Source organism: Cerasibacillus sp., from assembly GCF_036516575.1.
Taxonomy (GTDB): domain Bacteria; phylum Bacillota; class Bacilli; order Bacillales; family Amphibacillaceae; genus Cerasibacillus.
On the sequence record NZ_DATBTY010000031.1, the window covers coordinates 1 to 57671 of the forward strand.

The following is a 57671-nucleotide window of genomic DNA, read 5'->3' on the forward strand; positions in this document are numbered from 1 at the left end:
AAAAATAAAAGTATAACAACATTATATGAAATAAACTATAATCTGTGTCGTTATAAAATATATAACCTATAAATAATTATAAATACTTCATTATTAATGGTCGTTTAATCCCTCGTAATTGCCTGTTTTAGCTCATCAAGAGTTGCTATTTTTGTATTTTGATTTTTACTAGATTTTCCATTTCCTTCTATTATAACATAATTCGGGAAATTCAAACCGGTAATATTCCCTTGCCACCGCGTTACTCCGTGATGAAAGAGTCGTTAATGAACCAATATAAACATCATAATCGCAACATGAAAGAAGTCATTTATATCATTGTTCAGCGACAATGGTATAAATGACTTTATTTTACAATTCAACTCATTAATAATTGATACTTTTTTACATAGGCAATGACTACAGTTTAAAATAATGCATAATCTTCAATGTTTTATTACGAATAATTCCTTTATAATCGTAATCTGCCGGGAATCGACTTAATGTATGTAACAGCTCGATGGCAGTCGGATAATCACGTAAATTGATATTTCTTTTACGAATCGCTGCGATAATCATATCAAGAAATTCAATTAGCATATATTCTGTACGTTCATGTTTGTTATAATAATCATAGCCTTCTTCAATCCAATCATGAACGTATTTGGCTAGCTGTGTAAATGTCCAATTTAAATCATCGTCCGTAAATAAATAATATTCAATACCAGATGACATGATACCAGCATATCGGCATTTTTCCATCTCTTGCTCGACTTCTTTACGTGGATATTGTTCTAGTTCCGATCCGTAATCATATGAGCTATAAGCTAAGTCCTCATCATATTGTAATGAATCGATGAACTCCCGGAAACTGTTTGCGATAAGGATTTGTTTTTCTGTTTCTAAATCTACATATACAACAGGCGGTTCATTGCCTTTATATCGGCGATAATCAAGAGCAACCCATGTATGTCCATCTCCAAATAAATAGACAAGTCGATTGGATAATCCCCATTCCTTTTTTAAGCTACTCGATAATAAAATACCTTCACCAGATATATGACCAATCCCTTTAATATAATCAACGGAAATGATTTCATCCTCAACGACTAGTTTTCTATTAATTAATTCTTCACCATTTTGTGTTTTCATTAATTCAATATAGTCAATCGGCAATTTTTACCTTAAATTTCTTTTCTGCCTGTTCAATTAATTCATCGGTTACGTCTAATAAGCGATAGTCATCGAAATAATCATTCGTAAATATCATTTTTACAACTCCTTTGAATATCAATTAAATACAAGAAAACATTAATAAATAATGAGCAGGAACTTATTTGAGTGATATTTTCAAATAAATCATAAAATAGCATTAATCGTACTAAAAATTTCTGGGTAAGGAACAGGATAAAGGAAGAGCAATAATTCCCACTGTAAGCATGGTACTTACAATATCACTCACAGTTTTTTTACTTATTATATATACTTACATTTGTTATACAGCAATTTCACGATTGATTTTGAATATCTGTCCAGAAAAAAATGAATTTATTTTATCTTTACTAAAGTAATATATTTACTACTTCAATTTTTTAACAAAAGAAGTTGAACATAATTTCATTCTAACCATGGAATACTAGGAGTAAAATTAAATGAATAAGGTGAAATAATGGATTTAGAACAAAACTTTAGACCAGGTGAAGTTGTTTATATTATCATACGTAATCCGCATGCACAAGACGTTGCACATGTTCAGCAGGCTGCCATTGTACAACATCCAGAACAACCAAATAAATTAGCTCTCTTTTCACATGACAATTACTATCCTCTTACGCATGAATTTGCCATCTTTTCAACAGAAGAAGAAGCAGAAATGGCTTATCAGGAAGCATTCGGTCGTGTTGACGGTGAATACCATGGTTAAACCGTTTGTCCCACAACTTGTTTATGTAGAACCACGAGCATTGGAATACCCCAATGGGAAGAGGCTAATTGCAAAATTTGAAGACATGGGAATAGAAATACGTCAGACGACTTCACATAATCAAATTCGTAATTTGCCAGGAGAAAATCATTTCCAAAAATATCGTATTGCCAAATCTACGCTAGTTATTGGCGTTCGAAAAACACTTAAATTCGATACGTCCAAGCCTTCCGCTGAGTATGCGATTCCGCTGGCTACTGGTTGCATGGGGCATTGCCATTACTGCTATTTACAAACAACAATGGGTAGCAAACCTTATATTCGAACGTATGTAAATATCGATGAAATCTTTGATGCAGCACAAAACTATATGGAAGAACGGGCACCTGATATAACGAGGTTCGAAGCATCTTGTACATCTGATATTGTAGGTGTCGATCATTTAACACATCATTTAAAGCAGGCAATTGAATTTTTTGGTCAATCCAAATATGGTAAACTTCGTTTTGTTACGAAGTTCTCACATGTCGATCATTTGTTAGATGCAGACCATCAAGGTAAAACACGTTTCCGCTTTAGTATAAATGATGAATATATTATCAAGTACTTTGAACCAGGTACCTCTAGATTACATGAACGTATTGAAGCAGCTACTAAAGTGGCGGAAGCCGGTTATCCATTGGGATTTATCATTGCTCCGATATATCTTCATGACGGCTGGGAAGAAGGATATTTGGAAATGTTCGAAAGGCTTGAAGCGTCGTTGCCAGCATTTGCTAGGAGTGATTTAACGTTTGAAATGATACAGCACCGTTTTACGAAACCTGCTAAACGAGTCATTCAGGAAAATTATCCAATGACCAAGCTAGAATTAAATGAGTCTAAACGGAAAATGAAATGGGGGCGATATGGCATATACAAATATGTTTATCAGGATGATGAGCAGGAGGCAATTAAAGATACGATAGGGGGCTATGTAAACCGTTTTTTTCCTGATGCTAAAATTGAATACTTTACATAAATAAAAATGTAGTACCTTCTCTTCTCGGAATTCATACACTAAAACAATGGAAAAGGAGAGAAGGTAAATGCTATCCACAGGTGCATTTTTACAAGCAATGTTCCCCCTCTACCTCATGGCTTTGATTGGTTTTGCAAGCCAAAAAGTGGGCATACTTAATTCGCAAGCCAATCAAGTTATCACACAACTAATGCTCTACATTACTTTACCTGCATTGATTGTATACTCACTTAATACAACGATTTCCAAAGAATTTTTAATAGATTTCGCATGGTTAATCACGATGTCCATCTTCATACTGAGTATATCTGTTTTATTGGCTGCTTGGCTTAGAAAAAAAGCCACACTACCAATAAAACAAAAAAGTGTCTATGAAAGTTTAATTATTTTCGGAAATCAAGGCTTTATTGGATTTGCGATTAGTTATATAGTAATGGGTCAACAGGGAATTATTTACCTAACGCTTTTTAACATTTTTTACTTGCTTTTAATTTGGACATACGGCATCTATCTGTTTACGAAAAGTCAACAAAGCGTAGACTGGAAAGTATTGATTTTCAATCCTGGCATTTTATCCACATTGCTTGGATTGGTCATACTCATTCTTCCATTTAAGTGGCCTAGTCCATTTTTAGATACATTTGAAAGTGTTGGAAAAATGACGATCCCATTATCTATGATATTAATAGGAAGTTTGTTAGCAGACATAAAATGGTATGAATTACGTCAATACAGTAAAAACATGTATTTATGGATTGCAGCTTGCTGTAAATTACTTGTCCTCCCAATGTTTTTGTTTATATTTCTCTTTCTCAAAGTGCCATACCCATTATTCATTATAGCTACGTTGGCTTCAGCCATGCCGAGTGCTTCTACTATCTCTGTCTATGCTCAAAAGTTTGGCGGAGATGCCAACTTTGCATCATTTGGAGTATTACTCTCAATCCTACTTTGTATGCTTACAATTCCACTACTCTACAGCTTTCTCCGGTGGTTGTATCCCTTTTTCTATTTATAAAATGTATTGAATATATAGGAGGGTCATATTTGAGTAATATTAAGAAAGTAAATTCAGTTAAAGTAGTGACGGAACTTGGTCATGAAAAGAGTGAAACACCGAAGATTTATGCCGATCTTAGAGGGAAACTAAGATATGATTTTTACAGTAAATATTTTTAATTTGAATCATTTTTTATTTGAACATTTATGTCGATGCGGTTATAAGTTATAATAATAGTATATCTAATGGAGGTGTATGGTATGTCTCTTCCAGATAAAATCATTAAAGAAATTGACATGTTGAATGAGAAAGATAGACAAAAGGTTCTTGATAAAATCAAAGAAAAATATATAGCTAGTGATGTTATTTTATTAAACGAAAATTATTCCTGGTGGGATAATGAAGAGGATGACATTTACAATGAGCAATAAGATGAAACAGGATTATTGAAGCCTTCTGTTGCACGTACTTCAAAAATTATTTCTGTGCATGGTTCAGAATTGAAACGACATCTAGGCGTATTACATAAACATGATCTCGAACGAGTCCTTCATATGCGCAGGAATTTATTTTAGGATAAAACAGTCAGAATCCTTTGCATTTCAATGTACAACAGCTCGTAGCCTGGAACTAATTTCCTTGCTTGGAAGTATTGGTAAATTGAAAAAAGAAAAGGACTTAAACACAGTTTGTAAGCTAACGAGTGTGTATTCCGTGTTGTTGGGAGCAAGTATTATTACAATACCTATCGTAAATTTAGTTTTTAATTTATATGGTGTCATGGTGTTGGTTGGAGTAGCTATTGTAGGAACAATGATTTTTTGGCTCACTTTATCAAAAGTGTATTTTATACCTTCAGCCAAACAATTGTAATATTGATTTTTCCGCAAACGTGCGCTGCAATGGAATAAATTAAACTTTATTATTCCAATTGTATTTGAATTATAGTGCTAAGCTAGAAGTGAATTTCATACCATTAATTTTTACTACTGCTATGTTGCTTTTGTGGTTTTATTTATCGAAAGAGGAGAAATTTGATAAAGATAAAAGAGCTATTATTCTTAATAAGTGGCTGCGATTGTTGAAAATTAAAGGCCTAGTTACTCGCAAAATAAAGAGGAATTAGGATTTTATATCCTGAGATATTTTACAACACTTACGTTTATCCCCTAAATTCTCAACTATTAACCCACTCAGAACACCCATCGTCAGCACTCCATTTGTCAATGTCATATTAAAGTTATGATGAACTACAGCAAATTCCATTGTGACGATGTCATAGATTTTGAAGTAATGAAACGGATTATAGGGAGCTAAATTTGTATCTGCCGTGCCGTTGAATAGTATCCCTAATAATATGGCACCAAACGTAACACCAATCGCTGTAACAGTTCTCTTTGTTATCATTGAAAAGAAAAACAATAAAGAATAACAGAATAAAAGCACCATAAAAAAAGTGAGGCAGATAAAGCGATAAATAAAAGCATTGGCATAAAATTGAAAGATTCGTTAGCTTCATAGATTAACACAGGATAATTCCAAGCACCTAATCGATCAAACATGACACCTAACAATATGGAAAATAGTGCAGACCCGATAATGATTAGTACTGTGCTCATTAATATGGCTATAAATTTACTCATAATGACTTTACCCCCTGATATGGGTTGTGTATAAAGGAAATGAATGGACCCACTCCGATAAAGCCCTTCTTTTGTCAGAATATCTCCGAATAAAAATAGAAAAAAACCTATTCCAATCATTCCAAAGAGTATTCCAAAAAGGCTGTATAAAAAATAACTGGAAAGAAGATGAGTACTTATTATGATTTTTTGTAACACTATCCTCAATATCGAATACTTGATCATAAACCGTCAATACTGAGAAGAAGTGAAAGGGGAGTTCTGGTCGAATATTGTTCTCCCGTAACCAAACCAAACGTTCATAATATACATTTTCTGTAAAACTAGTCATCCAAGTAATCATATTCTTAGAAAATTGACTTCTATCTATCTGTTCCTTAATACTAGAAATCTCCCGGTCTAATAAGAAATCCCAGTCATAATTAATGAGTGCATTCTTTTCTTGTTCAAGCTCTTTAATATTATTTGAATAAACTTCCATATCACTTTGAACAGTAGGATCGTCTGCAAGGGAGGGGTCTGATTAAATTTTTTCCTCCAACTTCTTCAAAGAAAGTTGTGCATTAAACTGTAGTCTTTCTACATTTTCGACAGCATCATCAACCCGTTCAGTATGAATATAGTTAAATACAAAATAACTACTAATAGATAAGGCGAATAAAATAATCATAGCGTTACTTCTTTAGAATATGTGGACTGTTGATCATCATCTGGTGTTGAAGCAAATAATGACATGGGAGCACCAAAACAAAGCATCCCAATTAAAGTAAGCGTTCCTAATAAACCAACAACTTTTCTATACATGATGATTTCACGTCCTTAGCTTTTGATTTGTGTCATCAGGCTATGGTGTCTATTTAACTCTCTTCTACATGAGTTGAAAGAAACCCCGCTTATTTAATTAGAAAACATTGAATATTATATTGTATATAGAAAATTCAATAATATAATTGTTTCGCAAACGATTGAATGGTAAAATATATATCAAAACAGCTGTGTTATCTGTTTTCAATATTTCATAAAGTAATAGCAAGACAAAATGGTTTTATATACGGATTTTATTGAATTGGAGGGCTTATCTTGAAAAGAATTGTTTGGATTTTGTTCATAGTTATTTTGTTCGTTTCAGGATGTTCGTCAGTCAAGGAGCAGGAGGGAGGAATAGAAGTCCCTTCAGAATCGGCATGGGCTGACTCAAAATCACCATCTGATCTACATATAGAACGGAGAAATGAAAATATAGGAAGAGGGTTTCATGCTGTATTAGAAACGTATTGTTGGGAAAATAAAGAAGAACATTGTAGTCTAACTCCAGACCATCCGAAAGAAACATTAGAAGGTTGGGAACCTTTAATCGTTACACCAGGAGAACACCTTACATTTTTTCTGAACAATAGAAGGGATAAACTCCCTTATCCAGATGAAATTACCTTTACTCAATTTCGAGTAACTGAGGAGGAAGGTGAAGAAGTAGATGTTTTCGTAACAGAGTATGACCACGAAACACAAGCGAGACAGATTCTAGAAGCACCCGATGAACCTGGAAAGTTTTATTATCTCGTTCATCTTCAGTGGAATGAAGAACTAAATGGTGAAGCTTATTATGCATATACCATATATGTAAGGGAAGAGTCCTAGATATTTCCAGCCCTTTACGTTTGTGAAGGTGAAAAAGGGAGTCAGAAATTGGAAAGGCAGATATTGTTCAAGATGATAAATTGTTACTACTAAGAAGCAAGGTGAAGAAGGCTATTACTTTCATTACCTGGTGGCGGTCAGGAACGTGAAAGAATTTGGAGGGCTTATCTTGAAAAGAATTGTTTGGATTTTATTCATAGTTACTTTGTTCGTTTTAGGATGTTCGTCAGTCAAGGATCAGGAAGGAGGAATAAAAGTTCCTTCAGAATCGGCATGGGCCAACTCAAAATCACCATCTGATCTATTTATAGGCCAGAGAGATGACGAAATGGAATTGATTCAAGCACCATTAGAAACGTATTGTTGGAAAAAAACCAAAGAAGATCATTGTAGTCTAACTCCAGACCATCCAAAAGAAACATTGGAAGGATGGAAACCTTTATTAGTTACACCAGGGGAACACCTTACCTTTTTTTATGACAATATAACGGATAACCTTCCTTACCCAGACGAAATTACCTTTACTCAATTTCGAGTAACTGAGGAGGAAGGTGAAGAAGTAGATATTTTCGTAACAGATTATGACCATGAAACACAAGAAAGACAGATTATTGAAGCACCAGCTGAACCTGGAAAGTTTTATTATCTCGTTCATCTTCAATGGAATGAAGAACTAAATGGTGAAGCTTACTATGCATATACCATATATGTAAGGGAAGAGACCTAGATTTTTCTAACTCTATTAGTAGAAGAATATGACGCTTTTATTATGGCACACCCACTCTTATATACTGATTACATCAGCCTTATCCTGGATTAAAAGTCGTCATCCATATTATTAATGATTTATTTTCACATTTGTATCGTGATGAAAAGTTACTTCATCTCCGATTATTTCAATTATATATCCAGGTTCGATAGGAAACCTAGAAAAGTTTGTAGAGGGTAGATGGGAAAAAGCACCTGATTTTTTAACAAAATTATAAGTACAGTAACGATAGAAGGTGTGAATATACCCGTTTTGTCATTGCATTATGAGGCTGAAGCTTATATGAAACTTGGTCGAAAAAACAAGGTGGATATGATCTATAAATACATAAAGAATGTTCATTAAATCATTTGCCACTTTTACTGCTGTAAGATCCTTAAAGCTAGAGAACGATTAGGAAATCTTTTGTTTTATTAACAGGTATGGGAGCACGCAACCAAAGGGAAGGTCAGTAAAATAATTGATAAAACAATCGAGACGATAACGAATTAGGGATACTGCTTCTTATCCCATAATGTGATGATGCAATGATTTCCAATCAAAATGTCATTTCTTTAGTTGAAGTCGTTCTCAAAGTCAAAACAATACTCGCTAAACTAACTAAAGTTCCTAACACTGCAATAACGCTTACCCAAACATGAACAGGAAAAAGAAACCCGATAGGTATAACTCCTAAAAATGCCATTACGATAAATGCTTGATACACTGCAGAAATAATTCTCACTGTACGATTACTAAATAACGATAAAATCAAAGGCGGTAAAAAGAGTACGATAATCATTCCAAGGGATATCCATAGACCAAGTGGTTCATCATATGAAACAGTGTTAGGTCCTGTAGGATGTCTGGCAACGAGTAAAATCCCAGCAACGGCTAATATTAACATTGAAAATACCATAAGAAACCGTTTAAACATGATAAAGAACTCCCTCCCTCTGTATTAATACTTTAGACTTAAAAATAAAAAACCTATAACCATTATAATATTATCAATCCGACACTGTAAATAGTATCAGACTGATTTGGCGTTTTTTGTATAAATAGTATAATATTTATTATAAGGATGGAAAACTTATATGTACAATCGGTCGACAATTAAATATTAATGATTATTTCGGTTGTGCAAGATTTGAGGATAAATTTAATATAAATCCAACCATTATGAGTTAAAACGTTAAGGAGAAATTATATATGACAAAGAGCAATAAAAGGGAATTATCACCCGAGCAACGAGAAGAATTACTTAAAGCATTGAAAAGCCGCTTTGATGAAAACATGCATCGCCATGAGGATTTTGAGTGGGATCATATTCAGGAAAAACTTGAAGCGAATACAGAAAAGTTGTGGTCGCTACATGAGATGGAAGAAACTGGTGGAGAACCAGATGTTGTTGCATATGATGAAGTGAACGATGAATACATTTTTTATGATTGTTCAGCGGAAAGTCCAAAAGGTCGTAGAAGTGTTTGTTACGATCGTGAGGCCCTAGAGTCAAGGAAAAAACATAAACCAGAAAATAGCGCTATTGATATGGCAACTGCTATGGGCATTGAACTATTAACAGAAGAACAATACCGTCAATTGCAGGAGCTTGAAGAGTTCGATTTAAAAACATCAAGCTGGGTACAAACACCTGCTCATATAAGAAAACTTGGCGGGGCCATCTTTTGTGACCGTCGCTATGATACTGTTTTTATGTATCATAATGGAGCCGAATCATACTATGCTGCAAGAGGCTTTCGTGGATCGTTAAGGGTCTAAATATTGAATAGCATACATATTATTTAAATATGGGAACGGATTTAGAAAGAGAGCATTCGAATCCATTAATCACTTTTCCGGATTTAACAAGTGAAAATATCTTTTGTGGTAGTTGATGTCTAATATACGAGGGAGATATAATGAGAAACTTTATAATCGTCATTATTTCATTAGCTGCCTTAGTTTTATACGGTTGTAGCAATACAGGAAAAGAAAGCTTATCAGGATACAGCCCGCCAGATGTCTATATTGATGTTGATAACCAAAAGTATAAAACGAAACTCGGTACTTATTGCTGGAAAGGGGATTGTGTTGATACGTTTGGTCCAGCTGAACTATTAAAAGATAAAGAACCAATACAAGTTGAAGCAGGAGCTACAGTAACGTTAGAAATGAATTATAATCCGAGGCCAAATGAAGTTCATCTTACACGGATAGTTGATAATAAAGAATCTACCGTACCAATCAAAGATCATCAATTTAAGGCGCCGACTGAAAAAGGAATATATTATTATTCTTATGGGGTATGGTGGTTGGATGAAAAAGATAAAAGTATGTCTCACGGTGATGCTTTTTACGCTTTTGTTTTAGGAGTGAAATAGTAAGCTATCTTCAATAATATTTCGACTCTCTCATTCCCTGTTATTAAATGTGGTCTCGTTCACATATCCCGTCATAAGAAAAGCACCTCAAATGTTAGCATACGTGTTTGAGGTGCTATTTATATTTTATACTGGGCGCACAGTTATCTCGTTCACATTGACATAATCAGGCTGTGTTAGAGCATAAACGACAGCTTTTGCTATGTCTTTTGGCTCTAATTTTTTACGTTCGTTATTCCAAGAACTTTCATTAGTTAAGCTCGTGTCCACCATACCGGGTGAAATATTTGTGACACGGACCCCCGTTTTGGCCAATTCCTTTTCTAGACCAGTTGAAATCGCACGGACAGCAAATTTTGTGGCACTATAGACGGTACTTACCTTTGTTACTTCAAAACCTGAAACTGACGCGATATTAATAATATGACCGGTTGAGCGTTCTAACATAGAAGGTAATACACTATGGATATTATATAGCACGCCTTTTATATTTACGTCAATCATTTCTTCCCATTCTTCTATTTTTCCAGAGCGAATCTTTGATGAAAGCATTTGACCGGCATTATTTACTAAAATATCAACATGATTAAATGCTTCTTCAGCTTTCTTTACCAAGCTGTCAACATGTTGCTTATTTGTTACATCTGTCTGGACTACCAATACTTTACCATTATCTAGTTCCTTAATTTCCTTCTCTATTTCTGATAGTTTATCTAAATTACGGGCAGCTAGCACAAGATTTGCGCCTTCTTTAGCCAATTCTTTTGCAATACAAGCACCAATGCCACTACTTGCCCCTGTAACAATAGCCGTTTTTCCATGTAATTGTCTCATCCTCATAACCTCCTAATTTATAATAACGTCCTTTATTGGATTGTAACATAGGAATTGAATGTAGCTCTTTCCTTTTAGTTGTTTTTATGTCCTTTTCTATTAATAGACTACCTTCGCAAAACAAATATGATGACGATAAGATGGATATGAGTGAGTGGACTCAAGAAGCATTTAATGATGTCGTAAAAAAGCATCAAGAACTAGCGATTAAAGATGAAAAATACGTATTTAGTATCTTTCGCAAAATAGATAATAAAAATATTGGCTATGTAGATTTTTCAACAATTATGAGAAACAAATTTCAATGGGGATTAATAAGCTACAGACTTCATAACCAATTTTGGAGAAAGGGTTATGGCAAAGAAGCAGTAAAAGAAGCACTTCATATCGCCTTTAAAAATCTTCATTTTCATCGCATTGAGGCTCATATAAACTTAGATAATACCGCATCCATTCATTTAGCCGAAAGTGTCGGTATGAAATTTGAATGCATAAGAGAAAAATTTATATATGAATTTGGTGGATGGACCGATAATCTAATCTATTATATGAACGCAAAGTCATTTTTGAATGTGTTTGATTTAAAAAGTAAATTTAAATGGCTTGGATTTAGTCTAAGTAAGCATATTTTAATTAAAACCGTTCCATGCTGTCACATGGAACGGTTACAATAGACCAACCCCATCAAGAGGAGAAGGCATTTAAAGAGTAATAATCACTCAATACGCTTTACGTGCATATGAGGGATTTTTTATTTTTGTCTGGTATAGAGAAACGCTACTAACATACTAAAAGCAATCATTAAGGTCAAAACGTTTTCATATTCATTTTATTAATAAAAACATGACTCCCTGATATTGTAAGAATATGTCTCGATTGTGCTCCTATCCTCATTTCACTTATAATTATTTTATTAAGAAACAATCATACATAGTTAACAGTAATTGGTTTCATTATATTAGTAAGGAATTTCTAATGCAAAGTAACTATCCAATGGCAAGTTATTTACACGATGGCTCCTAATAACAATTATGATGTATCCATGCTGAAAGAGAATTAATGGTTGATTTCCTAATGGAATAAAATTTGGAAAGAGGACAAGGTATGAGTTTAACGAAACAAAATATCATGATTATGCTGAAGAAGATTTTGCGGGCAATACTAATTATGATTGGAGCATTTATTACAGCATACGGATTAGAAGCGATACTCATTCCGAACAATGTATCGGACGGTGGTGTGACAGGTTTAAGTATCGTTGAATCACAATTAACGGGACTGCCTTTAGGAATTTTAATTGCGTTATTAAATATTCCATTCATTTTTTTAGGATATAAACAAATTGGCAAAAGCTTTGCGATTTATTCCATTATAGGTATTGCTTCACTGGCGTTCGGGACAATCATTATGCGCCATATCCCAACCATTATTGAAGGAGATACGTTGTTAGTTACTGTGATCGGCGGTATTGTTATTGGATTTGGGATGGGATTAGCATTACGTAATGGTGGTGCATTAGATGGGATTGATATGTTAGCGGTACTCCTTTCACGAAAATTACCTTTTGGGACAAGTGACCTTATTTTATTTCTAAATTTATTTGTCTTCATTGTTGTCTCCACTGTATTTGGTCTTCGTGGAGCTTTCTTATCAGGAATTGCCTATTTCATTGCTTCTAAGGTCATCCACATGGTAGAAGAAGGTTTAAGTGGTTCCAAGACCTTTAAAATTATTACGAATAAACCTGAATTAATGGTTGAAACGATACGTGATCGCCTTGGAAGAAGCGCAACGTATAACTTAGTTGAAGGCGGTTATTCAAATGAACAATTTAAAGAAATTACATGTGTCATAAACCGTTTAGAAGATAGTAAAATGAAAGAGATTATTTATGAAATTGATCATCAAGCCTTTGTAGCAGTATATGATGTGGCAGAAGTGAGAGGTGGAAACTTTAAAAAACGTAATATTCATTAGTATGATTGGCTTCAGGAGTCAGTTTAAATTGATCTTGGATTCTTATCAATAGGAATCCAAGATTTTTTCATGCTCAGATTAATCCGTTCAATTTGTGTAAAATTAGCTGAGTGGCCTTGGTAACTCCGCAGTGCCCTATGTAAATCGAGAAAATTATGCTAATATATAGATATATAATCAATCTATTAAATGTTTTCAAATAAATTAAAGGAAGTGATTTAAATGCCTACTTGTCATAACTGTAAGACTGAATGGACATGGAAGCAAACCGTTAAATCATTGTTTAGATTAAAATGTCCATATTGTGGAAAAAAACAATATGAATCAGCAGCATCTAGAAAAAGAACCTCCATGATAAGTATCATCCCATTAATCGCTGTACCTATTAATTTATTGTTAAACCTTCCTTGGTGGAATGTTATTGTTCTTATGATCCCTTTGATTGTTATTATATTGGGTATTTATCCATATTTGATTAAACTGTCTAATGAAGAAGAGCTGCTTTGGTAATTTTTTCCACGCCTAATAAGTATAAGAAAAATGCAGAGTATAATACAGGGGTAAAGCGTATTCCGAGTTATAAACGTTCTGTAAGTTTCTAACAAAATGTTTTGGATAACTAGTGTATTAATTTGCTTTAATCTTATATTAATACACTAGTTTTATTATAGTAAGATATTTTGTGTTTTACTTTCATATATTTTAAGGCGTTGAAATAATAACATATATTATTAAATTAAAATCGATTTCTCTATCTTAAGTTCATTCAATGGGATATTAAACTTTTTCTACTTCTTTTATACCAGTTTGTTTCTTAAATAGTTCGTAGTAGTATCCTTTCATATTAATTAACTTTTCATGGTTACCTGACTCGATTACTTTTCCGTTGTTAATGACTAATATTTTATTAGCATATTTAATGTTTGAATATCTATGTGTAATAAATATACCTATCTTCATTGCGTTATTTTTTGCAAAGTTTGATAAGATATCTTCCTCTGAAAAAGGATCTAATGCCGAAGTAGGTTCATCTAAAATATTTATATCAGCATTTTTAAACATTGTTCTTGCATATGTAACTCTTTGCCATTCACCGCCTGATAGTTGTACTCCATTATTAAACCATTTTCCTAGTTGAGTATCTAAGCCTTTATTATTATGGAAAAAGATGTTATCTAATCCAGCATGATTGATACACCTCATGAGAGCAGCATCGTTATTTATATGTTCAAGATTTGTAATAGCTATATTCTTTCTCAATGTTAGTTCGAAGGTTTCGAAATCTTGATGCATGATAGAAATTTTCTTTCGTAAATCATCTTTAGAAAGATTTTTGATGTTTATGTTATTAATTAATATTTCTCCTCTGTCTATTTCATACAACCCAGCTATTAATTTGATAATTGTCGATTTACCGCTTCCATTTTGTCCGACTATAGCTAGAATATCTCCGGACTGTATTTGAAAGTTTACTCCTTTTAAGCTATATTCATTGTTTCCTGGGTATTTAAAATATACGTTTTTAAATTCTACAGAATAGATATGGTTTAGCTCTTTATATTCTTTATCATCATTCATTTCCGTTAGTTTATTTGAGTAATTAATAAATCGGAAGAATTGATCTAAATAAATATTATTTTGGCAAAAACTTATCATAGTAGACGAAATCTCTGACAACTTATTTGTAGACATTACTATACCTTGTACTAGTGCAACACTAGTTCCAACAAGAATCGTTTGGTTAACTGTTAGTTGTACGACGTATATTAATAATCCTACTATTATCGTTAGAGACAAAAAATCGATAATCAAATAAATAAATAGTCTTTTCTTTTGTATTTTTTTATCTTGAATAAAGAAAAAATCAAGAATACTTGAAAATTCTTTAACAAAATGATTACCAGCATTATTTAATTTTAATTCTTTAAAACTTCTATAGTTAGAAATTAAATATTGAATGTACCACATAATTCTTTGTTTAGGTGCACGATTCCAATAAATATTATATTCATATTGAGTCAACTTTAAATTAGGAACGAAATGGAAAATAGGTAACATTAATAAAAATAATGAGTACCATTTTAATGTTATAAATATTAATACAAACAAGGAACCAAACGTTATAACATTAGTCAAAAATGTTGATATTAATTGAAACGTTGAAATAGGAGCATGACTCGATTCTTGTAATGCTCTTTTAAATTGGTCTTGTATTTCTGGGTTTTCAAAATCTTCTAATCGTAATTGTGTTGCCTTTTCTAAGATATCTTTATTAATTTTATTCGTGACTTCAATTGTGAATAGATTATTTACCATTGATTGGATAATCCTGGATATATTACTAACAATTAATACCGTAACAAATAAAATAAGTGGAATAATAATACCTTCCATAGTTTTTTCGGTTGCTAAAGCATTAAATAATTTCTCTGTTAAATGAATATTTAAAGTTGGAGTGAGTCCAAGTAATAAATAAAAAAAGCTGATAAGTATGACACTCACTTTATTTGTTTCCCACAAGATTTTAAAGATACTAGGCCAATAATTAAAAGATCTTAGTATTTCATTAAATGAATAATTTCCTTTAAACTCCTTTTGTGTTGCCATAAATTCACCTATTCCAATTAGTTTATTAAGAATAACCAATCCCAATCGTTTTTATCTAATAAATAACTTGTTAATGTTAGCATAATCCCTCCTTCGCCTTCTAGAATACCTGGTTTCTCCTGCTCTTTTTTTAGTTCCTTATATTTATTCTTTTCATTATAAATGTGAAGAATATAATCAATAAGTGATTCGCCATATTTTTTAAATGTATTAATACCTGTATCATTATACATTTGGTTAAACATGTGAGCTAGACCGGCATAACCATGACAAAATGTTGTCGATTGTAAATGTATTTGCTCAGGTGAAATAGAACATATTTGTTTATAGACATTAATAGCAAGATTTTCTGTATCCTTATCATTTATAGCTTTTGATGCTAAATATAGGGCACGTGCAATTCCTTCCTCACCGTAACACCAAGAATCATTTCTCACATGCGTTGTTTGGTGAGAAAAGCTTTGAATCTTTTTTGGCCAAATCTTTCCATCAATAGATTCCATTTGTAGTTTTTTTAATAGTTGAATAGTATCATTTATTACATTTATCACCTTTTGATTCTTCTGATTTACATGAATGCTATAGATTGATAACAAAGCTAAAGGTCCAGCTATACCATGGGATAAACTAAGATCAAGATGACCATAAGGGAAATCTTGTTTTTCCATATCTGTTTGATTATGGAATGGTATATAACAATTTAATATTTGCTCATTATCATTAGTAAGTACATCTGTTAAATAACTAACAATTACATCAATAAACGCATTATAATGTCTATTATCATTACGGAAAATCATATATCTGGCTAAACTACTCATGCCGTATATGGCATCATAGTGGTGTTTATGGACATTCTTTTGAATTAATAAATTGTCCAGTCTATTGATATATTCTTTTATAATCTTCATATTAAAAATATAGTTATCAAGTTGTTTAGCGTAATTTTCATAATTTCGTTTATCATTCTTTGAAATAATTTGAACTACAGTTGAAATCGCTTCAAATCCAAACCAAGGAGAGTGCGTGAGATGCATATTATTTAATTTAGAGTTACAATATGCTAAATATTGATGGGCGATTTTTTTGTTCTTTTCTTTTGAGAATAATTTGCTAAATTCATTGTATATAACCACCATACCTAAAGGTCCAGAAGCTAAACTAAAAAGATTATTTTCAGTAATAGGGAATGATAGCGGATTCTGAAACCTTTGCGCATAGTCTTTTAATATTTTATATATTTTTTCTCTTCTTTCGGCTTGTTGAATCATGTTATGTATCACCGTTTTTCCGTAAATATATGTTTATTCTCTAGTCTATATTTCATAGATTTTAGTAGATTTCCGGTATAACTATAAATTTTAAATTCAAAATCTCGATTGATACCAAATACTCGATTAATGAACATGTGAATAACACTCATTATGAATAATTCATCCATATTTTCATAATATGGTAATAATTGACTTCTTATATCGAGAATCATATAATGCGTAAATTTTTTTAATGCAGGATACTCTATGTGAAACAAACAATTATCTTCTAACAAATTGACATATTTTATGATATTGTTCTTTTCTTTTCTGAACTCTTTACTATATAAAGGTATCGTTCTTGTGTTTTCTAACATGTTCATCTGTTCATCTAGCGTTAGCTCTAATGCCTTAAATATTGTGAAACAGGCGTAAACCCCAAAGTATAGACGTTTTTCCCCTTGAAAAATTTGTTGCGGTAAATGTCTTAAAATGTTTTCACTTTCTAAGCAGAAATAGTTTTCCACGTAAGGGAATAATTTTTCACCTAAATATCTTTCGTATTCTGGTTCATATGTATCGATAACATATTTTGAAGAATAATTTGATAAGATATGTTCGCGGTAAAAACGATTAAAATGTTGAATTGTGTCGCTGCTCATTGTTGCATCGGTTAGTTTGATACGATAGCGGATATGGTATCCATATTCATTGTCTTTATACCTGATAAAATATGACTTCTTAATTAAATTATTTTCTTTTAATTGTTTATCAAGCGTGTTTAATGGTCCAAATATAAAGTCTTCTTGTCTATGTTGATCAATATATAATTTTAGAAAAATCCACTGCTTTTCAAACGGTAAGATACTTCTTTTTTTAATTTCAATATGATGATTCTTATGATGACCTAAATTTATGGGTGTTTTTATATGGTGTGTATTGTTATGCAGTCCAACGACGTATTCAGTCAATACGTTATTTTGTTCCAATGTTTGAAATCCAGTCTCAAATAAAGTTACGACTTCCTGTGTTTGTAATTTCCTTATTAACAACTCCTTAAAGTAATCATGTTGAAGGTCAAGTAATACTTTTTGGTCAGCTACGACAGAATCTAATAAATAGACATAGCGTGGTACATGATAATCCGATAAAAGGTGATTTAACGATTTTTCCAAATCAATGTACTCATTATAATTGCTTAAATATAGATTCCAAATTTTGGGTGAAATGATGACATTTTTATAAGTTATTCTAGGTAGAAAAGCTGCATTGCTTAACGGACCCCAATAATCAGTAGAAAAATTGCCAATCTTTTCTTCTCCAATATCTACTAACAATCGATATATATCACTTCCTAATGTTGCGTTAAACATATTATTAGGAATTGGAATGACCATTTTATCTAATCGTTTTGAATATAGATAAAATTTATTTTGACTTAAGCCCACAAATAAATCGTCCAAATAAATGATATTATGATTATGAGAAAGTGAATTTGTTTCTAGGTTAATTTCATATGTTCCTAATGAATGACCTAATAAGATATTATTCGCTCTAGGAGTAGTTGCGTAATGATTGATTCCCGCAATAACAAAATTAGTATCTGAATGATTTTGCTTATAAATTAATTTTTTGTTGTTAAAGTAATGTAAAAATCGTGAAAATGTTTTACCGAAAAAATTTGAACCTATAACATTATTAACAAATAATTTCTCTTCGTTAATTTCTTTAATTGGAGTGAAATATATTTCTTTAGAAAGACTATGTATGCCTTCAGTTCGATTAACAACATTTTTTAATTGCTTGATTTTACTGTTTGTTAATTCTATTTCCTTATTTCCCGTCATCATTGCTTGTGAATACCAAGATAATAAAAGTTGTTCTTTTTTCGTCAATTGAAATTCGATTATGTCTTCAGCCACAGTATGTGAATCTGAATAAGGCGACCCAAGCCCATGAATGTCATCCATTAATTCTAGAATGCGGACTTCTCTATTTCCATATTTCTCGAGGAAACGCTGTTTGTATGTGTCTAAATGTTTTTGTGATTTTTTTGCTAATAAATCCTGTAAATATGCGCTTTGCCTAATGTGTAAATAATCTTTTTTAGATAAGTATTCACTTTTAGTATCAATATAATCAATTTTTAAATAGTGACTTGACTTATTAATTTGTTTCATTTTTTGTTCAATTTGTTTTAGAATATTAATACCTTCACCTAATGTGGTGTTTTTGTAGGATAACATGAGCTTCGATACGTGATTTAATTCATTTGCTAACCATTCGCATCCTTCAACTTTCTTTAACTCGGTGATAAAAATTGAAAAACGTTCCTTTGCATTTATGATAGGTCTTAATGAAGTTACTAGCATATCTGCTCTAATAAGTGAAAACATGAATTGTCCTACATCTTCATCGTTTAATTGGAATTCCTTTGTGGTTTCTTGACAGAGTTTCTGAAATGAAATAAAGTTCTTAGCTTTTTTATAAATAAAAGCAACTATGTTATTAAATTTTATTGATATAGGTAAATTCTCTTTATCATGTTTATACGAGTGACTTAAGAATAGTCTATCATCTCGAATATAAGTTAAATGATTAACTTTAATGTTCAATTGTTTGATTACTTGATAATCATTTTCTAATTGATTAACTAGTTGAAACAACCATTCCATATCTGGGTTTATTTCTTTTATTGCATGTTGAGCATATGAATGAGAAACATTTCGATCTTTTTCTTTAAATTCACCCAACCCAACGTGAGAAAATAAGCCAAAAGGAGTAGGACGTGAGCACGCTCTTATATAGTAGTTGACCACACTTTCAAAGATTTTTTTCTTTCTTTTTAAACGGAATGTGGAAAATTGTTCTGAAGTTAAATCATTATAAAGGGATCGACTAGATAAACGCAGTGCTTCCATAAATTCTTTTTCAGTTTTAATTTTCATCAATATGTATTCAATAGACTCATTATCCAGAGGATATTTGATATTTTTTATGATGTCGTTATATTTTTTTAAAGACAATATCGGTCGTCTAAACATGAAATCGGAATGAATTTGATATATACGATGTTGCTTCATGAAGTTCTTCCTTTCTTTTTATTTAATACCTCTAGGAGAAGGTAATTTCCCCTAGAGGTAAAGCACAAATGATTATTTGTTTTTTGTACCTAATGGCATTTGATAGCAGTCGCCACTCCCGCCACCACTACACCCATAACTAAAACAAGATCTTTGTGTTGTTAATGCTCCCGTAAATGATTGTGTAGAAACATTATTTTCTGATGAACTTACATTAGAAATTTTTAAGTCTAAATCTAATACTTGGTTATCTTTCATAATATAAATACCTCCTGAAAATTCTGATTTTTAGAATAAAAGAATCGATAAATTTTCTTTTGCAATTCTAATTAATTGAATAAGGCCTCCTTTCATTTGATAAAAAATTCTATCACCTTTATAAATTTAATGCAATAAATTTTAGAGTATTTTGTCGAATTTGGTATTTTTCTCCTAATCTGTATAGTCTTTTATTACTACTTATTCCTATTTAAGGATATTTACGAATATTACATAATGATAATGCGTGTTCATTACAATTTTGTGAGCTGGTTGGTTATTTATTAGTGTTTATTAGGGAATATCATGATAGAATTTATTTGTAGTGTGAAAATTACAATTTTGAATAATAAAATGATATAGATCAGCTATAATTAATTCAATAAGATTAATGGTTATTAAGTTTTTATATTGTAGTGGATTTAGGAAATGCAAGGAAAAGGAACAAAATCATTCAATAAAAGGTATCAATCATTTGCTATTTTCTGTTTCTGACTTAGGACATTCCATTGATTTTTATCAAAAAGTATTCGGCGCTAAATTATTGGTAAAAGGAAGAAACACTGCCTACTTCGACTTGAATGGAATGTGGCTTGCTCTCAATCTGGAGAAAGACATACCACGTGACGAAATAAGTCAATCATATACATATATTTCTTATTCAGTAGACGAAACAGAATTTGATGAGATATATGACAGATTAAGGGAATTAAATGTAAACATATTGCCAGGGCGTAAAAGAGATGCGAGGGATAAGAAATCGGTTTACTTTACAGATCCTGATGGTCATAAATTTGAATTTCATACGGGTAATTTGCAAGATAGACTTGATTACTACAAACGGGAGAAACCACATATGGAATTTTTTGAATAGAAGTTCTTTGGTACAGGACTTGTGTTTTCTGCATTAATATAAAGTAACGTTGGGAGAGGGAATCTAATGATCATTAGAGAAGTAAAAATATCAGATGCGGACAAATTAGCAAATCTCATTCAACAAGTTGAAAAAAATTCAACATATATGCTCTGGGAGCCAGGAGAGAGGAATATTCAAACTGATGAGCTATTAAAAATGATTAAAGGGATTAAGAGCAGTGAAAACTCTACTATTCTAGTTGTTGAAAACGAAAATGAACTCGTTGGGTTCTTATTAGCAAGAGGAGGAAATGCACGAAGAAATAAGCATGCCACTTATATCGTAGTTGGGATTTTAAATGATTATCGCGGTAAAGGAATTGGAACAAAATTATTTAACGCATTAGATAGATGGGCTTCCAATAACAATATTCACAGGTTAGAGTTAACGGTTGTTACAAAGAATGAAGCGGGTTTAGCATTATACAAAAAACAAGGCTTTGAAGTCGAGGGAACAAAAAGAGATTCACTATTTATTGATGGAGAATTTGTGGATGAGTATTACATGTCAAAGTTGCTATAGTGTCTTTATATGGTTCGAATAGAGAATCGAGCGATGGTGTGCGAAAATCGAGCGGTGACGAGCCCAAATCGTGCAACCTTTATTACTGAATAACTATATAAAAGAGGGAATTATAGTGAATGATTATATACAGAATTATTTACACGTGCTTAAGAACAACTTTATGTTAGTGATCATGGCATCTGTCTTATTAGTTTTAACTTTTTTCATATGGGCTGGTTTTCCTGTTTTTACAGTCGGTCCGGCAGTAGCAGGTTTGACAACAAATTCTGCTATAGTTCATTTTTCAATTTCGCTTTCAGGAGGGCTTCTATTTTCTCTGTATTTTGTGCCAATCAATTTAAAAGTGGCTAAACGGATAGCGAAAGTAAATTACTATAGCGTAGAGCGTTGTCTTGTGCGTATTCAAATCATATGGATCATAGTATGTTCTATCATTTTCGAAATAATTATGAACGTCGTTATGCAATGAAGAGGAGAGATATGATGTCAAATTTTACAGTAGATATCCAATAATATTTTACGCGGTGTTATACAATAAAAAGTATAAAATTTTTATTGTGTAATAGGAATTGATGTTGTTAGAAACTAACAGAGACTGAATTAATAAATAAGGAATTCAGGTGAAAAAATGTATAAAGATATCATTGAAAATTGGCGTAAATATTGCATCAAAGACAATTTTATAGGAATTGGCTCTACAAGAAAAGCATTCAAATTCTCTCATTATGTGATTAAATTACATTTACATCCCATTGGTCATAAACAATCGCAAAACGAATTAATAATAAACAATGTAATGAATAAAAATGGATTACATGAGTTGTTTGCAGAGACATACTATGTAGATAAGAAGTTTTCTATTCAAAAGTACTACCATCCTTTAGAATTAATAGATAATCAATCATTCGAGATCAATACCACACAACATGCAACTCTCCTACCGAATCGATATGAAGAAGTCTTAGATTTATTAGATAAAGATTTTGATAGTTTTGACCTAAAGGATAGTAGCAATTATGGCTTGAATGAGGAAGGAAAACTTATTTTTATTGACTACGGCATGAGTAAAAAATTATATGAAAGAGAATGGGTTCCATTAGCGGAATCAGGAATCCTCCCACAAATTGATTTTGACTATTGTCGTGTTTGTGGACAAAAGAGGGAACTCCGTATGTACGGAGATCACGATAGCGATAGACGTTGTTATGATTGTGGGAAGGAATAGCATGTGTTTTCAGCTATGACTTAGTACAAATGATTGAGAAGCTTACACAAGATGTCTCTAGAAAATGACGAGGTGCTCGCTATGTACATTGATTATTTATTAAACCATCCAAATAAGATAAAAGAAGTTGCTGAAATGATTTATAAGGAATTTGTAGAAAAAACAGGTAGTAATATGACATATGAAGATGTAGTGAAATATTTTTCAAATACGAAGCGGCATGCATTTCCTATTACAGTCATTGCATTGGAAAATGGGGAGTGTTTAGGAACGGTGTCGATTTTTGAAAATGATTTAAAAATAAGAGAAACGTATAAACCTTGGCTAGCATCCTTATACGTAAAACCTGTGCATCGTGGTAAAGGTGTTGGTCAAAAGTTGGTAGATAAAACAATCGATATCGTTAAAGAATTAGGGTTTCGTATGCTTTATTTAAGAACGGAAGATGCATCAGACTATTATCGAAAAAGAGGATGGACTTATGTCGAAACCGTTTCCGATGATCAACACGAGCAAATTGATATATTGAAAATGAAGTGTATATGACTAGTTAGGGAGGATTTTGTATGATTTATGATGATAAAAATAAAACAATAACGACTAACAGGCTCATCCTAAGATTGTTTCAAAAAACAGATGCACCAGCCGTTGCTAAACTTTGTAACAACTATAATATTTATAAAAATACATTATACCTTCCTTATCCGTACTCTTTAGGGGATGCTTTATCATGGATAGAACGGCATCTTGATCATTTTAATATGAATAAATTGTACGAGTTTGCTATTACTGATAAAGAAACAAAAAAGCTATATGGAGCTATAGCATTATCTAATAATCACCATTTTCATAATGGTGAAATGGCCTATTGGATTGGAGAGGTGTTCTGGGGAAATGGATATGCTACAGAAGCTGCCCAGGCGATATTACAGTTTGCATTTAATGAAAAAGAATATCATAAAGTATTTGCTCGTTCCTTTCATTCAAATTCTGCTTCGGAAAGGGTTTTGCAAAAAATAGGCATGGAAAAGGAAGGAGTATTAAGTGAGCATGTCATAAAGGAAGGCCACTTTGAAGACCTTGTGTATTATGGAATTATTAATAGTGATTCAGCAAAATAACATGACGAAATTGAATGATTGTTAATGTAGGAGTGTCATATGGAGATTAGACGACTAAGTATAGATGAAGAACCACCCATGGATTTATTATTGTTAGCCGACCCTTCTCGCAATATTGTTGTGGAATATTTAAAGAGTGGAGAATGTTTTATTGCTGAAAGTGATAATCAGCTTGTTGGGGTTTATGTGCTACTTCCTACAAGACCTCAAACTGTAGAAATAGTGAATATTGCAGTTGTAGAAGAACACCATGGAAAAGGAATAGGGAAATTTTTAGTGAAAAATGCAATTAAAACAGCCAAAAAAAATGGATATAAAACAATTGAAATTGGGACTGGAAATTCAAGCATCGGACAGCTTGCTTTATATCAAAAATGTGGCTTTAGGATTACAGGTGTGGATATTGATTTTTTTGTTAGACACTATCAAGAGGAAATTTTCGAGAATGGGATACAATGTAGAGATATGATTCGTCTATCCCAAGATTTATAATTGATATGGCGGTGTTTTATTCGTGGAAAATAGGATTTAACGTGTATAAGAAAAAACAGCGAATAGATAAAAAATCGTCCCAAATGATGGGACGATTTTTTACTAAATTCAACAATCTTAACTAAAAACTGTAACTCGACTTTCGTCTGAGATAAATTCCTTTTCTTTTGGTTTACCAGCAATCCCACCAAATGGCATTTGTGCTTTTAAACTCCAAGATGCTGGTATATGCCAATGTTCTTTTATTTGATTTTCAATGAGTTCGTTATAATGTTGTAGTGATGCGCCAATACCTTCATGAGCTAAAGCTGTCCACACAGCAAATTGAGTGATTCCTGTTGACTGTTCAGACCAAATAGGGAAATTCTTTTCATAAGCTGGAAAGTTTTTTTGCAAATTGGAAACAATCTCCGTATCTTCAAAAAAGAGAATTGAACCGTAACCTTGACGAAAAGTATCGACTTTTTCTGCTGTCTTTGAGAATTTATCCTCAGGAACGATTGAACGTAAAGCTTCTTCAACAATATTCCATAATTTTATATGGTGTTCACTAAATAAAATAGAGATACGGGATGTTTGTGAGTTAAAAGCCGATGGACAGTGCTTAACGGCTGTTGTTACAAGCTGTTGAATTTGTGTATCTGATAAGGATACGTTTTTATTAAGAGAATAAACAGACCGTCTATTTTTTATTGAATCAATAAATGAATTTTCCATGTTAATAACCTCTCTATGTTGAATAATTGTACGGTATATATACTAACACAGGGCATAACCAATTGAAACAAATAGAAACTGAAAGAAAGATCTATAATTTTCCACGTTATCCCTTACTCACTTATCTGAATAGCGTTATAATAAAATGGAATCTGCCGATGAGTGTTAAGCTAAAATGAGGTGAAACCATGACAATACAAACCATTTCTAAAAGCGAAGAAGGAAAGAGGTTAATCACACACCATTATGAGGATTACATAAAATTTCCATTTTGTTCAAAGCTTAAGTATTATGAGTAATTATCTATAAAATTAAATTTATGTACAATAATTAAAACTTACGAGGGAGAACGATTAATGAGTAGAAGTGAAAAAGCAGTGTTCACAAACATGTGTATGATCTATGATGATAACGGTAGAATACTAGTACAAGATCGACTAAATTCTAACTGGCCTGGAATCACATTTCCCGGTGGACATGTAGAAAGGGAAGAATCATTCGCACAATCAGTTATTCGTGAAGTATATGAAGAAACAGGGTTAACCATTACATCACCTGTTCTTTGTGGTGTGAAACAGTTTCAAACAAATGATGATGAGCGTTATATTGTGTTACTCTATAAGACAAATCAGTTTGAAGGAGAACTAAAGTCATCTGAAGAAGGGCGCGTTTTTTGGATTGAAAGGGCCGATCTGTATCATTATAAATTAGCAAATGACTTTGACAAAATGCTAGAAGTGTTCGAATCAGATACGCTTAGTGAATTCTACTACGAGCAAGATGGTAATCAATGGCAAGTGAAGTTACTATGAATTAACGAATCTGAAATTTTGTAGAAAAAAGAATAAAAATAAAGGGATATCACCTTTCATGTCGAAATAAGTAAGTGAGAACAAATTTTAACATAGAAAGGATTGATTATATGTCAACTAACGAAAAAGCGAGGGATAATCCAGTCATCGGCTTTGCTCAATCAGTATCAACTAAAAAGCAATTTCAACCCAATCAGCCGGTAACAGATGAATTACTTTATGAGATGATTGCTGAGGTGTTTACCGACTTTTGTAAAGGGGTAGTCAATGAGTATCTTCCTATCACGGAACCGATGTTACAAGAAATTATCGATGACCATTGTGTTAGTAATAATCAAGAGCAAACGTTAATACTGAATTTGTTTTGGTGGCAAATACTCTATCAAGCTCATTTAGAAGGCGGTCTGAATGTCTTTGAGGAATATATTTTGGAAAATCCAGTGAAATTCAAGGGTAAGCCAATACTGAAATCATGGTTAAGAGATTGGAAGAGAGCCGTTCCTAAGTTTTACTTTGTTGGAGAAAAATATAATGATCGCTTGTTTGTCGTCATTGACATACTGACTCAAGAGCTATTAGAGGTAAATGTCTATGACCCTACCGCCATCCCACCTAAAGAAGGAGAAATTGCCGTCGGAATATTAATTCCAATGGGCGATGGATTTTATTTTCCTATCATCGATTTTTACCACTTTGATTTTGAAGCAAGAGAAGCACTTGCAGCCACTCTGTACGACCACTTTGATAAATACTTACAAAACTCCAGTATGCTTGAAGCATTTATCCACGTATTTTCTGTCGCATTGCAAATTGAAAAAATAATCTCTGAAGAAAAAACATCATCTAGATAAACCTTTCTTGTTATTTTTCCACTAAAAATTAAAAAATGACGTAGAAATACATTGAAATATTCGCTATTATTATGAATAAGTAATAGTGAGGTAGCCTCTGACTATGTTTAGAGTATCGTGCAGGCTAACCTAGGCTTTCAGACAAACAATTCTAGGTTAGCCTATTTTTAAGTGGTTGACATGTTAGCCAATCAAGATTAAAAATCCTTGGGATGCTAAAATAGATCATCGATAAGAAACTTAATCGACAAAGGACTATTGTCCAAAAAATTGACTATTTGTGAGGAGATATGATGTACATCAATACGAAAAGATTAATAATACGGAACTTCGCAATAAATGATTGGCAAGCTGTCTATGAGTACACTTCGAACCGTCATGTCATGAAATATATTCCTGAAGGTGTCTTTTCTGAAGAAGATGCTAGGAAATTTGTAAGGGAAAATGGATTTGAAAAACGCGAGCATTTTCCTGTAATTTTAAAAGATAAGAATATACTTATTGGACATATTGCTTTTCATAAGTACTTTGGAGAACATACGTATGAGATTGGCTGGGTATTTAATCCTAAATATCATAACAAAGGATATGCCTCAGAAGCAGCACAAGCCATATTGGAATACGGATTTAAGAAAATGAAGCTACATCGCATAATAGCAACTTGTCAACCGCAAAATCCTGCATCATACCGTGTTATGGAGAAAATCGGTATGAGACGAGAAGGGTATTTCAAGAAATGTATCCCATATGGCAACGAATGGTGGGACGAGTATTATTATGCTATTTTAGAAGAAGAATGGAATTGAGTTATTGAGAGATTAGTAAAAGCTAGACAATCCTAACTCCGCAACCATTATCATACGATTAAAAATAAGAATTTAATGATACAATGGTAACTAACATCTTCTTAAGAGGTGATGGATGTGTCACTACCGAAAGACCAACGAGATTATACGTATAAGGACTATATATCTTGGTCAGAGGATAGTCAAATCGAAATTATCGATGGAACTCTATACATACAAGCAGCGCCTTCAAGGTTGCATCAAGAAGTATTATCTGAGTTGCACCGTCAGATTGCTAATTTTTTGTTCGATAAAAACTGTAAAGTATATCCTACCCCATTCTCAGTCACTTTTGATTTTGGTGAAGCGAAAAAACAAGATATTAAAAATGTGGTGGAGCCTGATTTAAGCATTGTTTGTGACTTAGAAAAATTAGATGAGCATGGCTGTAAAGGCAGCCCAGATATGATTATAGAGGTTATTTCTCCTTCAACTGCTCGAGTAGATAAGATAGAAAAATTTAACCTATACGAAAAAGCGCAAGTTAAAGAGTACTGGATTGTTGAACCACAAGAAAAAATAGTAAGCGTTTTTACATTACAAGCAAATGGAAAATATGGGCGACCTGATTTATATACAGAGGAAGATCATGTAAATATGACGATATTAAAAGACTTGCAAATCAATTTGGATCATGTGTTCACATGACCTAGCATTATGTGATTAAGTGAATAATTGAACGGGGAGTATTTCATTGCGTTGGAGCCCCATATTGATAAAAATAAAGGTGATGTATTTCCTTACTATTTTGAAGTCAGCGTTCAAACAGATCAGCAGACGTATCTTTTTTTCCTGTGCGGATGAGAAATGTTCACAAGTTGAGAATGGTGGATGGACGTATTCTATATATGAAGATGAAAAACCACGATTGCCATTTGAGTAAAGTGTGTGAAACATGTCCTCGTAAAATGGATTGAAAAATTTGTTAAATAAAGATGGATGTGTTTAAAGTAGACGATAATAATATATAGGAAATTACTAACAACACAAAAAATTAAATAAGCCAACAGGAGAAAATCCAGTTGGCTTATTTTACATGCTTACTCAGAACGACGAGGCTTTTGGAATTCTAGTGTGTCCCAGAAAGATATATCTTTACTGGTGATAGATCCATCTGCTATTGCTCGTGTTGTTGCATCAAGTGTTGTTACGGTTTGTTTAATTAGATATCCATTGCTTTTTTGACCTAATACATAATTTTCATTGAAATGATCGGCCATGCCACGCATCTCGAATAAAAGTGTAGAAATGCCATATTCAACGGCAATTCCATTACGACTAATTGTTTCAGCTGAACCTCCGTTATATTTACCGAGATGTCCCCAGCCTTTTGCATCAATTGCTTCAAAGACGACAGCACCTAACTGTTTAGATTTTAATAAAACGTCTGGATCTACATTACTTGTTGTAGGGTATAGAATAGAACCAGAGACGAGTTCTCCATCTCGTTCACTATTCGGTCCTTGATGATGCAAGTCAATCATATAATCGATATCATATGCACTAAGCACATTGTCATGTAATGCTTTTGTTTCAGGTTCTAATCGGTTAACATGATCACGATTTAAATCGACACCATTTGCATTATAGCGTGTTAGGTGATAGTCTCCATCACCAACATAATCATCTAACGGAAAATCAACATCTCCCGCTGCACCGTCAGGATTCAATCTTGGCACAATAAGAACGTTAACATTGTCCAGAACACCTTTTGTTTTACCAGTTCCAAGATGCTTAATAAACTCCAATGCACCTTCTGTATTCAATACTTCATTTCCGTGTTGCTGTGTCAAATAAAGAATGGTTGGGTTTTCTGGATTTTTCATATATTTTACAAGGTAGATATCACGGCCTTTTACTGATTGACCAATGACTTCAAGTTCCATATGATTTTGCTTTGCTTCTTGTTTATGTAAGAAGTTAACCATTTCTTCATATGTGGTAATAATTGATGTGTTAACGCTTTCATTTCCTCCATAGTTTGGACCATTCCCCACTGCATTTACTATTGGTGAAGATAGAAATGATGTTCCTAATACCATAGCTCCTGTAAGTGTAACAGTTAATAGTTTTTTTCTCATATGTTATTCCTCCTAAGTTTTATAATAGAATTCGATATTTAATATATTTCTTCGTCTAGTTGTGATTTTCCTTTTTTAATTTTAAAAATGAGTCAAAATACCTGTGATAATATTCTTTTTTGCAGTTAAAATAGGAGAAAAGAACTGTAGTTTGGAACTAAATATTTTTAGAGTAAAACTTGGTTTTGGCTAAGCCTTTGAACTATCAGATTTCCATTTGATAATAAGTGTTAAACATTCAGGTTTAAATGAAACCTTTAGGTGAAATCGATCGTAGCAAATAGTAGGAGGATTGATTAATAATGAAAAAATATCTCACCTTTGCTATTGGTTTCGTCGTGTTATTTTTGTTATTTGAATTTACACTTGGATTTTTTATCACTTTTATGTTCGCTCCAGACGTAACAGGTGCGTGGGATCAAAGTATTTTATTGCCACCAGAAGTGTGGATGACTGGTATTCCAGGAAGTTCCTTTTCGTATAGCTTATTGTTTGGACTTTTCTCCGCTACAATTGCTTACTTTATCGCAAATAAAGTGGAAAGTAGAGAGTAAATGTAACTGATCTTGTTCAAGAAAACACTAAAAAGAAAGACGTTAAAGTTCTGGGGGGGGGCTAATTATGAAAGAACTACGTTTTGCTCAAAAATTTTCTCTCATTGCATTAAATGTTCAGGACAGTTTTCGATTAACAAATATAAAGAAAGTCGCTTTACGTTGTGTAGCGGCAGCGACTATTTTGGAATGGTATTTAGATCATGAATTTTAAACTTCTAATGAAAAACGACTTATTGAAAAGGAAGATTTGGAATCACACTTCACATCGTATCAAGCCACTACACTTAATGCTATATTAAATAGAAGTTCATCCTTTAACGGCCCCCTTCCTGAATACTTAATGAAAGTAACAAAAACTTCAAGAAAAAAACTTAAAACAAATTGAACGTGTGATTGTCAATTCTTTAAAAGCGTCTACTGTTATTGAGGAAATTCAGTCGCTGTTAGGATGTGATTTGAATTATGTTACATCTGGAGTGTCAATTAAAGAATATCGTAGTGAAACAGAGCATTGTTCTAAATTAGTGAAACATCTTCGAACTGAAATTTTATACAGGATGCCTGTGCATGGTGTTCAATTAAGAAGGTATCCGTTAACCTTATCGAAGGATGTAGGGTGATGTCTTGCTAGGACAAATGGAGAAGATACTTATTTCCACTAGTAGAAGTTGACAGTTGTTCTCGTTTCGTTTAAAGTGAAATTAACTGAAAAGACTGGAAGGGTGAGCCAACGACAATGAAGTACTAATCCTATTGACGTGAACATTTAATTGAAGACATGACTTAATAAGAGAAATTCTTATGTTTTTTTGTGCTGTCTTCAATCAGATTTTCAGAATAGGATTAGATATTTCTTAAGTTACATTTCAAAGGAGACCGTCCGGGTGGAATATTTTCCAGTGGTAGAGGATTGTTTCTGTGAATATGTGGTTATATCTATTTTTATTGGCTGCCTATATTTATGCCTCCTATTCTGACGAGATAGGGGGCATTTTTTGTCCCCTGAAAAAACGGAAAAGGGGATGGTTGGATGATTTTTATAGAAGCACAAAACATCAAGCATTATATAAAAGATCGTTTAATTCTAGATATCGATAACATTCAAATATACAAAAATGACCGTATTGGCTTAGTTGGCCGTAATGGGAGTGGAAAAACAACTCTTTTAAATATATTAGCTGGGAGATTATCACCTGAAACAGGGAAAGTTATTCATTATACACAATGTGGGCTTTTACCACAAATCAAAAGAACAGACACGATGAAAAGTGGCGGTGAAGTAACACAAGACTATATTACAAAGGCTTTTATTAAAGCACCAGAAGTTTTATTAGCGGATGAACCAACGACTAATCTTGATACAGAACATATTGAATGGTTAGAGAAAAAATTAGCTGGTTGGCAAGGCGCTTTTGTCATTGTTTCACATGACCGGGAATTTTTAGATGCTCTTTGTACTACGATTTGGGAAATTGATGATGCTCAATTAAAAGAGTATAAAGGGGATTATAGTGATTTCACAGAACAAAAGGAATTAGAAATTCGGCAACAGGAATTAGCTTATGAAACATATCAGCAAAAGAAAAGACAATTAGAAGATGCTTTAAGGTTGAAAGAAAAAAAGGCTGAACGAGCGACAAAAACTCCTAAAAGAATAAGTCAATCAGAAGCGAAGATAACAGGAGCCAAACCATATTTTGCTAAGAAACAAAAGAAGTTACAAAAGACAGCAAAAGCAATTGAAACACGATTAGAGAAATTAGAAAAGGTGGAAAAGGTAAAAGAAACCCCACCACTTAAAATGGATTTGCCTAACGAAGATACTTTTAAAGATAAAGTAATTGTTCGTTTTCAAGAGGTATCAGGTGTTATTGGTGATCGTGTACTTTGGGATAAAACAAATTTTCATGTACACGGTGGTGATAAGCTAGCCATTATCGGGCCAAACGGTAGTGGGAAAACGACGCTTGTCAAAAAAATTATTAATCAAGATGAAGGCATTCATATTTCTCCATCAGTAGAAATTGGCTATTTCAGCCAAAATTTAAATGTTTTAGATGCAAGTCAATCGATTCTCGAAAATGTTCGTTCCACCTCTAGACATAATGAGACGTTTATACGAATAGTTCTTGCTAGACTGCATTTTTTTAGAGATGATGTTTATAAAAATATTAGTGTTTTAAGCGGTGGTGAACGAGTCAAAGTTGCTCTAGCAAAAATATTATTAAGTGACGTGAATACATTGGTTTTAGATGAACCGACAAATTATCTTGATATCGATGCCATGGAAGCGTTGGAATCTCTATTAATAGAGTATACAGGAACCGTCATTTTTGTTTCTCATGACCGTCGCTTTATTGAAAATATTGCTACAAGAATCTTAATGATTGACAATAAGAAAATTGATATTTTTAAAGGAACGTATAGCCAATTTCAGGAACATAAGCAACAAAAATGTCGTACGACAAAGGATGAAAAGCGACTTGTTCTTGAAACAAAGATAACAGAAGTGCTAAGTCGCCTAAGCATAGAACCAAATGAAGAATTGGAAAAGGAGTTTCAACAGCTGTTGGCTGAAAAAAGTAAACTAGAATCTGAAAAATAAACTTGTTTTTAAAATAAAGAGGGGTGGATTTATATCGTATTGGCCGTTCCAATAGTATACGAATCCACCCAAGGGTCATAAATTATATGACATTGTATTTACGTGATTTTTAACAGATATACGAGAACAATAGTCTATTAAATGAATTTAATTCGATGGGAAAGAAATTATATATCAATTGCATTTAAAAGTATAAAGAATTGAGAAATTATTTGAATGCCTATCCTAGATTATGTATGATAGACGAAAGAAAAGAGTGACGAAGCTGGTGATAGTATGGAACAGTTTCCAAAGGGAATTGCATTTTGTTTCCTTGGAGAAGTTATCAACGAGATGTTTTAGAACATTTAGATCATCATTTAGAAAATAATCATCTACACCTAGTCGCTCCACCAGGATCGGGAAAAACGGTTCTCGGTTTAGAAGTGATGTTACGTCTGAATAAACCGACACGTATTATTGCCTCGTCTTTAGCGATACGGAATCAATGGGTTGAACGGTTTACACATTTATTTCTTCAACGAGAAGAAAAGCCCGATTGGATTTCGGTAGATTTGCGACATCCAGCTTTTTTGACAGTTACAATGTATCAAGGATTGGTAGGGAATGTGCTCTTTAATGAGATAGCACACTCCATAAAGTAAAAACGAGGTGTCCTAAGATGATGCTTAATCCCGATACACAATATATTAAAAGTATTGATTTGAAAAAAGATGAGATTCCATCAAATCATCAATTTCCATTTAATTTGCCAGTCATTAAGACATTTCAAAAGCTTCAGTTACACCCAAATGTCACATATATAGTTGGAGAAAATGGAATGGGGAAGTCGACATTGTTGGAAGGTATTGCTGTTGCATTAGGTTTTAACCCTGAAGGAGGGACACGGAATTTTAACTTTTTTAGTTATGATTCGCACTCCATCCTTGATGAATATTTGCGTGTGGCTAAAGGTGTATATTTACCTAAAGACGGATTCTTTTTTAGAGCGGAAACATACTATAACTTGGCAACCAATATTGAAGAATTGGATGCACAACCTAGCTCAGGGGCAAGAGTGATTGATCGTTTTGGTGGTAAATCATTGCATAAGCAATCACATGGAGAGGCATTCTTCGCAACATTTATCCATCGATTCGCGGGAAAGGGAATATATATTTTAGACGAACCAGAAGCAGCGCTGTCTCCATTACGGCAAATGTCTATGCTGGCTCGAATACATGAACTTGTCAATCATGGTTCACAGTTTATTATCTCGACACATTCGCCGATTATAATGGCTTATCCACATGCTAAAATCATCGAGTTGACAGAGAATGGTATGACGGAACAAAAGTTAGAGGAAACAGGCCATTATCAAATGATAAAGCAATTTTTTAATGATAAAGATCGGATGTTGCATCATTTGTTTCAAGAAGAATGAATTTAGTTATTCGGACTAATCGAAGCTTGTGGAGAAGACGAACGCATTCATATTGACAATAAAGGGGAAATCACTAAGATTTCTCTTATTTTTATGCATATATAGCTAACCCTATTTATTATTGGGAAATAATTTAGCAAGATTCATGGAGAATATAGATATTTCACCTCCTAAAATTGTAAATGGGGGTAGATATGTATGTATTTCAAAGTATTAAAAGATAGAAATATACTATTTAACATTGTAGGTGCTGGTTTTTCTCATTTGGGTCATGTTATCCAAAAATGCTCCATGTGTTGAATGAATAAATGTGTTTTCCATTATTATTACCACCATTATTTTAAGTATCATATTCATTCTATCATTTGATTCCTTAATAATGTAAAATGTTCAGTAAAGAAAAACAATAAAAGGTGTTGTGAATATGAAAAGACTAGCTATTATTACGGTTGGTAAAACACATAGTGGGAAAACAACATTTGCTCATGCTTTAGAAAAGTCATTAGAAAACTCTCTAATAATGGATCAAGATAATCATGCTTTGTTCATAAACAACTATTACAAAAAATTACAGCCAAAACAAGGACCTAATACACTTAAACACGCTATCTCTCAACTAATTGTTAATTATGCAATTGAGCATACAAATTTTCATCTTATCATCTGTAACTCAAATCGGAGTCAAAAAGGACGAACATATTTGCTAGAACGGTTGTTTCATAAACGTAAATTTACGCGCATTCTTGTCCATTTCGATATTCCAAATCAAATACTCTATAACCGAGTTATAAATAGTCAACGTCGTACCGATATCTTTAGAGTCGCATCTAGTTTTGAAGAGGTGCTTATGCGACAACAAGCTGATTCCTTAAAGGAGGATGTGACAGATCCTGTTGAAGGTGAGGCAGATTACTTATTTGTCATCAAAGATAATAAGGAAATCGATTCCGTTATTCGAAAAATTATCACGCTTGCTCAGGAATGATGAGTGATTAGATGCCGATTATATTCTGGCTGATTCAAATAAAGGATTCAGTAATACGGAAGATTTTAGTACAGTTATGAGAAAGTAAGTAGAGTCCGCCTCTATTTGCTTTTTTTGCGCTTATTTAGGTGTTATCTTATCCCAAAGAGATAACTGAATTATTCATTAATTATTTCCTTGTCACAATTGTTCGACTTATGATATAATTAAATCACTCCTCAATTTTCCTCTCTAGTTTTTTACAATATTCCCTAGTGTGTTGAGAGAATTTTAAAGTAAAGGAAGTGATATGTTTGCGTCAGCAAATGCCTTATCAAAAGCAAATATTTCGTGATGGGCAAACGCAAGTAACGATGTGGAAACATGAATTTGCCAATGATGAAGAAAGAAATGAAATCTTAGAGAAGCTCGCAATCGGTTCTCAATTTGATATGCGCTTTCGAGGTTTATTACAATTTTATGGTGATGAACTCACGTCATACAAACGTAAAATTGGCAATAACGAAAAAGGAACAGAGTTTTTGAAAGTGATGTCCAGTTATTTTACCGATTACCTAGAAGATGTCGAATTAACATCATGGGATGAGTGTCAAAGCTTATTTTGGGAAGAATTCATCTTTGTTTATTTTCCTCTCTATATGAAAATCTCCAGAACGCAGCAGCAATCCACGGTATTTCTATCACAATTAAAAGAGTTCGTCCATTGGTTGGACAAGGAGAAAAAAACATCTTGTACCCAATATGTCGATCTGTTTTATGATGAAGCAAAAATTGAACTAGTTACATGCGAACGATTATTAAAGCATTTCTTTTCCGTTCATTTTCTGGATATTTTTAATGATGATTTTGATGTTCAAAAAATAGTTGAGCAGATCGATCAAATAGATCAAGATTTTCCGGAAAAACGAGAGGGTTGTTTTCAAGTGGTAAAGAAATATGAAAAGACGATAATCGTTAGAGAAATCCAGACTGACCTGAATTATCGGATTATAGACATGCCTTGTCATCTCATTGATAAGGGGATGCTTTTAGAGGGAATAATTGGTCGAAGAACTCACGAATTCTCTTGGAAATGGTTACTAACAGAAGGTTTTTATCCGGAAAAAGCAAAAAAATTTTTCATAAAGCGCCGTTAGTATTTGGGTGGTATGGCTAGAGAGGAGTTAAACGGAGGAGAGGGCTCGAATGAATAAGAAAGATGAAATGAAAACAGATACTATAAAAGAAAATCAATTAACATATGATGACTATGCTGCTCTTGACGGGGAGGACCGTTATGAATTAGTCCAAGGCCAACTAGAATTGATGAGTGCTTCACCGTCAACTTTGCATCAGCTAGTCAGCTCAGAATTATATGAGCAGCTTTCATTAAATTGTAAATTAGACTACATTATTTTGTATGCTCCAATTGATGTCATCTTATCTTCTGTGGAGGTCCGGCAACCAGATATCGTCTTAGTTATTCGTAAAAGGATAGATATTATAACGAATCGTGGAATCGAAGGAGTACCGGACCTCGTTATAGAAATCGTGTCCCCTTCTACTTTGAAACGTGATTGAGTAGATAAATTAAGAACATATGCCCATTTTGGTATTCCGGAATACTGGATTGTTGATCCACATTTAGCTGCATTAGAACAATATGTTTTAGCAGAGGATCACTATGAGATAAATAATGTGTTTCAAAATGACGAACAAATGACATCGCCACATATTCCTTGTGTTTCCTTTACGATGGAAAAAGTGATGGAAAATATTCCGGATTTCCAGTGAAATAGAAGATTCATTGTTGAAAAAAATAAGCGGAGAAAAAGAAAGTTTTTTCTCCGCTCAATTGTTGTAAATAATTTTAACCCTTTACAAATGTTTCGAAGTGATACAATACGATCCTCAAGGTATGAACATATGCCCTAAGGCTTTCCAAATATATTAATCCACGTCTATGACGGCTTCAATAAATGTTTTTAATGTTTTATAATCCGTTGTTTTCAACCATCTTGTTAATTCTCCGTCCTTATTTTGAAAGAACAAATCAAGTGCTTTTTTCAATTCCTGATGATAATTGGGATAGGAAGTATGCTCTCTTTCCATTTTCTTAATGAGACTATACCAGTCAGGGACAGGGTCCCCCTCGCCATAGGAACGTTCAGGGTATGTTTTTGCTATCTTTAATGCACGTTGGAAAGAATCTTCCTTATATAAGATAACCGCTAGCCAATGCCCAACGGAACGGTGGCTATTATCCTTGGCGATAGCTTTTTTAAATTGCTTATTAGCTTCTTCCATTTTCCCTTGTTTCATTAAGCCACTTGCGTAGAGGGACTGGTCGTAGGCATCAAGGTGATGGTCGTTAGAAGCAGCATATCGCTCAAACCACTTGTGAAGTTCGTTCCAGTTCTGTTTATCGTAATAATATTCGATTAATCTATATTGTGCACGTCGTGAATCAGTTTTTTCTGCTAATGCGATGAAATATGGAATCACTTCTTCATCTTCTGTTTCATTTTGAACGGTTGACATCGCATCAAATATTCTAGTAATCATCAATAAACTGTGTAAATCATCATGATTCTTTTCGTAATTCGTTTTATATGCTGTTAATGCTTCATGAAACTTCTTATCTAATAGTAATTGATCAGCTTTTGTCATTTGACGTTCTTTCAAGTAAAAGAAAGGGAGGTTGCCGAGATTTTCTTTATCGAGGCGATATCCATTACTCTGCGTGAATAAGTTTCCATCTTTATCATATGCTTCGACATACCAGAAAAAACGATTATCTGTATGAGTGAACGCTAATAATGATTCGGTATCAGCTGTTTCCAAATCATCCCCTGAAAAAGAGATGCCGAAACCATGTATATAGAGATCATCAACAGGGACTTTTACTTTATGATTTTTAATATGGGTTTTAAATACGTTACTTATCGTCGCACCAGAACGAGTTTCAATTCCAAGGCTTAAATTATAATAAGCAGCTCCTTCTACTTTTTCCCATGAAAAATCAATGTGGTTATCTGTTATCTCTTCCTCATTTACTGGTGATTCGATATTGAGTAATGGATGGAAGGTAATAGGATAATGAATGTCAGCATGGCCACTAACATCAATCCAATCATCCATCTCAACAGACCATGTCCATCCGTCGATTTGATCAAACATTAATCCTAAAGCAATTTGGTAACTCCCAGGTAATACATTGTTAAATTCAAAATAACCCTTTGCATCTGTTTTTATCTGAAATGGTTCGGAGCTTGAAACACTTTTGTGAGCATTGTGTTCAGATTTAAGATACACACCGACATTTGCCAAAGGCTTGCCATCACTGCGTAAAATTCTACCTTTTATCTTAGAAAGTTTGTGATTTTCATGTTTAAGCGCATTTTTTATGTTTGTTTGAATAGCTAAAAGTTCTTCATGAACATCTGTTAGACCGTCTATGACCTCATTCGCACTTATTTGATCTGCTTCATAATCAGTGAGTGCTTCTTTCGCATCTTTATAAGCTTCCTTTAATTTCCCTTGCTGTTGTAACATTTCTATTCTTTTTTGGTCTATTTTTGCTTGTAAATAATAATCATCAACATCGTCTGTCAAGTTCTGTAATATAGCGATAGCTTCCGAATATTTTTTTTGATTAATCGCTAGTTGTGCTTGTTCTAAGTGTAATTCTTCATTTAGCCAATCATACTCCAAATATTTTTGCTTAGCTAAATGCTGAAGTGCATCATCTAGTAATTGTTCGGCTTTATCATACTGATGATTTGTTTCATAATAATGAACGAGTAATTTAATCGCAGACGTATAATAGTCATTGATTGGTCCATCCTTTATATACCATTTAATGTAAGGAACCTTTTCTTCCAATGTAAATACTAACCCTGCCATATGATTGACATGGCTAAATGAAGGACTAATAAATAAATCATATTCAACAACGTTTTCAATCATATATGATTGAATCATTTCCCATTTTTGCGAGTCCATGATGTAACGACTATCAAGTAAATTGAATAGGTCTGATTTATCAATTGCTTTACCTTGTTCTAACTGTTTATTTGTCCAATAATAATGTACCTGTGGTTTAATCACCCATGTGATGAGTGGAATGGTAATTAGTATACCGATGATTGTAAATAACAGATGTTTCACTTTCATTCTAATCTTCATTTCGCATCACCACCGTTTCGAGTTGACCTTTCCAGTAAACATATCCCTTTATATTAACAAGTTCTTGATCCGAATCAGTCGCTGGTTTGTCGGTTATAGTTGTATAGATTCCAACAGGGATAAAAAGTAGCATAATGATTGTTGCTAGCGGTAAAAGGGAAAGTTCGATTTCTTTATTTAAAAGAGCGGTTATCTTTTGTTTCCATGTCACCGGACGAATTTGCCGAATAACGTCAGCATGTTTCGTGAAAGTTAAATGTTTTAATTCATGATTGAGTTGGTTTTTCAATGATGTTGTTTTCTTCGTCATATAAAACATCCCCCTTCATGACTATTTGTTTCAGAAGTATTCGAGCTCGTTTCAATCGAGACTTCACAGTGTTCTCATATGATTGAATATGTCTAGCAATCTCTTTTATTTTCATGTCGTTAAAATAAAACAATGTAATGACTTCACGATATTTATAGTCAAGTTGAAGAATGGCATCACTTATTTTTTCGTTCTGTGCCATCTTTAATATAAAATCTTCAGGACTTTGAGCCGGTTCATTTTCCTTGATGCGTTCGAATACATCATAAGTCGTAAAAATGTTTTTCCAACTCCATTTTCGCATTTGGGCACGACAGCGATTTATTACGATGGTGGTAAGCCAGCTTTTTAATTTTTGTTCATCTTCCAGTTGATGAATTTTCTCAAATGCTGTGATAAACGTATCTTGCACTGCTTCTTCAGCTGTATGATGATCTTTCACTAACAGATACGCCGTTCGTAACAAATAATCCCCGTAAGTGTTCATAACTTCGATTAATGCGTGCTCGTCTTTTTCTTTTAATCTGTCGACAAGATGCAAGCTAGCTCATCCCCCTCTCTAAACGGGTCTAATACTTAGATGCAACTGTTCGTAAAAAGGTTGCAAAAAAGATAATTTAAAATATCATACTATTAAAAAACGATTATGGCTAATTGTGGAAATGTATTTCGATTTAAATATTCAATAAATGTAACTACATTATATTGCACCTCCTACACACTTTTGATAAAATAAGTGTGTAGGAGGTGTTTGATATGGAAAAGCCGATGAAAAGAAAACAATTTCATTTAACAGAAGAAGATGACAACATGTTAAAAGAGTTGGCACAATATAAAGGGACATCTGAAGCTGAAATTGTAAGAGAAGCTATTCGGGATTATGCTACAAAAATCAGAAAGCAAAAAAATCCCCTATTAGACATGGTAAAAGAAGCAGAAAAACATTCAGTAGATACGGTAGAAGATTTAGCTGAAAAACACGACGAGTATTTATGGAGGAATGAGGGAAGTGAAAAGAAATAAATGTTTTATAGACACGAGCGCACTTATTGCGTTAAACCATGTGAAAGATCAATATCATTATAAAGCGCGTGATATATCGACAAAGTTAAAGAACTATGATTTTATGATATCGGAAGCAGTGATTACGGAGACTTATTCCCTATTAAGATATAGGCTAGGATTCTATATCGCGCATTATTTTCTTAAAACGGTCTTGACTGGTCCACCATTTATCATTCCGAATGTAACGACATCCACTAGAGAAAAAACACTTCAAATACTTCAGCAGTTTAATGACCAAGATATTTCGTATTGTGATGCATTGACTGTGGCTTTGATGAAAGAGCATAACATCGAAAAGGTTTTTGCGTTTGACTATCATTTTGAAGTGATGGGAGTCAAGCTTATTCGAATATGAATTTTTTTAAATGGAATAAGCTTGTCTTCAATCCCTATCCTTTTGATTTTTATCTAAGTTTAATCCTAGGTAATATGACCCATAATCAAACATCTTTACTGTCCTGCATTAGCTGCATTTGATTGGTTTCTCTTTTCGATCGCATTAATCCCCATGACAATAATGATGAGTTCTTCAGTTGTAAAGTGATCATTGTTATGGTTAATTTTATACGCTGGTGTTGAGAAAAAGCTACTCGTCCGTTGAAAAGAAGCAACTTCCTGGTGACGTTCATCAAAGATAAGAAAGTTTTTAGAGAAAGCACGTGACGTAAAATAAAATATGTCTCCACCTGATGTTGTATACGTATACTTTTTTGAAAAAGAGAAGAATTTCTGTTTAACTACACCAATTTGTTCCTCAACTTCGTTTAAAACAAGCCATTGATTAGAAAAAAACTTAAATTTCCCTGAAGCAAGTGTTGCCCTGTTCACATCTAATACGGATACGCCCGATTTAAACATGCTTTTCAAATCTAAATAGCCAATGACATTATTTTCGACGTCTCGAATAGCTGTTTCGCCCGATGAGAGAAAATGATCTGAAATATAAACGGTATTGTTCATGTTCATCACTCCATATGATTTGTACGATTAATTGAACGTGTTGGTTTCAATATTATCCCAATGCTTGTCCGATTTGCTACAATCATGTTTTATGAAATAGGATACTACTTCAACTAATATATTAATAGACGTAAAAATAGTGTGAAAATTAATATTTTGGAAGGAGAATGGTCGATGCATGTCGAAATAAACGGTAATGAACTTATTTTGATGACAGGTGATTTGACAAAACAAAAAACGGACGCAATTGTAAATGCAGCCAATGGAACATTAATGGGGGGAGGGGGTGTTGATGGGGCGATTCACAATGTAGCTGGTCCTGAGTTACTCAAAGAGTGTAAACAGATTAGAGAACATCAGTTAAATGGTAAATATTTACCAACAGGTGAAGTTGTGATAACAAAAGGATACGACTTACCAGCTAAATATGTGATCCATACAGTAGGTCCAATCTGGAGTCAAAGTAAGTCAAATCAAGATGAATTGCTTGCGAAGTGTTATCGAAATTCATTACAACTTGCTTTGGATAAAGAACTGACAAGCATTGCATTTCCATCAATATCAACAGGCGCTTATCGTTTTCCAATCGAATTAGCTGCCACCATTGCAATGAGAACGATTATTGATTTCTTGAAAAGTCATCTATTTGGACAAGTGATCATGACGTTATTTTCCGAAGAGGATTATGATGCTTATATTCATGCATATGGAAATAGCATTGGTCAGTAAAAAACATGAGAAACTTGAGTCATTAGTCAACCCATCACGTAAAATCTTGTCATATATATAATTAACAGAATAAACATTTAATAAAACTCATAAAAATTTAAAAAGAGGAGGCGTATCAAGTGAAACGAATAGGCTTATTGTTAATTGTGATTTTCACATGTTTATCAGGAACGATGACAGTCAGTGCAAGTGCGGCATTTTCCGAGAATGATGTTTTTTCTAAAATTGCACACCTTCAACAAGGTGTGTCGATTGAGGAAGTGAAAGAATCAGTGACAATATTTGCAAAAGAAGAAGGGCTAACGATTACTGAAGCAGCTGACATGATTTTAAAAGAATTAGAGGATCAAATTGCTCAAGATGAGAAAGAAAGAAATCAACTAGCAGGTGGAAGTTCTGGGAACTATAAATTAAAGCCGTCTGAAAGAAATGGCGATATTTATTACACACCTTCTACGACTCTAGGGGTTCCGCATGGTCACAACGGCATCTATTACAATCGTTATTATGTCGTCGAATCTCTCCCATCAACGGGTGTAAGAATGATTCGCTATAATGATAGAAATGTCGAGAAAAACGCGGTCATGCAAAAAGTAAAGACAACACAAACAAATCGTGACGCGGCTGCTAATTGGGCAAAGAGTCGTGTAGGCGACCCATACTCTTATAACTTTGCTACGAACCGCCACACAGGTCACTACGGAGCAAAAAACTGCTCTAAACTATTATGGAGTGCTTACCTTTTAAATGCTGGCATTGATATTGATTACAATAAAGGTGCAGGTGTTTATCCGAAAGATATTCGCGATTCTAGTTATGTAGAAACGTATTTAGTTATTCAATAAATCTCTAAACTTGTTATGGTCCTTTGACCATAACAAGTTTGCTAATTAAAGGGGTTTTTACATGAGAAAAACGTGGTTGCTTCTTATTGGTGTTATTTTATGTATCAGTTTGTTTGGTTGGGTTATGACGAAAAATCCTACAACACAAATACTGACAGATGAACAGTTAGATGATCCAAATTTTTTAGAAGATAAGTTAGCTGTCTTGTATTATTCAACAACAATGGACACGACACCGGGAAAAGGGTTTGTCGTTTTTGTTGACGAAGAGGGCACCATTTATCCATATCAAACAAAAGGGTTGGAATTAGGGAGCATTACTTATTCTGATGATGTTGGTGCGGTCTTTTTTCAAGATGAGTCACATGATTATATTGTTTCTAATTCATCGGGGCTTACAAAAGTAAAACGCAACAAAAAACAGTATACTGGAGATTTTGTCGCAGCTAAAGAAGACGATACATTTTTCTCGATTTTCAATACAGGTATTCCCGATGGCAGTTCAGAATATCAGTCCGATATTTACTGGGAACAGGGGAATGAATTGAAACAAGATACGTTGCCATTTTATATTGATACGAGAGGTGTACATAGTGATGACATTTATCTGATTGCAGCCAATCCATTAAGTGATGAAAAGATGTCCGTTGATTTTACGCTCCATCAAGTAACATTATCCGACAAGGCTGAAACAAAACAAATTATATCCTGGAATGAGGCTGATGCGTATCCTTTAAGCCATTTAATCTATCATGATCATCATTTGTATTATATGACTTTATTTCATGAACAAGATCAATCCTATTTTAAAATAGGAGATATCGACCTTACCAAGAAAACGGTCACATATCATGACTTATTTGCAACAAATAGTGAGCTAGAACAAGACTATTTACCTTATGGACGTAAAAGCATTCATATTCATGATGATTTATTATATGCGATAGATGGAAAAGGGAATATTTACACAATGGCATTAAAGACAGAGCAAATCGAAAAAAATTTTAACATTGAGGAAAATATAAATCCGGCAAGTTTTGTTAAAGTTGATTGGAAAGATGAGCAATTATTTCTTTATTACAGCCATCTTAATGAAAAGGATGAAGTTTTTGAGCAATCAGCTATTGTCATATATGACCTCTTAACACGAGAAAAAACTCAGACATATGAAATTGAAGGGTTAGATGAATTTTTAAATAAACATCATCAAGTATACGCTTATGATATCGCTTTTATAAAATAACCGAATCGAGACCGTAAAATATAGTGAAAAAAGGAGTGATTTTTTGCTTGAAACTGACAGATGTGTCCTCTTAAAATTACAAGAGGATGATTATGAAGCCATTAAACAATTGTATATGAATACAGATATTAGACGGTATCTAGGCGGAATTTTAGAAGAAGATACGATTAAGAAAACTTTTTTAAACATGGTTCACCAAAAAATGGCCGGATTGAACTTGATAGTTAAAGAAAAAAGTACGCATACATTTGTAGGACTCATCTCGCTTGACACATACCATGATGGTATATCTACAGAAGTGTCGTATCAATTCCTTCCAAAGTGGTGGGGGAAAGGGATTGGTAGTGAAGTTGTGGAAGAAGTAATCAATTACGCGTTCAAAAGTCTAAATTTACCGGAAGTTATTGCTGAAACTCAAACAGCAAATAAACCTTCATGTAAATTGTTAGAAAAATTAGGGATGAATTTACGTGAAACATTGTTGAGATTTGGAGAAGAACAGGCTGTCTATTGTCTTACAAATCCATACCATTAGAATATTTTAATATGGAGTTCTAGTATATGAAGGTCGCAGTTAAATTTCTAAGAGAAAAGGGAATTTGCAAATTTTGGTACAGGTATACATAAGTTTAATGGGTTTAGTGTGCAGTTTTAGTCATTATTCACTTTGATGCCAATGTTAAAACGACAAACGAGATGATGATGTTTCAATTAAATACGTAGTCATATTGATAAACTATTTTATCATATATTAAATGTCCGTATGAACACCGTCCTTTTCTAAATGAAGTGTGGGGTAGGTATTTCTAATCTATATCTCAACTGTTTTTTGTTGGGACATGTGCGGAGTGCGTGTGTCTAGTCAATTGTAGGCTGCAGTTAATCAAATAAAATAGTATCTCTTTATCGTCAATAATCAAAAGGAGGGGACTACCTGTGAAAAAAATAATTCTTATTACAGCAAGTGTCGTCATGGTCGGCTTAATCATTTCTATCATAATCTATCTACAGTATCCCCAAAGCTCTTCTCTACCTACAAATCGGGAGGAACAACAAGACATATCACCAGAGGCTGAGAAATTACAACCGATCTATGATGATGATCATACAGTGGGTTATTCCCTTCAAAATAAAGAGCTAAACATAACATTTGATAAAGGCAAAACTTGGCAATACGTTCCAGTTGAAATAGATAATTTATTTGCTGGGGAGTACAATGGGAATAAACAAGAGCTGATTAAAAACAGTTATATCCTTTCGGAAAATCGAGTGGCATTTTTATATATGGAAAAAACAAACGAGTATGAAAATAAAGTTGTATTAACATACTCGCATGATCAAGGTAAAACGTGGAAAGACGCTATTGTTACAGATCGTTATCCAATGATTCGCTTTCGAAAAGTAGCTTTTCTAACTGAAGAATTCGGTTATGTCATTATTAGTGGTGACCGCGTTGTAGCACAAGAAGCATCAAATGTTTATATAACATATGATGGTGGGGAAAATTGGAAGGAAACAAATCAATCGGGTGTCACTCGATTGATTTCGGACGGTGGATTTATAGATGAACAAACTGGGTTTTTGTCTTATGGAACTATTAATCCAGATGAACCGGAACTTTATGTAACACAAGATGGTGGAAACACATGGACGCAAGCCTTTACCAATGTTCCAGAAAATTATCATGAAATTTTTGTAACAGCTGAAATGCCTGTTAAGGAAGAAGCCCATTTGGTGCTTCTCGTTAATCAAGGTCCTAATGGTGATTATAAAGGCGGTAAAGTGAAGGGGAAATTTATTTCAAAAGATAACGGTAAAACATGGGAATTTTCGAAGGAGATAGAAGTAGATGACCAAGAGGCAGGATAAACGAATTAAAATAATAGGCTGGTTACTTTTCTTTCTAGCAATCGGTTTCTTTTTTTTACAAATGGGTTACTTATTTATCCATCAAAGATTTCAAGTGGAATACATTGATAACCGGATATTTTACATTATAAATATAATCTGTGTTCTTTGTTTATCACTAGGAATACTGTTTTTACTAACACTCACAAAAAAGTGGAAACTTGCCGTAGCTAGTATTGTAATCTTATTTATAATTATGAATAGCGTGTTGCTCGTTATAGGTAATTCAAAAATTAAAAATGTAACAAGTATATCACCTGATTTTAAGCATGTATTAGCGATAAAACAGAATACCAAAACCGGTGAGGCAGTTTATTATAGAAACTATTACGGTATTCTTGCTCTCCCAAAGGAAACATTGCCCTATAAAACAGATGGCGAATTTAAAGTGGAATGGTTAGCAAATGATGTGGCTGTAGTTACATATAAAGCCACTGATAAAACAATTCATCAATTCATCGGTACATATGGTGACCGTGGTGGTGGTCTTTCTTATTATTATGTTGGAGCTGAGATACAAGGTGCATGGCAAGGTGAAAATATAGAACTTATAAGCAGTCCAGACGGAATTTCTGTTACGCAAAATGGTCGAACAGAAACATTCGATTGGGATCAAATTGTTCAGTTTGGCACACTTGCTATTGTCCTGACTGAAAATAATCAAGCGAAGTGGACGATATCACTAAATGAAGATTTTACAATTGACTCGTCTTCTGCAACACCACCATCTGGAGGAATAAGTGTATACCGTGCAACAATGGATGAAAATAAACCGTTTGTGCTGATATATGAGGGTGCAAACTAGTTTTACGTTTTACTATCTTGGCAAATAGGTGTAGATGTGGGGTGAAGTTTCAAGATATTAACGACACCCCAATATTATTAACAGACTGATTTAATCTTTTTTATACAAGACACTAAGGATCAGGAAAAGCCCAGAGACAATTAACAAAATCAAAGTCAAAGAATCTCCAGATAAATTAAGTTCATCTACAATAATCCCGGACTGGAACGTTAAATAAGCTCCAATAAGGACGAAGAAAAGAGAATTAATAAGTATATAATTGATTGGACTTAATTTATCTTTAAAGAAAACGACATAGACAAAGTTACATATGACAATAAATGTAATGAGATAAAAAGCAGGTCGATCTAATGTAAAAGTTTCACCTATGTTTCCTAACAATGTTATTTCTCCTTTAATATTAATATATCTGCTATTATACTATATTTCTTCTGCTAAGGTAGTTTAGGGTGACAGTATATTCCAATTTAAATGAAGCAGCTAATCATACGGACTCATTTTGTCGTTTTAATATACATACATCGTTAAAAAATCCACAACCCTATTAAGGTAGAGATGATTAATCCAGCCATTACGGGAACAATGGATTTTCGAACGAGATCCATGACTGGAACTTTGGCAAAACCAGCTACTGCCACAAGGGAGGACCAAGCAATTAATGTTCCACCACCTACCCAAATAGAACCCATTTGTCCTATGGCAGCTAAAGTTTCTACGTCTATGCCGACAGTACTTCCTAAGGCCCCAGATAAAGAACCGACTAAAGGTAAGCCAGAAAAGCCGGAGCCGTCTAACCCCGTAATCGCTCCGATAAGAAGAATTCCAAATCCTGATATAAAAGGATTTTCTGGTATGAATTGCTGACCGGAAACGACAAAATCAAATAGAAAAGATGGTGTTTCTTCGGCATTCGTATCTAGTATTTTACTCAATAATTCACTACTCCCCATAAAAAAGAATCCTGCAATTGGTATAACCGGTCCCATAGCTTTAAAGGCGAATAAGAATCCCATTACAAGATGGTCACTAACAAGATTTAAGGAAGAACGGATATCTTTAAAGACAGATGCGATGATAAGAAGTATGATAGACGCACCACCAATTAAAGCGGCTCCTGTTCCGCCTTCGATCGGTTGAATAGTATCAATAAAAATAGCGAGAAACATATAGCATATAATGATAAAAAATGTTAGCGGAACGACGATGGCAAAAAGAAGACCATATTTGCTTTTACTTCGTTTATGAGCTTCAGGATCTTGATTTACCTGAGAGGAATTGTCCGTTTTTTCCCAAGCAATTAAATGGCTATTAGAGGGAGATGCAATCTGTTTTCTTATTGAGAAATAAGCGATAATGATAGCAATGCTTCCTGTAATAATGGATAATACAAATGCTCGATTAGCTATAATATTTACATCTACTCCAGCCGCTGTCGCTGTTAAAGAAGGAGCGATTTGGATGATATAATCAGAGGAAAGAGCCATGCCTTGACCAGCAAGTGAAATGGCGATAGCGGCACCAATGGGTGGAAGTCCTGAACGTATAGCAACAGGAATTAGTAGAGCTCCAACGAGTGGCACAGCAGGTGTTGGCCAAAAGAAGAGAGAAATCGTATACGTAACGAAAATAATAACCCAATAAGACATATGTCCATTCTTCATAACGTGCTGAAATGGTGTGATCATCTGTTCATCAGCACCAAGCGTTTTTAAAGCGTATAACAACGCAGTCATAATGGCGATAATCAGAAAAATATTAAATAACTCACCAGCCGCAATTAAACTAGCATTAAATATCGTTTGTAAGCCAATGATAAAGGAATCGGAATATATCCATCCAACTAAGAAAGTCACGATAAGAGATGGTACAACAATATTTTGTCGGCACAGCATTGATAAGATAATGATAAACGTCCCGATTAAATACATCCAGTGTGCTGCAGTTAATTCCATTACTATGTTACCTCCCCCAACTAGTCATGACATAGTGTATGCACTTGAATGGGCATCGGTGAGGACTTAGCAGTCGGAAATATATTATCGTAATGTTTTTGTATTGGATGTATAGCAGAGGGTCTATGACGTCAGGAATCTATAAACAATCTGATAATCAGTTCAACAAGTGGCATCCTATTCTTATAGGATTTATAATAGTAGAAAAAACAATCGGAGGCTTTTGAATGACATTTACAGGATTTACACAAGCAGATTTCGAAACATTTCATATCGATGGGTTAGACGAACGAATGACAGCTATTCGCAAACGGATTCAGCCGAAGTTTAAAGCAATCGGTGATGAATTGGCTGATTATTTAACTGAAAAAATAGGTCATGATATGTATATACATATTGCTAAACATGCCCGCCGAACAGTGAACCCACCTAATGATACATGGATGGCTTTTAGTTACAATAAGCGTGGGTATAAGAAACACCCACATTTTCAAATAGGTTTATGGGATGACCGTGTCTTTGTTTGGTTAGCCTACATTTATGAATTACCGAATAAACAGGCATATGCTCGTACTTTCTTGGAGTATGAAGAGACGTTAGCAGACATCATCCCTCAAGACTATGATGTATCAATGAATCATATGAAAAAATCAAACGAAAAATTGGCTGATATTCATTTGCGTGAGAAATTGGAACGCTTTTCAAAAGTGAAAAGTGCCGAGTTTTTAGTTGGAAAACAATTTGCGATGGCTGATCCGATTTTAAAAGATGGCGAAGCGTTTCTCAATGAAGTAAAGGCGATTTATGACACCTTAATCCCAGTCTACCAATTATCACTTGGAGAGAAAAAATAAATTGTACCTTAATGGAAAAAGTGTCTCGTGAACCCACACTATGATTCACGAGACACTTTTATTCGTTAATCTAACGGTTTCCAATGAGGATCTTTGTCATCATGTTCATTTGGTTTTCTTACTAGCTCGATACATTCTTCATCACATGCTCCAAAAGCGTGGAAGTTTTGCTGAGCTTGTCTTAGAGATGGCTGATTCGCTCCACCACCTTCATCTGTTTTTTCAAATTGAAGCGGATCATCTTCCCAATAACAAATATCACATATTTCCCAAGAGCCGGGTGGTTCTTCATCTAACGTTTTATACCCACAACAAGGACATGTATATTTCGGCTTTGTTGATTCTATGGCTTCGTTGCGGACCTCTAATAAATAGTGTTTGAGTACATCATCTCTTCCACCATGCTTTTCGTACCAGTCTTGAATCTCTCTAACATGTGCCTCATCGCTGCGTATATTATTCTCTATTTCTATGTATTGTTCATAGCTGTCATATTCCCAAATGGCAAAGATCTCTACAGTCCCATCACCATTGTCTTTCATCCATCTTCCGATAAATCGTGTACCATGCTTCAATTGATTTGGTAAATTCGTACGATGAAAATGTTCATTAAAAATATCAACAAACTCTTCTTTTACTAAATAATATTTTCTTCGATAAAACATTTAATCAACCTTTTCGTCATTGGATGTCTGGCTACCAATGAATATAGCATACCATGAAAAATAATTACGGGTAATTATAAAATGAATTGATTTCAGAAATTTCTGGTGTTAGGATAGAAAATAATTAATGGTTAAACTTTTATATTTAAACGAAGGATTAACATGAATATTGAGTTAACAAGATTTCGAGTCAAAAAGGGACAATCAAAACGTGTTGATGAGTGGAGGGCTTTTTTAATTGAACATATGAAGGATGTCTTACTCACGTTAGAAGGCGAAAAAAATGTATGTCGAAACAATGTTTAGAGAACATCTCAATGGTGATAAATATCTGTATTGGTATTCTGTCCAAGGTGAAGGTGGACAAGATGTGGAGACTTCAAATCATTGGGTAGATAAAAAACATATCGCATTCTGGAATGAATGTGTTGACAAAACGTTTGAACCAGTTGATTTGAAAACAGAGGTCGTGATGATTCCAGATAGAATTAGGAAATTGCTGAGGTAGTTTGGCGTATCGAAAGGGTGTGAAGGTCATTAAATCTAATCAAATTTTTTCATACAATAAAGAAGTGAAAGTAGAATATACAGGTGAAGAAGTTCGTTTATCATCACGGCGTAAACAGGAAATTGAGAAGTTTTGGTTGGATGTTAATAAAGAGCAACAATTTTTTCGAGGTGACACATTTTCTATCCAATCGATTGTCGAACAGGACGATGTGATGAACATCAAGTTGAGTCTGACTGATTACGCCCATTATTTGCATACCGTTCGTCATCATATAACCGATCAAGAAGGTTGTAAAATTGTTTATGGTGCTGGTTTGATTGAAACGAAAGATGGCCAATTTGTTATTGGGAAAATGGCTTCCCACACAGCTTATCCCGACCGCCTGCAATGTGCTGGAGGAGGGTTAGGCTGGGAAGATATAACAGGCCGATATTTCAATGTAGAAAATAGTGTTTTAAGGGAAGTAAATGAAGAATTCGGCATTGAACATGACACGATTGAACAATGCACACCGATCTACCTCATGAAAACAGCTGGCTATGACCATTTAGTTATCTTATTTCATATAAAAATAGAATTGGTAGCAAGAGAGTTACTGGAAGATTATCAACGGTTTGCGACAGAATTAATTAGTCAAGGTGAAAAACCTGAATTTCAAGAAGTTATTTTTGTAGAGAAAAAACGTGATGCTGTCGAGCGCTTGTTTGAAGAAAATGCGCATCATGCTGTGGACTATTTATATCCCTTTTTAATGAAAATGGTTGATGATGAATAAATATAGTAAAGGGGAAGTAACATTTGCGAAAAGTTGAAGTTAGTTCATATAACGAAAGATGGCCCGCTATGTTTGAAGAAGAGGTTAAGATGCTTTATCACATTTTCGGAAAAGAAATCATTTCTATTCATCATATTGGTAGTACATCTGTACCAGGCCTACAAGCGAAACCAATCATCGACATCATGCCAGTTATCCGAGACATTCATTTGATTGATTCATATAATGAAGCCATGCGTGAAATCGGGTATATCCCTAAAGGAGAGAATGGTATTCATGGGCGAAGATATTTTCAAAAAGTTGGAAGCCAGCGCACACATCATGTGCATATGTTTCAAGTGGGAAGTAGCAACATTAAACGTCATTTAGCTTTTCGCGATTATTTGCGAGCTCATCGGGAGGTCAAAAAAAGGTATGGCGAGTTAAAGACTCAACTCGCCGAACAATATCCGTATGATATAGAGTCATATATAGAAGGAAAAAATGATATGGTTAAGAAAATAGAGCGAAAAGCGTTGCAATGGAAGCATGAGGCTTATTGAATATTTCTCATTTGAATCTTTAATATGACCTCTCGCGCTGAAACAACATCCCGAGACACCACGTCGGAGCTTCAATACAGCCTCTCACGCTGAAACAACGTCCCGAGACATCACGTTGAAGCTTCAAAGCGTTCTCTCGTGCTGAAACAACGTCCCGAGACATCACGTTGAAGCTTCAATACAGCCTCTCGCGCTGAAACAACGTCCCGAGACATCACGTTGGAGCTTCAATACAGCCTCTCGTGCTGAAATAACATCCCGAGACACCACGTTGGAGCTTCAATACAGCCTCTCACGCTGAAGCAACATCCCGAGACACCACGTTGAAGCTTCAATGCAGCCTCTCGCGCTGAAACAACATCCCGAGACACCACATTGGAGTCTCAATGCGTTCTCTCGTACTAAAAAAACGTCATGAGAATTCGCGTTGAGTACTCATGGGACCAAATCTCAACCGAATCCATGATATAACAAAGCGCCAGAGCCCAACGCAGTCTAATCTAAATCCTCACTCCGAGCGATTGCTTTGTTTTGCAGCGATTTCATCAGCCTTTGTTCGATGAACGGTTCCAAATGGGTGCTCAGGTGGTGCATAAATACTATAAAGTTTAAGTGGTTTTCTTCCTGTGTTAGTTATATTATGCCATTTGCCAGCTGGAACCATAATTGCATCATCTTCGGAAACATGGCGTTCAAACGTCAGGTTTTCTTTCGAATCGCCCATTTGTACCACTCCTCGACCCTCTTCAATACGTAAAAATTGATCCGTGTTTGGGTGGATTTCTAATCCAATATCTTCATTGACATTAATACTCATTAAGGTGACTTGTAGATAATCTCCAGTCCAAATAGCTGTTCGAAACGTTCGGTTTGCTTCTGCTGCGTCTTCAATGTCTAAAACAAAAGGTTGTTTTCCATAGTCTTTTAATACGATTCGTTGTCGTTCAGATTGATAAGGCATATAACCGAAATGCTTGCTGTTCTCTTCCATCTGAATCGGTGGATAAACAAAAGACCTTGTGCAAGTTGGAACATAGATATAACAAGGATAAGGGTACATATAAGATGTACGATACATTTTCGTCATTCCTTTCACAAATGCTACATCCATTTTATGCGTGGCATTTGTGAATGTGCCTAAACTTAAGTTTACTGTTGTTCCTGTAGTCGTAATAGTGCTAAACATATGATTCCAATTGATAATAATGTAATAGCGCTACTTACTTCAATGCTCTTCATCATATTAAGGACGAGTGTAGCGATACTAGCTCCTAATGCAACAGCTATCAAAATCAGGCGAAACAAGTTTTTTGTTTTCATAGAAATTCCTCATTTCTCTAGGTTATTAGTATACTAGCAATACTATGACATATACTCTATCTAAATAAATTTTAACATGTAAATGAACACAGAACACCGGTGAATAAATGACAATATTAAAACAAATGCCCAAATATGAATCCTTTTACGATAATAAAACGGTATTACGATGTAGATGATACAAAAACACTTGCAGAGTCACACCTAATGGATTTGTTTATTAAACTTTTCAGTCATGTTAGACATCTTTTTATACCTGTTATGTTAAAACTAATTTCCAAATATGTGAGCTATGGGATAATAAGGCAAAAGCGAGGTGTTGTTGAAAAATGGTATTACACATTAATCGAGTAAAGAAAGAATATGGAAACAAAGAAGCATTAAAATCCGTTTCATTAGTCATTCCAAAAGGGACTTGTTATGGATTAGTTGGTCCAAACGGAGCGGGTAAATCAACACTATTAAAAATCATCGCATCTATTATTCTAGATTATGATGGAAAAGTTCGATTAATGAATCCATCAAATCAAAATTTGAAAGAACAAATTGGTTATGTTCCGCAAGAAATTTGCTTGGAACAAAATCTATCAGCTATAAGTAATCTCTATTTTTTCGGTAAGCTGTATGGTTTAAAAGGACAAGAATTAAAAAGTCGGGCTATGGAAGTTTTAAAAGAAATTGGATTATCTGACCGAGCAAAGGATAAAGTGAAACAATTTTCTGGTGGGATGAAACGCCGTTTAAATATTGGCTGCGCCTTAATGCATCGCCCGAATATCTTGATTATGGATGAGCCGACGGTCGGTATCGACCCACAATCTCGTCGTTATATTTTTGAGATGATTAAGCAACTACAACAACAAGAGTGCACGATTATTTACGCGACACATTATATGGAAGAAGTTGAACAACTTTGTGATGAAGTCGCTTTTATTGACCATGGTGAAATCATTGAACAAGGTAGGGTTGACGATTTACTTCAACGGTACGCAATTCCTTCTGTTTTTGTAAAAGGAATGAAAGAGTTACCGGAACAGCTTATTACTTTAGGTGATATCACGCCACATAAAGATGGTCATTTAATTGCAACGAATCAATTCATTCCCGTTATGGAAACAATTTTACAACATTATCAAGAGGAATCAGATAAACTGTTGCGTCTAGAAATTGTTCGCCCACGACTTGAAGATGTGTTTATAACATTAACGGGAAGTGAATTACGAGATGGACAAAGGGGGCATGTATGATGGGAGCTATTTTCATATTAGAAATGAAAAAGAATCTTCAAGATAAAGGCCTATTATTTTGGATGGTTATTTTACCTATTATTTTTACGTATTTATTTATTGAGATTTTCACGTCTGGTGCAGATGATATGGCTAAACAGGAAATCATAACGTCTATTGTCCCAGGGTACACAGTCATGTTTGTCTTTTTTATTATGATTTCAATGGTAACAAGCTTTATAAAAGATCGTGATTCAGGGATGACGGCTCGTATAGCAAGCGCTCCAATTAAACCAAAATTTTATTTACTCGGAAAATGGCTCCCGTATATTGTTATTGTATGTGTGCAAATCTTTATTCTATTTGGTTTCGGAAAAGTAGTTTACGACATTAACTTGGAACAACCAATCTTGTTGACAAGTTTATCCATTATTTTAGCTTATATGGTAACGGGTTTAGGGTTGCTTCTTGCTTTAAGCGTTAAGACAGAAAACATGGGAATCGCTTTGACACAAGTCATAGCATTAGGTGGGGCACTTATTAGCGGTTTATGGGTTCCGATTGATATGATGCCAAACATGTTACAAAAAACGGCGGAGTTTTTACCACAATATTGGGCACATCAGGCTCTTCAAGATACGATGCATGGAACATTAGCTTATAAAGATTTCTTTATGGCAAGCGGTGTCTTATTGGCTTACGGCACATCAGGTTTCTTGTTAGCTGTTATACGATATGGTTCCTTCTTAAAAGTAGCACGAAGTTAAATAGCATGAGGTGAGAGATTGGAATGAAAGTAAACATCGATATTGACGAGAAGTACGACAAGACGTCTATAACTATTCAGACGAACGAATGGACAGAAGAATTGGATGAACTACTAAAAATAATTAAAGGTAGGCAAGCACAACGATTGTTTGGGATTGATCACGAGCAGACCGTTATATTAGCCCCGGATGACATTGATTATATTTATGCAGAAAATCGAAAAGTGTTTGCCGCATTAAAAAATAAAAAACATATTGAGATAAAAAAGAAACTGTATGAACTAGAAGAGTTACTTATACCTTATAGCTTTATACGATTTTCCAAGTCTGTAATCGGTAATTTAAAACAAATCCAACGTTTTGAACTCTCATTTAACGGTAATTTATGTGTTTACTTCCATTCGGGAAATAAAGAATATATCACGCGTCGATATGTTTCTTCTGTTAAAGAAAAATTACAAGGAGGGCAAGCGCATGATTAACAGAATATTACAGAAAACGACTATGGGGATAGCAGCTGGTGGCCTATTTACTTTTATCGCTTTAACAATGATCAAATTTACCCATATTGAATCAACAGTTGATGTTATTTGGCTTTATATGTTCGCTAGTTTAATCCTTGGGGTTTATTTCGGCTTGTCCTCCTTCATTTTTGAAATAGAAGCATGGAGTCCATTAAAACAAACGATCATTCATTTCCTCTTAACGATTGGTGGGTTCTTTTTAATCGCCATACCAATTGGTTGGATTCCACTTCGTTTCGATACTATTACCGTTGGAATCATCATATTCTCAGTTATATATATGTTAAATTGGACCAGCTTTTATTTTTATTATAAAAAAGTGGCAGATAAAATGAATAAACAACTACACACTAATAAGTAATGAAAAGCGAATGTGACTTTAAGTTCGTCACATTCGCTTTCTTGTTAAATATCCATTTCGCTATATTGTTTTCCAAAGCCCAATTTTTTTAAGTCAATTTTAGTCGAAATGATACCAATCAAAATAAGTGCTGCTCCGAGATAACCTTTTGCCGATAGGACTTCACCGACAAAGACAAAGCCAAAGAGAGCCGCAAAAACGGGTTCTAAAGAGAAGATTAAACCCGTTCGTGTTGGAGTTGTATATTGTTGGGCAATCGTTTGACCGATAAACCCAATGGCACTACAAAAGATTCCTAATGCTAGAACCGCAATCCACGCTTCAGTTGTGCCTGGCATCACTGGGTTTTCAAAAATAAATGAAAAGATAAACCCGAATAGTCCGGCAAAACCGAGTTGAACGACACCGAGGTTAATCGAATCAACGTGTTTCGTAACTCGGTCAGTCACAATGATATATAGTGCATAAAAGATGGCACCTAATGTGATAAGGAAATCACCTTTATTTAAATTTAAGCCATTATTTAATGTTAAAAGTCCAATCCCAATAAGAGCAATAGAAATACCGAAAATAGTTTTTGCATCAGGTACTTTTTTGAAAAAGATTGCCATCAGTAATGGGACGAAAACAATGGTTAA

Annotated in this window: 66 protein-coding genes and 3 pseudogenes (1 of these 69 running past the window's edge); 47 read left to right on the plus strand and 22 right to left on the minus strand. The window is 33.9% G+C overall.

What is annotated here, in order from left to right; genetic code table 11:
- Positions 1 to 399: 399 nt before the first annotated feature.
- The gene (locus VIG73_RS05165; RefSeq protein WP_331639646.1) at positions 400 to 1155 is read right to left on the minus strand and encodes an SMI1/KNR4 family protein; all 756 of its coding nucleotides are present in this window, start codon (positions 1153 to 1155) and stop codon (positions 400 to 402) included.
- A gap of 493 nt (positions 1156 to 1648) precedes the next feature.
- On the opposite strand from VIG73_RS05165, the gene VIG73_RS05170 reads away from it, so the two are divergent.
- From VIG73_RS05170 to VIG73_RS05195, 6 genes are all read left to right on the plus strand, one after another.
- Positions 1649 to 1903: a transcriptional regulator SplA domain-containing protein gene (locus tag VIG73_RS05170; protein ID WP_331639648.1), complete on the plus strand. Its 255-nt coding sequence runs from the start codon at positions 1649 to 1651 to the stop codon at positions 1901 to 1903.
- A complete protein-coding gene (gene splB, locus VIG73_RS05175) occupies positions 1896 to 2924 on the plus strand; it encodes a spore photoproduct lyase (RefSeq protein WP_331639790.1) in 1029 nt (342 codons plus the stop codon). The genes VIG73_RS05170 and splB overlap by 8 nt, the downstream gene beginning before the upstream one ends.
- Before the next feature lie 67 nt (positions 2925 to 2991).
- Positions 2992 to 3942 carry an AEC family transporter gene (locus VIG73_RS05180; RefSeq protein ID WP_331639651.1) on the plus strand — a complete coding sequence of 317 codons (951 nt, stop codon included), beginning with the start codon at positions 2992 to 2994 and terminating at the stop codon, positions 3940 to 3942.
- Positions 3943 to 3971: 29 nt separating this feature from the next.
- A complete protein-coding gene (locus VIG73_RS05185) occupies positions 3972 to 4103 on the plus strand; it encodes a hypothetical protein (protein WP_331639654.1) in 132 nt (43 codons plus the stop codon).
- 81 nt (positions 4104 to 4184) lie between these two features.
- On the plus strand, positions 4185 to 4355 hold the full coding sequence (locus VIG73_RS05190) for a hypothetical protein (RefSeq protein WP_331639655.1): 171 nt from the start codon (positions 4185 to 4187) through the stop codon (positions 4353 to 4355).
- A gap of 229 nt (positions 4356 to 4584) precedes the next feature.
- Positions 4585 to 4797: a hypothetical protein gene (locus VIG73_RS05195; RefSeq protein WP_331639657.1), complete on the plus strand. Its 213-nt coding sequence runs from the start codon at positions 4585 to 4587 to the stop codon at positions 4795 to 4797.
- Between the two features lie 530 nt (positions 4798 to 5327).
- Here the strand turns inward: VIG73_RS05195 and VIG73_RS05200 are convergent.
- The gene (locus tag VIG73_RS05200) at positions 5328 to 5567 is read right to left on the minus strand and encodes a hypothetical protein (protein WP_331639659.1); all 240 of its coding nucleotides are present in this window, start codon (positions 5565 to 5567) and stop codon (positions 5328 to 5330) included.
- A 666-nt stretch (positions 5568 to 6233) separates the two neighbouring features.
- The gene (locus VIG73_RS05205) at positions 6234 to 6371 is read right to left on the minus strand and encodes a hypothetical protein (protein WP_331639661.1); all 138 of its coding nucleotides are present in this window, start codon (positions 6369 to 6371) and stop codon (positions 6234 to 6236) included.
- A gap of 276 nt (positions 6372 to 6647) precedes the next feature.
- Here VIG73_RS05205 and VIG73_RS05210 point away from each other — a divergent pair, with 276 nt between their 5' ends.
- Together VIG73_RS05210 and VIG73_RS05215 are read left to right on the plus strand one after the other, a co-directional pair.
- Positions 6648 to 7205, plus strand: a complete 558-nt coding sequence (locus VIG73_RS05210) for a hypothetical protein (protein WP_331639663.1) — start codon at positions 6648 to 6650, stop codon at positions 7203 to 7205.
- A gap of 169 nt (positions 7206 to 7374) precedes the next feature.
- Positions 7375 to 7932 carry a hypothetical protein gene (locus tag VIG73_RS05215; protein WP_331639665.1) on the plus strand — a complete coding sequence of 186 codons (558 nt, stop codon included), beginning with the start codon at positions 7375 to 7377 and terminating at the stop codon, positions 7930 to 7932.
- 580 nt (positions 7933 to 8512) lie between these two features.
- Here the strand turns inward: VIG73_RS05215 and VIG73_RS05220 are convergent.
- Positions 8513 to 8890, minus strand: coding sequence for a hypothetical protein (locus VIG73_RS05220; RefSeq protein ID WP_331639667.1), 378 nt, complete (start codon positions 8888 to 8890; stop codon positions 8513 to 8515).
- Positions 8891 to 9165: 275 nt separating this feature from the next.
- On the opposite strand from VIG73_RS05220, the gene VIG73_RS05225 reads away from it, so the two are divergent.
- Both VIG73_RS05225 and VIG73_RS05230 read left to right on the plus strand, forming a co-directional pair.
- Complete coding sequence (locus tag VIG73_RS05225) at positions 9166 to 9735, plus strand: DUF4256 domain-containing protein (protein ID WP_331639669.1); 570 nt, start codon at positions 9166 to 9168, stop codon at positions 9733 to 9735.
- A gap of 140 nt (positions 9736 to 9875) precedes the next feature.
- The gene (locus tag VIG73_RS05230; RefSeq protein ID WP_331639671.1) at positions 9876 to 10337 is read left to right on the plus strand and encodes a hypothetical protein; all 462 of its coding nucleotides are present in this window, start codon (positions 9876 to 9878) and stop codon (positions 10335 to 10337) included.
- 126 nt (positions 10338 to 10463) lie between these two features.
- On the opposite strand, the gene VIG73_RS05235 is transcribed toward VIG73_RS05230, so the two are convergent.
- Positions 10464 to 11171 carry an SDR family oxidoreductase gene (locus VIG73_RS05235; protein ID WP_331639674.1) on the minus strand — a complete coding sequence of 236 codons (708 nt, stop codon included), beginning with the start codon at positions 11169 to 11171 and terminating at the stop codon, positions 10464 to 10466.
- Positions 11172 to 11311: 140 nt separating this feature from the next.
- Here VIG73_RS05235 and VIG73_RS05240 point away from each other — a divergent pair, with 140 nt between their 5' ends.
- From VIG73_RS05240 to VIG73_RS05250, 3 genes are all read left to right on the plus strand, one after another.
- A complete protein-coding gene (locus VIG73_RS05240; protein WP_331639676.1) occupies positions 11312 to 11845 on the plus strand; it encodes a GNAT family protein in 534 nt (177 codons plus the stop codon).
- 430 nt (positions 11846 to 12275) lie between these two features.
- The gene (locus VIG73_RS05245) at positions 12276 to 13148 is read left to right on the plus strand and encodes a YitT family protein (protein ID WP_331639678.1); all 873 of its coding nucleotides are present in this window, start codon (positions 12276 to 12278) and stop codon (positions 13146 to 13148) included.
- 222 nt (positions 13149 to 13370) lie between these two features.
- Positions 13371 to 13658, plus strand: a complete 288-nt coding sequence (locus VIG73_RS05250; protein WP_331639680.1) for a TIGR04104 family putative zinc finger protein — start codon at positions 13371 to 13373, stop codon at positions 13656 to 13658.
- Positions 13659 to 13925: 267 nt separating this feature from the next.
- Here the strand turns inward: VIG73_RS05250 and VIG73_RS05255 are convergent, their stop codons facing one another.
- From VIG73_RS05255 to VIG73_RS05270, 4 genes are all read right to left on the minus strand, one after another.
- A complete protein-coding gene (locus VIG73_RS05255) occupies positions 13926 to 15755 on the minus strand; it encodes an ABC transporter ATP-binding protein (protein WP_331639682.1) in 1830 nt (609 codons plus the stop codon).
- Between the two features lie 17 nt (positions 15756 to 15772).
- Positions 15773 to 17026 (minus strand): lanthionine synthetase C family protein, encoded by a 1254-nt coding sequence (locus tag VIG73_RS05260; RefSeq protein ID WP_331639684.1) that lies wholly within the window; start codon positions 17024 to 17026, stop codon positions 15773 to 15775.
- 8 nt (positions 17027 to 17034) lie between these two features.
- Positions 17035 to 20091: a lantibiotic dehydratase gene (locus VIG73_RS05265; protein WP_331639686.1), complete on the minus strand. Its 3057-nt coding sequence runs from the start codon at positions 20089 to 20091 to the stop codon at positions 17035 to 17037.
- A gap of 72 nt (positions 20092 to 20163) precedes the next feature.
- Positions 20164 to 20349 carry a hypothetical protein gene (locus tag VIG73_RS05270; RefSeq protein ID WP_331639688.1) on the minus strand — a complete coding sequence of 62 codons (186 nt, stop codon included), beginning with the start codon at positions 20347 to 20349 and terminating at the stop codon, positions 20164 to 20166.
- A gap of 457 nt (positions 20350 to 20806) precedes the next feature.
- Here VIG73_RS05270 and fosM point away from each other — a divergent pair, with 457 nt between their 5' ends.
- The 6 genes from fosM to VIG73_RS05300 all read left to right on the plus strand — a co-directional run bounded on the left by fosM (position 20807) and on the right by VIG73_RS05300 (position 24628).
- A complete protein-coding gene (fosM, locus tag VIG73_RS05275; RefSeq protein WP_331639792.1) occupies positions 20807 to 21223 on the plus strand; it encodes a FosM family fosfomycin resistance protein in 417 nt (138 codons plus the stop codon).
- Positions 21224 to 21289: 66 nt separating this feature from the next.
- Complete coding sequence (locus VIG73_RS05280) at positions 21290 to 21787, plus strand: GNAT family N-acetyltransferase (RefSeq protein WP_331639690.1); 498 nt, start codon at positions 21290 to 21292, stop codon at positions 21785 to 21787.
- A 631-nt stretch (positions 21788 to 22418) separates the two neighbouring features.
- Positions 22419 to 23015, plus strand: coding sequence for a protein kinase (locus VIG73_RS05285; protein ID WP_331639692.1), 597 nt, complete (start codon positions 22419 to 22421; stop codon positions 23013 to 23015).
- Between the two features lie 51 nt (positions 23016 to 23066).
- A complete protein-coding gene (locus VIG73_RS05290) occupies positions 23067 to 23561 on the plus strand; it encodes a GNAT family N-acetyltransferase (RefSeq protein ID WP_331639694.1) in 495 nt (164 codons plus the stop codon).
- Positions 23562 to 23581: 20 nt separating this feature from the next.
- Positions 23582 to 24136, plus strand: coding sequence for a GNAT family N-acetyltransferase (locus tag VIG73_RS05295; RefSeq protein ID WP_331639696.1), 555 nt, complete (start codon positions 23582 to 23584; stop codon positions 24134 to 24136).
- 39 nt (positions 24137 to 24175) lie between these two features.
- Positions 24176 to 24628, plus strand: a complete 453-nt coding sequence (locus tag VIG73_RS05300) for a GNAT family N-acetyltransferase (RefSeq protein ID WP_331639698.1) — start codon at positions 24176 to 24178, stop codon at positions 24626 to 24628.
- Positions 24629 to 24745: 117 nt separating this feature from the next.
- Here VIG73_RS05300 and VIG73_RS05305 read toward each other — a convergent pair whose 3' ends face one another.
- A complete protein-coding gene (locus tag VIG73_RS05305; RefSeq protein ID WP_331639700.1) occupies positions 24746 to 25345 on the minus strand; it encodes a nitroreductase family protein in 600 nt (199 codons plus the stop codon).
- A gap of 356 nt (positions 25346 to 25701) precedes the next feature.
- Between VIG73_RS05305 and VIG73_RS05310 the strand changes: the two genes are divergently transcribed.
- The 4 genes from VIG73_RS05310 (at position 25702) to VIG73_RS05325 (ending at position 28501) form a co-directional block, all read left to right on the plus strand.
- The gene (locus VIG73_RS05310; RefSeq protein WP_146938475.1) at positions 25702 to 26157 is read left to right on the plus strand and encodes an 8-oxo-dGTP diphosphatase; all 456 of its coding nucleotides are present in this window, start codon (positions 25702 to 25704) and stop codon (positions 26155 to 26157) included.
- A gap of 110 nt (positions 26158 to 26267) precedes the next feature.
- Positions 26268 to 27008 (plus strand): hypothetical protein, encoded by a 741-nt coding sequence (locus VIG73_RS05315; RefSeq protein WP_331639703.1) that lies wholly within the window; start codon positions 26268 to 26270, stop codon positions 27006 to 27008.
- Between the two features lie 293 nt (positions 27009 to 27301).
- Positions 27302 to 27814 (plus strand): GNAT family N-acetyltransferase, encoded by a 513-nt coding sequence (locus VIG73_RS05320; RefSeq protein WP_331639705.1) that lies wholly within the window; start codon positions 27302 to 27304, stop codon positions 27812 to 27814.
- A gap of 117 nt (positions 27815 to 27931) precedes the next feature.
- Positions 27932 to 28501, plus strand: a complete 570-nt coding sequence (locus tag VIG73_RS05325) for a Uma2 family endonuclease (protein WP_331639708.1) — start codon at positions 27932 to 27934, stop codon at positions 28499 to 28501.
- A 392-nt stretch (positions 28502 to 28893) separates the two neighbouring features.
- Here the strand turns inward: VIG73_RS05325 and VIG73_RS05330 are convergent, their stop codons facing one another.
- A complete protein-coding gene (locus VIG73_RS05330) occupies positions 28894 to 29934 on the minus strand; it encodes a M14 family zinc carboxypeptidase (protein WP_331639710.1) in 1041 nt (346 codons plus the stop codon).
- Between the two features lie 302 nt (positions 29935 to 30236).
- On the opposite strand from VIG73_RS05330, the gene VIG73_RS05335 reads away from it, so the two are divergent.
- The 8 genes and pseudogenes from VIG73_RS05335 (at position 30237) to VIG73_RS05370 (ending at position 37277) form a co-directional block, all read left to right on the plus strand.
- Positions 30237 to 30488 (plus strand): hypothetical protein, encoded by a 252-nt coding sequence (locus VIG73_RS05335; RefSeq protein ID WP_331639712.1) that lies wholly within the window; start codon positions 30237 to 30239, stop codon positions 30486 to 30488.
- A gap of 67 nt (positions 30489 to 30555) precedes the next feature.
- On the plus strand, positions 30556 to 30702 hold the full coding sequence (locus VIG73_RS05340; protein ID WP_331639714.1) for a hypothetical protein: 147 nt from the start codon (positions 30556 to 30558) through the stop codon (positions 30700 to 30702).
- An 819-nt stretch (positions 30703 to 31521) separates the two neighbouring features.
- A complete protein-coding gene (locus tag VIG73_RS05345) occupies positions 31522 to 33096 on the plus strand; it encodes a Vga family ABC-F type ribosomal protection protein (protein WP_331639716.1) in 1575 nt (524 codons plus the stop codon).
- Positions 33097 to 33401: 305 nt separating this feature from the next.
- Positions 33402 to 33740: a DEAD/DEAH box helicase family protein gene (locus VIG73_RS05350; RefSeq protein ID WP_331639718.1), complete on the plus strand. Its 339-nt coding sequence runs from the start codon at positions 33402 to 33404 to the stop codon at positions 33738 to 33740.
- Positions 33741 to 33757: 17 nt separating this feature from the next.
- Entirely contained in the window at positions 33758 to 34519 is a 762-nt protein-coding gene (locus VIG73_RS05355) for an AAA family ATPase (RefSeq protein ID WP_331639721.1), read from the plus strand.
- A 424-nt stretch (positions 34520 to 34943) separates the two neighbouring features.
- Complete coding sequence (locus VIG73_RS05360; protein WP_331639723.1) at positions 34944 to 35504, plus strand: AAA family ATPase; 561 nt, start codon at positions 34944 to 34946, stop codon at positions 35502 to 35504.
- 293 nt (positions 35505 to 35797) lie between these two features.
- The gene (locus VIG73_RS05365; RefSeq protein ID WP_331639725.1) at positions 35798 to 36640 is read left to right on the plus strand and encodes a hypothetical protein; all 843 of its coding nucleotides are present in this window, start codon (positions 35798 to 35800) and stop codon (positions 36638 to 36640) included.
- Positions 36641 to 36707: 67 nt separating this feature from the next.
- Positions 36708 to 37277 (plus strand): annotated as a pseudogene (locus VIG73_RS05370) (Uma2 family endonuclease).
- 156 nt (positions 37278 to 37433) lie between these two features.
- Here VIG73_RS05370 and VIG73_RS05375 read toward each other — a convergent pair.
- Genes VIG73_RS05375 through VIG73_RS05385 form a run of 3 tightly spaced genes read right to left on the minus strand, consistent with a single transcriptional unit; the run spans position 37434 to position 40522 of the window.
- Entirely contained in the window at positions 37434 to 39671 is a 2238-nt protein-coding gene (locus tag VIG73_RS05375) for a hypothetical protein (RefSeq protein WP_331639727.1), read from the minus strand.
- Positions 39661 to 39981: a hypothetical protein gene (locus VIG73_RS05380; RefSeq protein ID WP_331639729.1), complete on the minus strand. Its 321-nt coding sequence runs from the start codon at positions 39979 to 39981 to the stop codon at positions 39661 to 39663. Before VIG73_RS05380 ends, VIG73_RS05375 begins: the two co-directional genes overlap by 11 nt.
- A complete protein-coding gene (locus VIG73_RS05385) occupies positions 39938 to 40522 on the minus strand; it encodes a sigma-70 family RNA polymerase sigma factor (protein WP_331639731.1) in 585 nt (194 codons plus the stop codon). The genes VIG73_RS05380 and VIG73_RS05385 overlap by 44 nt, the downstream gene beginning before the upstream one ends.
- A 215-nt stretch (positions 40523 to 40737) precedes the next feature.
- On the opposite strand from VIG73_RS05385, the gene VIG73_RS05390 reads away from it, so the two are divergent.
- Positions 40738 to 41004, plus strand: coding sequence for a ribbon-helix-helix protein, CopG family (locus VIG73_RS05390; RefSeq protein WP_331639734.1), 267 nt, complete (start codon positions 40738 to 40740; stop codon positions 41002 to 41004).
- Entirely contained in the window at positions 40991 to 41401 is a 411-nt protein-coding gene (locus VIG73_RS05395) for a type II toxin-antitoxin system VapC family toxin (protein ID WP_331639736.1), read from the plus strand. Before VIG73_RS05390 ends, VIG73_RS05395 begins: the two co-directional genes overlap by 14 nt.
- A 95-nt stretch (positions 41402 to 41496) precedes the next feature.
- Here VIG73_RS05395 and VIG73_RS05400 read toward each other — a convergent pair whose 3' ends face one another.
- Complete coding sequence (locus VIG73_RS05400; protein WP_331639738.1) at positions 41497 to 42006, minus strand: hypothetical protein; 510 nt, start codon at positions 42004 to 42006, stop codon at positions 41497 to 41499.
- 174 nt (positions 42007 to 42180) lie between these two features.
- On the opposite strand from VIG73_RS05400, the gene VIG73_RS05405 reads away from it, so the two are divergent.
- The 6 genes from VIG73_RS05405 (at position 42181) to VIG73_RS05430 (ending at position 47536) form a co-directional block, all read left to right on the plus strand.
- The gene (locus VIG73_RS05405; protein WP_331639740.1) at positions 42181 to 42735 is read left to right on the plus strand and encodes an O-acetyl-ADP-ribose deacetylase; all 555 of its coding nucleotides are present in this window, start codon (positions 42181 to 42183) and stop codon (positions 42733 to 42735) included.
- Positions 42736 to 42908: 173 nt separating this feature from the next.
- The gene (locus tag VIG73_RS05410) at positions 42909 to 43580 is read left to right on the plus strand and encodes a YiiX/YebB-like N1pC/P60 family cysteine hydrolase (protein WP_414648372.1); all 672 of its coding nucleotides are present in this window, start codon (positions 42909 to 42911) and stop codon (positions 43578 to 43580) included.
- 61 nt (positions 43581 to 43641) lie between these two features.
- Positions 43642 to 44823 (plus strand): hypothetical protein, encoded by a 1182-nt coding sequence (locus tag VIG73_RS05415; RefSeq protein ID WP_331639745.1) that lies wholly within the window; start codon positions 43642 to 43644, stop codon positions 44821 to 44823.
- Positions 44824 to 44866: 43 nt separating this feature from the next.
- Positions 44867 to 45358, plus strand: coding sequence for a GNAT family N-acetyltransferase (locus VIG73_RS05420; protein WP_331639747.1), 492 nt, complete (start codon positions 44867 to 44869; stop codon positions 45356 to 45358).
- Positions 45359 to 45759: 401 nt separating this feature from the next.
- Positions 45760 to 46692 (plus strand): sialidase family protein, encoded by a 933-nt coding sequence (locus tag VIG73_RS05425; RefSeq protein WP_331639749.1) that lies wholly within the window; start codon positions 45760 to 45762, stop codon positions 46690 to 46692.
- Positions 46673 to 47536 (plus strand): hypothetical protein, encoded by an 864-nt coding sequence (locus VIG73_RS05430; protein WP_331639751.1) that lies wholly within the window; start codon positions 46673 to 46675, stop codon positions 47534 to 47536. The genes VIG73_RS05425 and VIG73_RS05430 overlap by 20 nt, the downstream gene beginning before the upstream one ends.
- 90 nt (positions 47537 to 47626) lie before the next feature.
- On the opposite strand, the gene VIG73_RS05435 is transcribed toward VIG73_RS05430, so the two are convergent.
- Together VIG73_RS05435 and VIG73_RS05440 are read right to left on the minus strand one after the other, a co-directional pair.
- On the minus strand, positions 47627 to 47917 hold the full coding sequence (locus tag VIG73_RS05435; protein ID WP_331639753.1) for a hypothetical protein: 291 nt from the start codon (positions 47915 to 47917) through the stop codon (positions 47627 to 47629).
- Positions 47918 to 48060: 143 nt separating this feature from the next.
- Complete coding sequence (locus VIG73_RS05440; protein WP_331639755.1) at positions 48061 to 49488, minus strand: hypothetical protein; 1428 nt, start codon at positions 49486 to 49488, stop codon at positions 48061 to 48063.
- Positions 49489 to 49715: 227 nt separating this feature from the next.
- Between VIG73_RS05440 and VIG73_RS05445 the strand changes: the two genes are divergently transcribed.
- On the plus strand, positions 49716 to 50342 hold the full coding sequence (locus VIG73_RS05445) for a DUF1054 domain-containing protein (protein WP_331639756.1): 627 nt from the start codon (positions 49716 to 49718) through the stop codon (positions 50340 to 50342).
- 65 nt (positions 50343 to 50407) lie between these two features.
- On the opposite strand, the gene VIG73_RS05450 is transcribed toward VIG73_RS05445, so the two are convergent.
- Both VIG73_RS05450 and VIG73_RS05455 read right to left on the minus strand, forming a co-directional pair.
- Positions 50408 to 50689, minus strand: coding sequence for a CPCC family cysteine-rich protein (locus VIG73_RS05450; protein WP_331639794.1), 282 nt, complete (start codon positions 50687 to 50689; stop codon positions 50408 to 50410).
- Positions 50678 to 51007: pseudogene (locus VIG73_RS05455) on the minus strand (NIPSNAP family protein); the annotation flags it as partial. The pseudogene VIG73_RS05455 and the gene VIG73_RS05450, both read right to left, overlap by 12 nt.
- A gap of 162 nt (positions 51008 to 51169) precedes the next feature.
- Here VIG73_RS05455 and VIG73_RS05460 point away from each other — a divergent pair.
- The 3 genes and pseudogenes from VIG73_RS05460 to VIG73_RS05470 all read left to right on the plus strand — a co-directional run bounded on the left by VIG73_RS05460 (position 51170) and on the right by VIG73_RS05470 (position 52835).
- A pseudogene (locus tag VIG73_RS05460) lies at positions 51170 to 51515 on the plus strand (DUF6176 family protein).
- Position 51516: 1 nt separating this feature from the next.
- Positions 51517 to 52293, plus strand: coding sequence for a hypothetical protein (locus tag VIG73_RS05465; RefSeq protein ID WP_331639757.1), 777 nt, complete (start codon positions 51517 to 51519; stop codon positions 52291 to 52293).
- A 23-nt stretch (positions 52294 to 52316) separates the two neighbouring features.
- Positions 52317 to 52835 (plus strand): GrpB family protein, encoded by a 519-nt coding sequence (locus VIG73_RS05470; RefSeq protein ID WP_331639758.1) that lies wholly within the window; start codon positions 52317 to 52319, stop codon positions 52833 to 52835.
- Between the two features lie 508 nt (positions 52836 to 53343).
- On the opposite strand, the gene VIG73_RS05475 is transcribed toward VIG73_RS05470, so the two are convergent.
- Both VIG73_RS05475 and VIG73_RS05480 read right to left on the minus strand, forming a co-directional pair.
- On the minus strand, positions 53344 to 53913 hold the full coding sequence (locus tag VIG73_RS05475; RefSeq protein WP_331639796.1) for a cupin domain-containing protein: 570 nt from the start codon (positions 53911 to 53913) through the stop codon (positions 53344 to 53346).
- A gap of 71 nt (positions 53914 to 53984) precedes the next feature.
- Positions 53985 to 54155 carry a hypothetical protein gene (locus tag VIG73_RS05480; RefSeq protein WP_331639760.1) on the minus strand — a complete coding sequence of 57 codons (171 nt, stop codon included), beginning with the start codon at positions 54153 to 54155 and terminating at the stop codon, positions 53985 to 53987.
- 329 nt (positions 54156 to 54484) lie between these two features.
- On the opposite strand from VIG73_RS05480, the gene VIG73_RS05485 reads away from it, so the two are divergent.
- The 4 genes from VIG73_RS05485 to VIG73_RS05500 are packed head-to-tail and all read left to right on the plus strand — an operon-like array spanning position 54485 to position 57033.
- Entirely contained in the window at positions 54485 to 55402 is a 918-nt protein-coding gene (locus VIG73_RS05485; protein ID WP_331639762.1) for an ABC transporter ATP-binding protein, read from the plus strand.
- Positions 55402 to 56148 carry an ABC transporter permease gene (locus VIG73_RS05490; protein WP_331639764.1) on the plus strand — a complete coding sequence of 249 codons (747 nt, stop codon included), beginning with the start codon at positions 55402 to 55404 and terminating at the stop codon, positions 56146 to 56148. Before VIG73_RS05485 ends, VIG73_RS05490 begins: the two co-directional genes overlap by 1 nt.
- Before the next feature lie 23 nt (positions 56149 to 56171).
- Positions 56172 to 56630, plus strand: a complete 459-nt coding sequence (locus tag VIG73_RS05495; RefSeq protein ID WP_331639766.1) for a LytTR family DNA-binding domain-containing protein — start codon at positions 56172 to 56174, stop codon at positions 56628 to 56630.
- On the plus strand, positions 56623 to 57033 hold the full coding sequence (locus tag VIG73_RS05500; protein WP_331639768.1) for a DUF3021 domain-containing protein: 411 nt from the start codon (positions 56623 to 56625) through the stop codon (positions 57031 to 57033). The genes VIG73_RS05495 and VIG73_RS05500 overlap by 8 nt, the downstream gene beginning before the upstream one ends.
- A gap of 44 nt (positions 57034 to 57077) precedes the next feature.
- Here VIG73_RS05500 and VIG73_RS05505 read toward each other — a convergent pair whose 3' ends face one another.
- Positions 57078 to 57671, minus strand: the 3' portion of a protein-coding gene (locus tag VIG73_RS05505; protein ID WP_331639770.1) for a DMT family transporter. The gene runs 324 nt beyond the window's last position; only the last 594 of its 918 coding nucleotides appear in the window; its start codon lies off the right edge, out of view; the stop codon is at positions 57078 to 57080.

Excerpts from the sequence above, each read along its gene's own strand:
- VIG73_RS05170 (WP_331639648.1), top strand. The coding sequence starts at position 1,649 with ATGGATTTAGAACAAAACTTTAGACCAGGTGAAGTTGTTTATATTATC.
- splB (WP_331639790.1), top strand. The coding sequence starts at position 1,896 with ATGGTTAAACCGTTTGTCCCACAACTTGTTTATGTAGAACCACGAGCA.
- VIG73_RS05180 (WP_331639651.1), top strand. The coding sequence starts at position 2,992 with ATGCTATCCACAGGTGCATTTTTACAAGCAATGTTCCCCCTCTACCTC.
- VIG73_RS05190 (WP_331639655.1), top strand. The coding sequence starts at position 4,185 with ATGTCTCTTCCAGATAAAATCATTAAAGAAATTGACATGTTGAATGAG.
- VIG73_RS05200 (WP_331639659.1), bottom strand. The coding sequence starts at position 5,567 with ATGAGTAAATTTATAGCCATATTAATGAGCACAGTACTAATCATTATC.
- VIG73_RS05205 (WP_331639661.1), bottom strand. The coding sequence starts at position 6,371 with ATGTATAGAAAAGTTGTTGGTTTATTAGGAACGCTTACTTTAATTGGG.
- VIG73_RS05220 (WP_331639667.1), bottom strand. The coding sequence starts at position 8,890 with ATGTTTAAACGGTTTCTTATGGTATTTTCAATGTTAATATTAGCCGTT.
- VIG73_RS05225 (WP_331639669.1), top strand. The coding sequence starts at position 9,166 with ATGACAAAGAGCAATAAAAGGGAATTATCACCCGAGCAACGAGAAGAA.
- VIG73_RS05230 (WP_331639671.1), top strand. The coding sequence starts at position 9,876 with ATGAGAAACTTTATAATCGTCATTATTTCATTAGCTGCCTTAGTTTTA.
- VIG73_RS05235 (WP_331639674.1), bottom strand. The coding sequence starts at position 11,171 with ATGAGACAATTACATGGAAAAACGGCTATTGTTACAGGGGCAAGTAGT.
- VIG73_RS05240 (WP_331639676.1), top strand. The coding sequence starts at position 11,312 with ATGGATATGAGTGAGTGGACTCAAGAAGCATTTAATGATGTCGTAAAA.
- VIG73_RS05245 (WP_331639678.1), top strand. The coding sequence starts at position 12,276 with ATGAGTTTAACGAAACAAAATATCATGATTATGCTGAAGAAGATTTTG.
- VIG73_RS05250 (WP_331639680.1), top strand. The coding sequence starts at position 13,371 with ATGCCTACTTGTCATAACTGTAAGACTGAATGGACATGGAAGCAAACC.
- VIG73_RS05255 (WP_331639682.1), bottom strand. The coding sequence starts at position 15,755 with ATGGCAACACAAAAGGAGTTTAAAGGAAATTATTCATTTAATGAAATA.
- VIG73_RS05260 (WP_331639684.1), bottom strand. The coding sequence starts at position 17,026 with ATGATTCAACAAGCCGAAAGAAGAGAAAAAATATATAAAATATTAAAA.
- VIG73_RS05265 (WP_331639686.1), bottom strand. The coding sequence starts at position 20,091 with ATGAAGCAACATCGTATATATCAAATTCATTCCGATTTCATGTTTAGA.
- VIG73_RS05270 (WP_331639688.1), bottom strand. The coding sequence starts at position 20,349 with ATGAAAGATAACCAAGTATTAGATTTAGACTTAAAAATTTCTAATGTA.
- VIG73_RS05280 (WP_331639690.1), top strand. The coding sequence starts at position 21,290 with ATGATCATTAGAGAAGTAAAAATATCAGATGCGGACAAATTAGCAAAT.
- VIG73_RS05285 (WP_331639692.1), top strand. The coding sequence starts at position 22,419 with ATGTATAAAGATATCATTGAAAATTGGCGTAAATATTGCATCAAAGAC.
- VIG73_RS05290 (WP_331639694.1), top strand. The coding sequence starts at position 23,067 with ATGTCTCTAGAAAATGACGAGGTGCTCGCTATGTACATTGATTATTTA.
- VIG73_RS05295 (WP_331639696.1), top strand. The coding sequence starts at position 23,582 with ATGATTTATGATGATAAAAATAAAACAATAACGACTAACAGGCTCATC.
- VIG73_RS05300 (WP_331639698.1), top strand. The coding sequence starts at position 24,176 with ATGGAGATTAGACGACTAAGTATAGATGAAGAACCACCCATGGATTTA.
- VIG73_RS05305 (WP_331639700.1), bottom strand. The coding sequence starts at position 25,345 with ATGGAAAATTCATTTATTGATTCAATAAAAAATAGACGGTCTGTTTAT.
- VIG73_RS05310 (WP_146938475.1), top strand. The coding sequence starts at position 25,702 with ATGAGTAGAAGTGAAAAAGCAGTGTTCACAAACATGTGTATGATCTAT.
- VIG73_RS05315 (WP_331639703.1), top strand. The coding sequence starts at position 26,268 with ATGTCAACTAACGAAAAAGCGAGGGATAATCCAGTCATCGGCTTTGCT.
- VIG73_RS05320 (WP_331639705.1), top strand. The coding sequence starts at position 27,302 with ATGTACATCAATACGAAAAGATTAATAATACGGAACTTCGCAATAAAT.
- VIG73_RS05330 (WP_331639710.1), bottom strand. The coding sequence starts at position 29,934 with ATGAGAAAAAAACTATTAACTGTTACACTTACAGGAGCTATGGTATTA.
- VIG73_RS05335 (WP_331639712.1), top strand. The coding sequence starts at position 30,237 with ATGAAAAAATATCTCACCTTTGCTATTGGTTTCGTCGTGTTATTTTTG.
- VIG73_RS05340 (WP_331639714.1), top strand. The coding sequence starts at position 30,556 with ATGAAAGAACTACGTTTTGCTCAAAAATTTTCTCTCATTGCATTAAAT.
- VIG73_RS05345 (WP_331639716.1), top strand. The coding sequence starts at position 31,522 with ATGATTTTTATAGAAGCACAAAACATCAAGCATTATATAAAAGATCGT.
- VIG73_RS05355 (WP_331639721.1), top strand. The coding sequence starts at position 33,758 with ATGATGCTTAATCCCGATACACAATATATTAAAAGTATTGATTTGAAA.
- VIG73_RS05360 (WP_331639723.1), top strand. The coding sequence starts at position 34,944 with ATGAAAAGACTAGCTATTATTACGGTTGGTAAAACACATAGTGGGAAA.
- VIG73_RS05375 (WP_331639727.1), bottom strand. The coding sequence starts at position 39,671 with ATGAAGATTAGAATGAAAGTGAAACATCTGTTATTTACAATCATCGGT.
- VIG73_RS05380 (WP_331639729.1), bottom strand. The coding sequence starts at position 39,981 with ATGACGAAGAAAACAACATCATTGAAAAACCAACTCAATCATGAATTA.
- VIG73_RS05390 (WP_331639734.1), top strand. The coding sequence starts at position 40,738 with ATGGAAAAGCCGATGAAAAGAAAACAATTTCATTTAACAGAAGAAGAT.
- VIG73_RS05400 (WP_331639738.1), bottom strand. The coding sequence starts at position 42,006 with ATGAACAATACCGTTTATATTTCAGATCATTTTCTCTCATCGGGCGAA.
- VIG73_RS05405 (WP_331639740.1), top strand. The coding sequence starts at position 42,181 with ATGCATGTCGAAATAAACGGTAATGAACTTATTTTGATGACAGGTGAT.
- VIG73_RS05410 (WP_414648372.1), top strand. The coding sequence starts at position 42,909 with ATGACAGTCAGTGCAAGTGCGGCATTTTCCGAGAATGATGTTTTTTCT.
- VIG73_RS05415 (WP_331639745.1), top strand. The coding sequence starts at position 43,642 with ATGAGAAAAACGTGGTTGCTTCTTATTGGTGTTATTTTATGTATCAGT.
- VIG73_RS05430 (WP_331639751.1), top strand. The coding sequence starts at position 46,673 with ATGACCAAGAGGCAGGATAAACGAATTAAAATAATAGGCTGGTTACTT.
- VIG73_RS05440 (WP_331639755.1), bottom strand. The coding sequence starts at position 49,488 with ATGGAATTAACTGCAGCACACTGGATGTATTTAATCGGGACGTTTATC.
- VIG73_RS05445 (WP_331639756.1), top strand. The coding sequence starts at position 49,716 with ATGACATTTACAGGATTTACACAAGCAGATTTCGAAACATTTCATATC.
- VIG73_RS05475 (WP_331639796.1), bottom strand. The coding sequence starts at position 53,913 with ATGTATCGTACATCTTATATGTACCCTTATCCTTGTTATATCTATGTT.
- VIG73_RS05480 (WP_331639760.1), bottom strand. The coding sequence starts at position 54,155 with ATGAAAACAAAAAACTTGTTTCGCCTGATTTTGATAGCTGTTGCATTA.
- VIG73_RS05485 (WP_331639762.1), top strand. The coding sequence starts at position 54,485 with ATGGTATTACACATTAATCGAGTAAAGAAAGAATATGGAAACAAAGAA.
- VIG73_RS05490 (WP_331639764.1), top strand. The coding sequence starts at position 55,402 with ATGGGAGCTATTTTCATATTAGAAATGAAAAAGAATCTTCAAGATAAA.
- VIG73_RS05495 (WP_331639766.1), top strand. The coding sequence starts at position 56,172 with ATGAAAGTAAACATCGATATTGACGAGAAGTACGACAAGACGTCTATA.
- VIG73_RS05500 (WP_331639768.1), top strand. The coding sequence starts at position 56,623 with ATGATTAACAGAATATTACAGAAAACGACTATGGGGATAGCAGCTGGT.